46 protein-coding genes, 1 tRNA gene and 1 other annotated feature (1 of these 48 running past the window's edge) are annotated in these 57,671 nt (G+C 51.4%); of the genes, 2 read left to right on the forward strand and 45 right to left on the reverse strand.

Translation table 11 applies throughout. The annotated features are described in order from the left end of the window. Nucleotides 1–546 precede the first annotated feature (546 nt). From RSX24_RS19555 to RSX24_RS19765, 43 genes are all read right to left on the reverse strand, one after another. Nucleotides 547–2,154 (reverse strand): LysM peptidoglycan-binding domain-containing protein, encoded by a 1,608-nt coding sequence (locus RSX24_RS19555; protein WP_343261587.1) that lies wholly within the window; start codon nucleotides 2,152–2,154, stop codon nucleotides 547–549. A 193-nt stretch (nucleotides 2,155–2,347) separates the two neighbouring features. Next, the gene (gene ilvE, locus RSX24_RS19560; protein WP_236414382.1) at nucleotides 2,348–3,232 is read right to left on the reverse strand and encodes a branched-chain-amino-acid transaminase; all 885 of its coding nucleotides are present in this window, start codon (nucleotides 3,230–3,232) and stop codon (nucleotides 2,348–2,350) included. Nucleotides 3,233–3,370: 138 nt separating this feature from the next. Further along, complete coding sequence (pheA, locus tag RSX24_RS19565; RefSeq protein WP_236414384.1) at nucleotides 3,371–4,252, reverse strand: prephenate dehydratase; 882 nt, start codon at nucleotides 4,250–4,252, stop codon at nucleotides 3,371–3,373. Beyond that, complete coding sequence (gene thrB, locus RSX24_RS19570; RefSeq protein ID WP_236414386.1) at nucleotides 4,249–5,217, reverse strand: homoserine kinase; 969 nt, start codon at nucleotides 5,215–5,217, stop codon at nucleotides 4,249–4,251. The genes pheA and thrB overlap by 4 nt, the downstream gene beginning before the upstream one ends. A gap of 345 nt (nucleotides 5,218–5,562) precedes the next feature. After that, entirely contained in the window at nucleotides 5,563–6,849 is a 1,287-nt protein-coding gene (locus tag RSX24_RS19575; RefSeq protein WP_236414388.1) for a homoserine dehydrogenase, read from the reverse strand. A 105-nt stretch (nucleotides 6,850–6,954) separates the two neighbouring features. Next, entirely contained in the window at nucleotides 6,955–7,392 is a 438-nt protein-coding gene (locus RSX24_RS19580; protein ID WP_236414391.1) for an ACT domain-containing protein, read from the reverse strand. Nucleotides 7,393–7,643: 251 nt separating this feature from the next. Beyond that, nucleotides 7,644–8,954, reverse strand: a complete 1,311-nt coding sequence (gene obgE, locus RSX24_RS19585) for a GTPase ObgE (RefSeq protein WP_236414392.1) — start codon at nucleotides 8,952–8,954, stop codon at nucleotides 7,644–7,646. Nucleotides 8,955–8,966: 12 nt separating this feature from the next. Beyond that, complete coding sequence (locus RSX24_RS19590) at nucleotides 8,967–9,704, reverse strand: Spo0B domain-containing protein (RefSeq protein ID WP_236414394.1); 738 nt, start codon at nucleotides 9,702–9,704, stop codon at nucleotides 8,967–8,969. A 150-nt stretch (nucleotides 9,705–9,854) separates the two neighbouring features. Then, nucleotides 9,855–10,166, reverse strand: a complete 312-nt coding sequence (rpmA, locus tag RSX24_RS19595) for a 50S ribosomal protein L27 (protein WP_236414395.1) — start codon at nucleotides 10,164–10,166, stop codon at nucleotides 9,855–9,857. 18 nt (nucleotides 10,167–10,184) lie between these two features. Beyond that, nucleotides 10,185–10,517: a ribosomal-processing cysteine protease Prp gene (locus RSX24_RS19600; RefSeq protein ID WP_236414397.1), complete on the reverse strand. Its 333-nt coding sequence runs from the start codon at nucleotides 10,515–10,517 to the stop codon at nucleotides 10,185–10,187. 13 nt (nucleotides 10,518–10,530) lie between these two features. After that, nucleotides 10,531–10,842 carry a 50S ribosomal protein L21 gene (gene rplU / locus RSX24_RS19605; protein WP_236414399.1) on the reverse strand — a complete coding sequence of 104 codons (312 nt, stop codon included), beginning with the start codon at nucleotides 10,840–10,842 and terminating at the stop codon, nucleotides 10,531–10,533. Nucleotides 10,843–10,997: 155 nt separating this feature from the next. Beyond that, nucleotides 10,998–12,248 carry an Rne/Rng family ribonuclease gene (locus tag RSX24_RS19610; protein ID WP_236414401.1) on the reverse strand — a complete coding sequence of 417 codons (1,251 nt, stop codon included), beginning with the start codon at nucleotides 12,246–12,248 and terminating at the stop codon, nucleotides 10,998–11,000. Between the two features lie 119 nt (nucleotides 12,249–12,367). After that, the gene (locus RSX24_RS19615; RefSeq protein WP_343261588.1) at nucleotides 12,368–13,228 is read right to left on the reverse strand and encodes a M50 family metallopeptidase; all 861 of its coding nucleotides are present in this window, start codon (nucleotides 13,226–13,228) and stop codon (nucleotides 12,368–12,370) included. Beyond that, nucleotides 13,221–14,111 carry a peptidoglycan DD-metalloendopeptidase family protein gene (locus RSX24_RS19620; RefSeq protein WP_343261589.1) on the reverse strand — a complete coding sequence of 297 codons (891 nt, stop codon included), beginning with the start codon at nucleotides 14,109–14,111 and terminating at the stop codon, nucleotides 13,221–13,223. Before RSX24_RS19620 ends, RSX24_RS19615 begins: the two co-directional genes overlap by 8 nt. Before the next feature lie 321 nt (nucleotides 14,112–14,432). Beyond that, nucleotides 14,433–15,227 carry a septum site-determining protein MinD gene (gene minD / locus RSX24_RS19625; RefSeq protein WP_236414406.1) on the reverse strand — a complete coding sequence of 265 codons (795 nt, stop codon included), beginning with the start codon at nucleotides 15,225–15,227 and terminating at the stop codon, nucleotides 14,433–14,435. Between the two features lie 3 nt (nucleotides 15,228–15,230). Further along, on the reverse strand, nucleotides 15,231–15,893 hold the full coding sequence (minC, locus tag RSX24_RS19630; protein ID WP_236414407.1) for a septum site-determining protein MinC: 663 nt from the start codon (nucleotides 15,891–15,893) through the stop codon (nucleotides 15,231–15,233). A gap of 73 nt (nucleotides 15,894–15,966) precedes the next feature. Continuing rightward, nucleotides 15,967–16,500: a rod shape-determining protein MreD gene (locus tag RSX24_RS19635; protein ID WP_236414408.1), complete on the reverse strand. Its 534-nt coding sequence runs from the start codon at nucleotides 16,498–16,500 to the stop codon at nucleotides 15,967–15,969. Beyond that, on the reverse strand, nucleotides 16,500–17,375 hold the full coding sequence (gene mreC / locus RSX24_RS19640) for a rod shape-determining protein MreC (RefSeq protein ID WP_236414409.1): 876 nt from the start codon (nucleotides 17,373–17,375) through the stop codon (nucleotides 16,500–16,502). The genes RSX24_RS19635 and mreC overlap by 1 nt, the downstream gene beginning before the upstream one ends. A 188-nt stretch (nucleotides 17,376–17,563) precedes the next feature. Continuing rightward, nucleotides 17,564–18,592, reverse strand: coding sequence for a rod shape-determining protein (locus RSX24_RS19645; RefSeq protein ID WP_236414410.1), 1,029 nt, complete (start codon nucleotides 18,590–18,592; stop codon nucleotides 17,564–17,566). Nucleotides 18,593–18,763: 171 nt separating this feature from the next. Next, the gene (gene radC, locus RSX24_RS19650; RefSeq protein WP_236414411.1) at nucleotides 18,764–19,453 is read right to left on the reverse strand and encodes a RadC family protein; all 690 of its coding nucleotides are present in this window, start codon (nucleotides 19,451–19,453) and stop codon (nucleotides 18,764–18,766) included. 49 nt (nucleotides 19,454–19,502) lie between these two features. Further along, a complete protein-coding gene (locus RSX24_RS19655) occupies nucleotides 19,503–20,114 on the reverse strand; it encodes a Maf family protein (RefSeq protein ID WP_236414412.1) in 612 nt (203 codons plus the stop codon). A gap of 104 nt (nucleotides 20,115–20,218) precedes the next feature. After that, entirely contained in the window at nucleotides 20,219–20,461 is a 243-nt protein-coding gene (locus RSX24_RS19660; protein ID WP_339274287.1) for a DUF4321 domain-containing protein, read from the reverse strand. 144 nt (nucleotides 20,462–20,605) lie between these two features. Next, nucleotides 20,606–21,781, reverse strand: a complete 1,176-nt coding sequence (locus RSX24_RS19665) for an SPOR domain-containing protein (RefSeq protein ID WP_343261590.1) — start codon at nucleotides 21,779–21,781, stop codon at nucleotides 20,606–20,608. A gap of 127 nt (nucleotides 21,782–21,908) precedes the next feature. Further along, complete coding sequence (murC, locus tag RSX24_RS19670; protein ID WP_497198217.1) at nucleotides 21,909–23,282, reverse strand: UDP-N-acetylmuramate--L-alanine ligase; 1,374 nt, start codon at nucleotides 23,280–23,282, stop codon at nucleotides 21,909–21,911. Nucleotides 23,283–23,287: 5 nt separating this feature from the next. Continuing rightward, on the reverse strand, nucleotides 23,288–24,664 hold the full coding sequence (locus RSX24_RS19675; RefSeq protein WP_343261591.1) for a bifunctional folylpolyglutamate synthase/dihydrofolate synthase: 1,377 nt from the start codon (nucleotides 24,662–24,664) through the stop codon (nucleotides 23,288–23,290). Nucleotides 24,665–24,742: 78 nt separating this feature from the next. Continuing rightward, nucleotides 24,743–27,409, reverse strand: a complete 2,667-nt coding sequence (locus tag RSX24_RS19680) for a valine--tRNA ligase (RefSeq protein ID WP_236414416.1) — start codon at nucleotides 27,407–27,409, stop codon at nucleotides 24,743–24,745. A gap of 57 nt (nucleotides 27,410–27,466) precedes the next feature. Continuing rightward, nucleotides 27,467–27,751: a binding site (T-box leader), on the reverse strand. Nucleotides 27,752–27,987: 236 nt separating this feature from the next. Further along, complete coding sequence (locus RSX24_RS19685; RefSeq protein ID WP_343261592.1) at nucleotides 27,988–29,556, reverse strand: LysM peptidoglycan-binding domain-containing protein; 1,569 nt, start codon at nucleotides 29,554–29,556, stop codon at nucleotides 27,988–27,990. 135 nt (nucleotides 29,557–29,691) lie between these two features. Continuing rightward, complete coding sequence (locus RSX24_RS19690) at nucleotides 29,692–30,600, reverse strand: RluA family pseudouridine synthase (RefSeq protein WP_339274296.1); 909 nt, start codon at nucleotides 30,598–30,600, stop codon at nucleotides 29,692–29,694. Next, nucleotides 30,597–31,901: a glutamate-1-semialdehyde 2,1-aminomutase gene (gene hemL, locus RSX24_RS19695; RefSeq protein ID WP_236414420.1), complete on the reverse strand. Its 1,305-nt coding sequence runs from the start codon at nucleotides 31,899–31,901 to the stop codon at nucleotides 30,597–30,599. Before hemL ends, RSX24_RS19690 begins: the two co-directional genes overlap by 4 nt. A gap of 144 nt (nucleotides 31,902–32,045) precedes the next feature. Next, nucleotides 32,046–33,047, reverse strand: a complete 1,002-nt coding sequence (gene hemB / locus RSX24_RS19700) for a porphobilinogen synthase (RefSeq protein ID WP_236414421.1) — start codon at nucleotides 33,045–33,047, stop codon at nucleotides 32,046–32,048. A 134-nt stretch (nucleotides 33,048–33,181) separates the two neighbouring features. Further along, on the reverse strand, nucleotides 33,182–34,744 hold the full coding sequence (cobA, locus tag RSX24_RS19705) for a uroporphyrinogen-III C-methyltransferase (RefSeq protein WP_343261593.1): 1,563 nt from the start codon (nucleotides 34,742–34,744) through the stop codon (nucleotides 33,182–33,184). A 4-nt stretch (nucleotides 34,745–34,748) separates the two neighbouring features. Further along, complete coding sequence (hemC, locus tag RSX24_RS19710) at nucleotides 34,749–35,702, reverse strand: hydroxymethylbilane synthase (RefSeq protein WP_236414423.1); 954 nt, start codon at nucleotides 35,700–35,702, stop codon at nucleotides 34,749–34,751. Beyond that, nucleotides 35,689–36,357 (reverse strand): precorrin-2 dehydrogenase/sirohydrochlorin ferrochelatase family protein, encoded by a 669-nt coding sequence (locus RSX24_RS19715; RefSeq protein ID WP_343261594.1) that lies wholly within the window; start codon nucleotides 36,355–36,357, stop codon nucleotides 35,689–35,691. Before RSX24_RS19715 ends, hemC begins: the two co-directional genes overlap by 14 nt. Nucleotides 36,358–36,360: 3 nt before the next feature. After that, entirely contained in the window at nucleotides 36,361–37,188 is an 828-nt protein-coding gene (gene ccsA, locus RSX24_RS19720; protein WP_438286864.1) for a cytochrome c biogenesis protein CcsA, read from the reverse strand. Between the two features lie 14 nt (nucleotides 37,189–37,202). After that, nucleotides 37,203–38,591 carry a glutamyl-tRNA reductase gene (gene hemA, locus RSX24_RS19725; protein ID WP_236414425.1) on the reverse strand — a complete coding sequence of 463 codons (1,389 nt, stop codon included), beginning with the start codon at nucleotides 38,589–38,591 and terminating at the stop codon, nucleotides 37,203–37,205. A gap of 348 nt (nucleotides 38,592–38,939) precedes the next feature. Beyond that, nucleotides 38,940–39,584 (reverse strand): ribosome biogenesis GTP-binding protein YihA/YsxC, encoded by a 645-nt coding sequence (gene yihA / locus RSX24_RS19730; RefSeq protein ID WP_236414427.1) that lies wholly within the window; start codon nucleotides 39,582–39,584, stop codon nucleotides 38,940–38,942. Between the two features lie 153 nt (nucleotides 39,585–39,737). Continuing rightward, a complete protein-coding gene (gene lon, locus RSX24_RS19735; protein ID WP_236414428.1) occupies nucleotides 39,738–42,077 on the reverse strand; it encodes an endopeptidase La in 2,340 nt (779 codons plus the stop codon). Nucleotides 42,078–42,162: 85 nt separating this feature from the next. After that, a complete protein-coding gene (gene lonB, locus RSX24_RS19740; protein WP_343261595.1) occupies nucleotides 42,163–43,920 on the reverse strand; it encodes an ATP-dependent protease LonB in 1,758 nt (585 codons plus the stop codon). Between the two features lie 205 nt (nucleotides 43,921–44,125). Next, nucleotides 44,126–45,223 carry a flavodoxin-dependent (E)-4-hydroxy-3-methylbut-2-enyl-diphosphate synthase gene (ispG, locus tag RSX24_RS19745; RefSeq protein WP_236414430.1) on the reverse strand — a complete coding sequence of 366 codons (1,098 nt, stop codon included), beginning with the start codon at nucleotides 45,221–45,223 and terminating at the stop codon, nucleotides 44,126–44,128. Between the two features lie 117 nt (nucleotides 45,224–45,340). After that, a complete protein-coding gene (gene clpX, locus RSX24_RS19750) occupies nucleotides 45,341–46,594 on the reverse strand; it encodes an ATP-dependent protease ATP-binding subunit ClpX (protein ID WP_236414431.1) in 1,254 nt (417 codons plus the stop codon). Nucleotides 46,595–46,608: 14 nt separating this feature from the next. Further along, nucleotides 46,609–47,199 (reverse strand): ATP-dependent Clp endopeptidase proteolytic subunit ClpP, encoded by a 591-nt coding sequence (gene clpP / locus RSX24_RS19755; protein WP_236414432.1) that lies wholly within the window; start codon nucleotides 47,197–47,199, stop codon nucleotides 46,609–46,611. A 359-nt stretch (nucleotides 47,200–47,558) separates the two neighbouring features. After that, nucleotides 47,559–48,899, reverse strand: coding sequence for a trigger factor (gene tig / locus RSX24_RS19760; RefSeq protein ID WP_236414433.1), 1,341 nt, complete (start codon nucleotides 48,897–48,899; stop codon nucleotides 47,559–47,561). Nucleotides 48,900–49,030: 131 nt separating this feature from the next. Further along, nucleotides 49,031–49,963 carry a hypothetical protein gene (locus tag RSX24_RS19765; protein WP_343261681.1) on the reverse strand — a complete coding sequence of 311 codons (933 nt, stop codon included), beginning with the start codon at nucleotides 49,961–49,963 and terminating at the stop codon, nucleotides 49,031–49,033. Between the two features lie 813 nt (nucleotides 49,964–50,776). Between RSX24_RS19765 and RSX24_RS19770 the strand changes: the two genes are divergently transcribed. Next, a tRNA-Arg gene (locus RSX24_RS19770) sits at nucleotides 50,777–50,850 on the forward strand. A gap of 417 nt (nucleotides 50,851–51,267) precedes the next feature. Then, the gene (locus RSX24_RS19775) at nucleotides 51,268–52,500 is read left to right on the forward strand and encodes a CynX/NimT family MFS transporter (RefSeq protein ID WP_343261596.1); all 1,233 of its coding nucleotides are present in this window, start codon (nucleotides 51,268–51,270) and stop codon (nucleotides 52,498–52,500) included. A 95-nt stretch (nucleotides 52,501–52,595) separates the two neighbouring features. Here the strand turns inward: RSX24_RS19775 and RSX24_RS19780 are convergent, their stop codons facing one another. Both RSX24_RS19780 and RSX24_RS19785 read right to left on the reverse strand, forming a co-directional pair. Then, a complete protein-coding gene (locus RSX24_RS19780) occupies nucleotides 52,596–56,615 on the reverse strand; it encodes a S8 family serine peptidase (protein WP_343261597.1) in 4,020 nt (1,339 codons plus the stop codon). A gap of 365 nt (nucleotides 56,616–56,980) precedes the next feature. Beyond that, nucleotides 56,981–57,671, reverse strand: the 3' portion of a protein-coding gene (locus tag RSX24_RS19785; protein ID WP_339274307.1) for a class I SAM-dependent methyltransferase. 86 nt of this gene lie beyond the right edge of the window; the window shows 691 of its 777 coding nt (coding positions 87–777); the start codon falls outside the window, past its right edge; it ends in the stop codon at nucleotides 56,981–56,983.

The raw sequence follows: 57,671 nt of genomic DNA on the forward strand, positions 1-57,671 counted from the left end.
ATCGTGATGAAAATCATCTGAGGTATTGAAAAGAGCGATTAGCTCATTTTGAATCTGACGAGATAAAATATCTCAATATTGCTCCGGTTTTTATACAGTCATACAACATGTACCAAAAACCTTCGCATTACTCACTCGTTGTTCAGTTTTCAAAGATCAAACTTCCTTTTCGTTACTAAGTTGTTGTCCTTAGCAACTCTTATATCTTATCACATCCGAACCAACTTTGCAAGCACTTTTTTAAGTTTCTTTTTTCGAAGCTTATTTGCTTTGCTTGCCACACCATATTTCTCGGTGTTTTCTTGGCCGGAATTAGAATATACCACTTTCAAATTCATAATGCAATACTTTTTTAAAAAAAATAGTGTGAATCCGTTATTAAAATTTGAAGAGATTCTACAATCTCCAGGTTCCTCGATCCAAAAGCACCCTTTATCAAAGAATGACCGAACCTCTTTCAGCCTACTATATTCGCTTCTTTTATTGCACATTTATACATTTATAAGCGGCCAACCGCTAGAGAGTCGGCCGCAACATGTTCCATTTCTACTTTCGGATCCAGGGAGCTCTGTTTTTCGAACTTGCATTACGCTTCGCCATTGCCGACTTACGTTCATTTTGTGCTTTTGACGAAACCGAAGCTTTGCTTGGTCTCTTTGCATTGGATTTTCCGGCTCTTCTTTTGGCAGCTTTACTCTTCGTCGCCGGTTCCTGCTTGCTTGCATCTTCCTTAATGAACAGTTCTTCCTTCTCAGCATCGGAATGGCTTAAATTGACGTCATGATCACCTTTTTTTCCCTTGCTTCCAGAAGGGTACATCTCCCCGAACGCACCTAATGGAGCCGGAGGAACCATATTTTGCACAGGATACGGATTCTGGTAGGTATACTCTGCCGGGTGAGCTGAAGTCATTGCAGGAGCCATCCCGGTAGGATTCACTCCGTACGGGTCATACATAGTCCAAGATGGAGACTGATATTGATGAACTGGGAATGTGTAATGTTGAGCATGCACATGACCTCCGCAACCGCATGGAGGGTATGGAAGGATGGAGTATGGCGAAATCATCGGCGGCTGATTTTCCTGCGCTCCTACAGAATAAGGAGTAAACGGGCTATTGACATGCGATGCTGGCGATTGCGGAAAGCTGTTCACACCGGCAATCTCATTCGGCATTACTGGATTATGCGAGTGGTCAGGCCACGAATAATTCGATATCTGTCCCTCCGTGGCATACGGATTCACCTGATGGATTCCAGGAAAACCAAGGTTTTCATTACTTCCTGTTGCTGAATGAGCTGCGTTCGGCTCAACATTGTACGCCTCTTGTGCGGGAACGGGAACTTGTGCATAAGGATATTCTACAGGCGCATGAAGCAATTTTTTACCACAACCACAGGGCGATTTTACCGCTTGCTCGGCTGGCCATGCTGCATTCGGCAGGACCGGCATCACGTTTGCTTCAGGAGAGAGTTTCGGCATGGTGTACTCAGGCAGAGGCTTGATTTCAGCTTGATACATTACTTCTTTTTTAATTTCAGTTTGTTTGCTCGGTTCCACTTCAGGCATTACAGGCAGTTGAGGCACAATTTCCGAATTAGGCATTACATTGGGGAGCTCCTGATTGACTTCCGGCGGGGAAGACACGATGGGAGCCTCTGCCTGCGGTTCGGTTACAGGCGCTGGAGCCGGAGCAGGCATTACCGGATTTTCGATAACCTCCGTGTTTTCCTTCACCCCTGTGTACTCCTTGCCTTCTGGGGAAAGCTTCTCGTCGGCTGCACTATTGGATGCATTGTTGCCAGTCGCAGCCCCTCCTTGACCTTGTACCGAAGGAATATACACCGTTTCACCGACAAGGAGTGCATTGGGATTTTTAAGCTGCGGATTTGCTTCGAGCATACTCTTCAACGGAACTCCCCAAGCTTGCGAGAGCTTCCATAACGTATCCCCCTGCTGCACCTTGTGACTATGCAGCACCCCATCCAGATTTGGCGTCACGGGCTCAGCAGGAATTTTGACCTTCATGCCAACGTCCAATTTGTCAGGATCAGCGATTTGCGGATTGGCCGCAATAATTTTTTCAAGCGACACATTATACTTTTTGGAAAGCAAATACAGGGTGTCGCCCTTTTTCACCATGTGTATTTTCACTAGAAACAAACCTCCTAGGCGATACTTGGGCTGTACAATCGCCCATATTGTTAATACATCCTATGCAGCAACCGCCCTGATGACATCAATAACGCAAAAAAAATCCTTCCCGCCCCGGAATCGGCATGCATTTGCATACCCATTCTGTCATTAGGCAAAAAGGATCTCTTACTACAAAATCAGATATTAAAACTTAAGCTTCCCACACTTTATGGCCGTCTTTGTCAACGATTTGACGGAACGCTTCAAGCAGCCTCAGTGTCACAGGGCCGGCTACACCTGCACCGATGGTTCTTCCATCCACTTCGTATGCCGCAATGACTTCAGCAGCAGTCCCCGTGAAGAACACCTCGTCCGCAACATACACGTCATGCAGCGTGAACGGAGTCTCTTTCAACTCGAATCCAAGTTCGCCGCAAAGGTCGATAATAGCTTGACGTGTAATCCCCTCCAGAGCTCCCAGATAGCAAGGAGGCGTGTAAACAACACTGTTTTTCACGATAAAAATGTTGTCACTCGATCCCTCGGTTACGTACCCTTGGGAGTTCAACATAATCGCTTCGCCAACACCCGCATAATTGGATTGGATTTTAACCAATACGTTGTTCAGGTAGTTCAGGGATTTGATTTTCGGATTCAGGGCGTCCGGGATATTGCGTCGTTGTGATACGGACACGGCCTTTAACCCCGTCAAATAAGCTTCCTCCGGATAAATTGCGAGCTGCTCCACGATGATAATCACGGAAGCTTTCGGACAACGCGTCGGATCCAACCCCAAATTACCTGCTCCACGCGATACGATCAAACGGATATATCCATTGCGCATCTCGTTGCGGCGCACGGTTTCAGCCACAGCATCTAGCATTTCGTCATATGACAACGGAATGTTCAACGCAATGGATTTGGCGGAATCGTACAAACGGTCCAAATGGGCCTTGCATCTGAAAATATTGCCATTGTAAATGCGGATTCCTTCAAAAATGCCATCCCCGTATAAAAAACCGTGATCGTACACGGATATGGTTGCATTCTCCTTGGTTACAAATTGACCGTCCAAATAAATCCACTGCTCTGACATAATCATTGCACCTCCGTTATATTTCAAATCACTGCTCCGAATACTCCGTCCAACTCCTCTATTGTACAACAAAAAGCAGTCAGGACGTGAATTTTCACCCATACGCATGACAACCTTCAACAAATTTCAACCCGGCCCTCAGGTCGTCTTCAACGAAGGATAGGTATAACAAGGGTAGCTTCCAAGAACACGCACCTGGCAGTTCAAAGCCTCGATTTCGGCCATGGCCGCCGTTAATAGCACGGAGTCTACCGTCTCTTCTACATCAATGTAAAAGTAGTAACTCCCCAGCCTTTTTTTCGTCGGACGCGATTCCAGCCTGGTAAGGTTCAACTTCCGCCATGCAAACGCCGATAACACCTGATGCAGCGCCCCTGGAGCATCCTCCGGAAGCGTGACGAGCAAACTTGTCTTGACATGGTCAGGTTCCCGCGGAATTTGCACCGGCTCATGGCCGATGAGCACAAAGCGAGTATAGTTGTTGTCATGGTCCGTAACCCGTTCCGCCATGATGTCCAGGCCGTGTTTCTTCGCCGCAAGCTTTGTGCCGATGGCCGCCCAGCCTTTGCCCGGATTTTTTTTGACCAATTCCACCGCTTCGGCCGTACTGTTCACCCCTTCAAGATCTGCTTCAGGGGAATAAGTACGGATGAAGTTTTGGCATTGCGGAATCGCAACGGGGTGTGACATGATTTTGGTGATTTTGCCGAAATCATACCCTCCGTCGCCTGTTGCAAATTCAGACCCGTGCCCGATCACGTTTTGTATGGAAGGATAGACCCATTCTGCTTGCATGGGGATATCGACTTCATTGACTAACCAATCCATGTGGAGGCTGACCGAGCCTTCGATCGTATTTTCGATAGGGATCACGCTATATTGGGTCTTTCCGTTGTCTGTTGCGCGGAACACATCGGAAATCAATTTGGAATGGTACAATTCCAGCGGTTCTCCATTAAACAGAAATTCAATAGCCTCGTGGGAAACCGATCCTTCAGGTAACACGGCGATTCTTTTCATGCGTTGATTTCTCCTCTGACGATGTCCAGAAAAGGACTGTTTTCTTGATCTGAAAGCACGGTCACCCCGTCCAGGTCAGGATCAAGCCACAACGCGGAAGCAGCAATGCCCTCGCGCTTCATTGTATCCAACAAATATTGCTCCAAACCGGTCTTGCGAGGATCATGTCGGTCCACCAACGTCAGTACCGTCGGTCCGGCTCCGCTCAACGCAGCGCCCAAAGCCCCGTGATCCGCAGCATGCTCCAAAATCTCAGCCATGCCCGGCACAAGCGATGCCCTGTAAGGCTGATGCACCCGATCCTTCATTGCTGCGTGGATCATGTCCAGACGTCCGCCGGCCAAAGCGGCAACAAGCAGCGAAGATCGGCTCACATTGTACACCAGATCCCCTTTGCTGAATTGATCAGGAACTACATCACGGGCTTTCGAGGTGGACAACTGGAAATCGGGCACAACGACAAGTGCCTGCAGATCCTGATGAGGCTCGATTCGGATATGTTCTACCCGCGTTCCGTCCCAAGCTGCAACAACAACCCCTCCATACAGGGAGGCTCCAACATTATCGGGATGTTTCTCCAACGACGTCGCCATATCAAACAATTTAGCGTCCGTCAGGGGGGACCCAATCAAAGCGTTCGCCGCAGCAAGCGCGCCAACGATGGCGGAAGCGCTGCTGCCTAACCCGCGGGTAAGCGGAATGTCCGAGAACATGGAGACTTCCAGCTCCGGAACAGGCACCCCGGCTTCGCGGAAAACCATTTGGGCAACCTCATAGATCAAATTGGTCTTGTCGGATGGCAAACCGTTCAGATTATCCCCATGCAAATGGAAAACGGTCTTATCCGCCGGCTTCATTTCCAGCCATGCATATAATGACAATGCCATGCCTAGAGTATCAAACCCGGGACCCAGATTGGCCGTGCTTGCAGGCACCTTTACAACAACTTTTTGATTCATGCTCATTCGGTTTGCATCTCCAATCGTTCGATTGCCGCCATTACGGCTTTCTCGCTATCTTTAACAACCAACGGTTCGGATGCCACCGTCCGGATCGCAACGTTGGGATCTTGCAGCTATGATGGATCAGGACGCCTCTACCGCGGACTCTCCGCCTTTAAAATGCCTTTTCGAGCTTCAGCCGTATACTCATACTCACGATGCACAAAAGGTTGAAGCGCGCTCAGCAAATATGCTTTAACGCACAGCAAGGTCCGATACGCTTTCAAAATCGTATATCCATTCCGTTGTCCACTGATCCATCAGGCTCTACATCGGCAGCAACCGCCGTTTCCTCGTGATTCGCGCGCGTTAACCTTCTACGCGATATACGCTCTTGATTCGGCGTATGACACTCAAGGATTCAAAATGCTTAAGCACCTTATCCATGCTTGCCTTGCTTGCATTATGCGTCACGATAATGATTTCTGCATCCGGATTGTGCTCATTCGGCTGTTGAACAACCGAAGCAAGGCTAACGTTGTATTCAGCAAAGACTTGCGTAATCTGTGCCAACACCCCTGCTTTGTCATCCACATGCAGCAGAATAAAGTTTTTGGATACGATCTGTTCGTCGCTTTGCAAACGTTTCTGCTTATAGGGAACGATAGCTTTAAGGCCGTTGACACCCAGCTTCAAGTTTTTGATCACAGCCACAAGGTCAGCCACAACGGAAGTTGCCGTTGGCAATTCGCCTGCGCCAGCCCCGTAAAACATCGTTTCACCCACAGCTTCGCCGTGGACATAAACCGCATTGAATACGCCGTTGACCGAGGCAATCGGATGATTCTGCCTGACCATCGTCGGCTGTACGCTAATGCTGATCTCGTCGCCCTCGCGGTCGGCAATGCCGAGCAGTTTCATTTCATAGCCCAAACGTTTGGCGTAGGTGATGTCTTCACGGGTCACCGACGAAATGCCTTTTACGGCGACATCCTTGAGCTCCACGTTTGTCCGAAATCCAAGCGTTGCCAAGATGGCCATTTTCCGTGCGGCATCCAGTCCTTCGACATCTGACGTAGGATCGGATTCAGCGTATCCCAACGCTTGCGCCTCGGCCAACACTTCCTCATAAGAAGCGCCTTCCTGGCTCATTTTGCTCAAAATATAGTTCGTCGTTCCGTTCACGATCCCCATGATGCGGGTAATCCGATCGGAAGAAAAGCCTTCGATCAGCGTGCGGATAATCGGGATTCCTCCGGCCACGCTCGCTTCATAGAACACGTCGCACTGCTTCTCCTGTGCCTTTGCCAAAATTTCCGATCCATGCAGAGCCATCAGGTCTTTATTGGCCGTAACGATATGTTTGCCTCTCTCCAAAGCTTCCAGAATATACTCTTTCGTCCGATCGATCCCCCCCATCACTTCTACGATCACATCGATATCCGGGTGGCGGATGACATCCCAGGGATTTTCCGTCAGCTTGGCACGGTCAATAGGAATGACACGGTCCTTTTCCGTATTTTTCACCGCGATTTTCTCAATGACAATCGGCGATCCCACTTGGCTGCTGAGATCCTCCTGATTGCCTTCCACAATACGAACAACCCCTGTCCCTACTGTTCCGAGACCCAATAGTCCCACTTTTACCGGTTTCACGAACGATCTCCCCCTAATGTCTGTTGATGGTTGCCAACCACCTGCGATGAATCCGTTGCCTTCGAATCTGGCTTTGCATGTTGCCCCGTGCAGTCCGTAATACAATCAACCTTGGCCTACAATCCGCGTACGACGAACACCAGGCAGTTCCTGCATCCGTTCCAGCATCTCCCCGATTTCGCCATGCAGATGCGACGTTTCGACTGAAATCACCACGTTGGCCCTTCCCTGGAGGGGGATACTCTGGTTAATGGTAAGCACATTGGCTCCATAACCGGCCACATGCCCCAATACTTTGGACAGGATGCCCGACTGATGCTCCAGATCAATGGATATGGTCACGATTCTCTCGCGCTCGAGTTGGTTGATCAAATGAATTCCATCTTTGTATTTATAAAACGCACTACGGCTCAATCCTACCTGTTCCACGGCCTCATGCACCGTTTTGACATCCCCTGAAGCGAGCAGCTCCTTCACTTGCATCGTCTTCACGACTGCCTCGGGCAAAATGTCTTCTCGTACTAAGTAATAGCGTTCATTCATGAACGTCCTCTCCTCAAAGACTCATGTTTTTATTTAGTGGACATTATATCGGATATGTGAAAAAAGGGCAATACATAACACGCACATTTTCGAAACGACCGTCTCCCCATATGCACGTTGGCCCAAAGTATGTAATGTACTAAAAATGACTACGTTCATTCAATACACGCCCAAGAACATAAAAAACGCAGGCAGCGGGAACATCCCGCCACGCTGCGTTCTTTACATCTTTCTTCCGGCAAAGACAGCTTTTAATAATAACTGCTGCTTTCCACGAATTCGAACTCGAAATCGCCAATGCGCACAATGGTGCCTTCTTCGGCCCCGCGCTTGCGCAGTTCGTCGTCTACGCCCATATGGCGCAGCGTGCGTGCAAGCTTGAGGATCGCTTCATGCGAATTCAATTGCATGCGCTTCATCATGCGATCAATCTTGGCGCTATGCACAACGAAGATATCGTTTTCCCGCACGATGCGGAACCCTTCGTCTTCTTTTTTGTCCAAGCTGTATACCTTGCGTTCGGATACCTCGGCCACTTCGTCCACCGTGACTTCTTCCGGCACTTGATCCAGCAGATCGGCGGCACGGTAAAGCAACTCTGAAATGCCCTTCCGCGTGAGGGAAGATATCGCCATAACTTCAATATCCGGTTGGACCTCACGAACCTGTTTCAGGAATTGTTCCAGATTTTCTTCCGAATCAGGCATATCCATTTTGTTTGCCGCGACGATCTGCGGTCTTTCCGCAAGCAGCGGGTTGTACTGTTTCAATTCTTCGTTGATCTTCTGCCAATCTTCAAACGGATCGCGTCCTTCGGAACCGGACATGTCCACTACATGAATGATGATGCGGGTACGCTCGACATGGCGTAAAAACTCATGCCCCAGCCCGATGCCCTCATGCGCTCCTTCAATGAGTCCAGGCAAATCGGCCATCACGAAGCTGCGGCCCTCATCCACGGCTACAACGCCCAGATTTGGCGTGATGGTTGTGAAATGATATGCCCCGATTTTCGGCTTCGCCGCCGAGACGACGGACAACAACGTCGATTTGCCCACGCTCGGGAAACCGACCAGGCCAACATCCGCCATCACTTTCAGTTCCAGCACAATATAGCGCTCTTCGCCTTCCTCGCCATTTTCCGCAAGTTCGGGCGCAGGGTTGTTCGGCGTAGCGAAGCGAATGTTGCCGCGTCCTCCCCGTCCACCTTTAGCCACGATAACTTGCTGACCATGACGTGTAAGGTCCGCAAGCACTTCTCCGGTATCTTCATCCATTACGATTGTACCTGGTGGTATGCGCACGACCATATTTTCCGCATTGGCTCCATGCTGGCTTTTGTTGCGGCCCTTTTCTCCGCGTTTCGCTTTGAAATGGCGCTGGTAACGGAAGTCCATCAGGGTACGAAGCCCTTCATCCACGCGGAAGATCACATCGCCGCCCTTTCCCCCGTCACCGCCTGCAGGTCCTCCTTCAGGTACGTACTTTTCCCGGCGGAAGGAAACAATCCCGTCTCCACCGTCTCCGCCTTTGACATATATCTTCGCTTTATCTACAAACATGGCTACCCCTTCCTATACCTCACACGACATTCTGAATTGGATAAACGTATCTTCAGACGGAAGTTGCTCCGTTCTGACTTTCTTTCCTTTGAGTACGGCATCAAGCTGTTTTATCGTTTCCGGGTCGGGCGTCTGATCCCCGTCCAGCCGCACAACGACATCCCCGTGATCCTGTCCAAAGCTCAAGGTCAGTTTGCGAACCTCTCCCCAAGACGACCGGCCGCCGCCATACTGATAGGCACGGATGGCATCCGCAATTGCGCATGTTAGTGACTCGCCATCCTCGGGAGAGACCAGAGCACCAAGCTGCAGGTTTTCCTCCACTTCCACGTGCAAATCGAGCGCAGCCCCGCTCGCGCGGAAGGATTGAAGGTAAAATACGAGTGAAGGAATGCCCAGTTTGGAAATCCGGCTTTCCTCCTGAACCCGTTCTTTTATTCTTTCCACACATTGCAATGATTTATCAAGCTTGCCCATTCGAAGGTATCCATACAATACCTGAAGGTCGTTCATCCAATCATGCCGGTGATGATTCAGCGACGATATCGCTCTTTCTTCCAACGATTGTATAATGGCTCTGCGCTCCGCATCCGCCTGCTTTCTCATCGCAGCTAGCGAAACCAGCAGCACAACGACGGACCACAATGCATATGCAACGATCGATACGGCCGCCGGATACAGCATGATGAAAACCAAAGGAATCAGAAGTGAACATGCCGCAATCCACGGCACTCTTTTCCAAGATTTCATGGCTTCTCCCCGTTCTACCAAACTCGGTTGGTTTATCCCACCGTTACCAAGTATATCATGTCTGATCTGCCAGTTCATTACCGAATGCACATCCACGCAAAAAAGCCTCCGGCAAAAATGCCGAAGGCTTTCTGGCGAAGAATGCCGATATTACGCCTCTACTGCAGCTGCTACTGGAGCAACATCTACAGGATAGACGCTAACTTTTTTGCGGTCACGGCCCCAACGTTCGAATTTAACAACGCCGTCCACTTTGGCGAACAAAGTGTCGTCTTTGCCGATTCCCACGTTAGTTCCTGGGTGGATCTTGGTTCCGCGTTGACGAACCAGGATGCTTCCACCAGTCACGGCTTGACCGTCAGCACGTTTAGCGCCAAGGCGTTTGGAGCGGCTGTCGCGTCCGTTCTTCGTGGAACCCACACCTTTTTTCGATGCGAACAACTGAAGATTTAATTTCAACATGATGGTTGACCTCCTTCTTTAATTATTGAACTGCTCTATTTTAATATACTTCCCGTATGACTCTGCAATACTAGTGAGCATAATCACCATGGATTCGAGCAATAATTGCACCTGAGACCCGTCTTCATCCTTATTCAACGTTGGCATGGAGGCGCTCAGAAAACCGTTTTTCATCTTGGAATTCATTTCGACACCCGTCAACGCTTCAATGGAATTGACCGTACCTACCGTAACGGCAGAAACTCCGGCACAAACGATATCTTCTCCCCGCTTGGCATAATTGGCATGCCCTTGGATCGAAAATTTCTCTATACTGCCTTCACCATTGCGAAAGATTTGAACGATAATCAATTATCGCACCTTCTTACGCGTTGATTTTCTCAATGATTACTTTAGTGTACGGTTGACGGTGACCTTGCTTCACATGGTAGTTCTTTTTCGGTTTGTATTTGTATACAACAACCTTTTGACCTTTACCATGCTTCTCCACCTTAGCTGTTACAGTTGCTCCGGATACAACTGGAGTTCCTGCAGTCAGACCTTGCTCGCTGGATACAGCCAGGACACGATCGAACGTTACGCTTTCGCCGTCGTTCGCAGCCAATTTCTCGATGAACAGAACATCGCCCTCTTGAACTTTGTACTGTTTGCCGCCTGTTTCAATAATTGCGTACATTTGCCTTGCACCTCCTCATGTCTCAGACTCGCCCGATCTCGGGTGTCAGCCACCTCGCGGGGCTGTTCTTGTACCCGGCCAGTGCGGTTACAGCATGTGCAAGACCTACCGGCTCAACACATACCTGAACATTATAGCACTACTCACGGCAAAAATCAATGCAACGGCGAAATATATCTTTTCCCCGTTCCATGACAGGAAGAGCATGCCTCCACGTAAGGGAGCGTGCTTTCCTCACGCACCTTTTTGCGGGTCATTTCAAGCAGGCCAAGCTTGGTCCAACCTATCACGAATGCTTTCGTTCTGTCTTTTTTGAGCTGGGCCTCCAGCGTGGCCGCCACTTCCTGCCGATTCGCCTCTTCCTCCATATCGATGAAGTCCACGATAATCATGCCGCCAATGTCACGAAGCCGCATTAAGCGGGCAATTTCTACTGCAGCCTGCATGTTGGTTTCAGTGACGGTGTCTTCCAGTCGGTCTCCGCCAGCACCGGTATATTTGCCGGTATTTACATCCACCACAGTTAGTGCTTCCGTGTGGTCGATCACGATATATCCTCCGCCCGGCAGCCAAACTTTGCGCGCAAAATCAAGCTTCAGCTGCTCCTGCACGCCGTATGCCGCAAAAATCGGATCTTGCCCTCTGTAAACCTGCACTTTAGGCCGATGTCCCGGTCCGATTTCTTCCAGCAGGGCGGCGATCGCATCGGCATTCGGCTGGCTGTCGGTAATGACCTCATCGCTTCCAGGCGTGTACACATCCCGGATAATGCGCTGCACCAGCCCAATATCACGATGCAGAAGTTTCGGAGAAGGCATCCCCTCGGCCTTTCGGAGAATATTTAGCCATTGTTGGCGCAGAACTTCAAGGTCTGCCTGGATGGCCTCCTGATGCTTCTCGGCAGATACGGTACGAATAATCAACCCTTCTTCGCCGTTCCGAAGTTGTTCACCGAGTGCCTTGAGTCGGGAGCGGTCCCCTTCGCGGGCAATCTTTTTGGATACGGCCACATAATCTGCCATGGGCATGTACACTAACCAGCGTCCCGGCAAAGAATAATGCGTCGTCACCCTCGCTCCTTTTCCGCCCACCGGCTCTTTCAGTACCTGAACAATAATATCCTGTCCAGGTTTGACCAACTCCGAGATGGAGGGCTTCACCTTGGGCTGTTTCTCCAGGTGTGGATGAAGCAGGTCATCCACGTACAGAAATGCGTTTTTTTTCTGCCCGATATCGACGAAAGCAGCCTGCATTCCCGGCAATACATTCACGATCCGTCCCTTGAAAAAGGAGCCGAGCAGTCCCCGGTCATTGGTATGCTCTGCCGCGAATTCTACAACCCTTCCTTCTTCCAGTAGCGCCATTTGCACGAGGTTGTGTTCATTATGTATGATCATTTGTTTCATGGCTGCACCTCAAGAAGAGCATTCAATTCTTCCACATCCGTTTCTGTATGTTAGCAATGCATGCACGCATGCATACATGAACCGTATAACCTTGATTTCGGCCGGTTAACCAGCGAAAACTATTTTTTTTCGGTATTTTGCTTGAAATAAGAACCGATAAGCCGCTGTTCCGGCAGAACGGCCATAATGCGGCCCTCTTTGTTCATGACGTATATCATATGATATCTTTCTCTCTTTAATAGACGCAAAATGGTATCCAAAGGTTTCGCCGGAAATGAGATTATCGGCTGCACAAGACTGCCAGCGGTCGCATGACGAACAAACACTTCTTCCCTATTCATCAGAAAGCGGATAAATCGATAGGGAACATTCCTAAAATCGGTTACATTCGAATACAGCAGGAACACCCCGATCAGCAGCAGGTTTAAAGGCAATCCGTCTCCTGCAGCCAGCCAACGGCTAATTGCATATCCACTAATGCCCAGGCTGCACAAGATGCCTATACGATACGTCCACATCAATGTGCTGTAATAAGGAGCAAACAGGCTGACAAGCGCCTGCACGATTTTGCCGCCATCCAGCGGCATTACGGGTAGAAGGTTGAACAAAGCGATGAGCATGTTTCCCTGGATGATGTACCGGATAAATTCAGGATCGCCCACACCCAACTGCAGTATTAGCAGTGCAGCTCCTACCATCAGCATATTCTGCATTGGACCGGCGAGCGCGATCAGAATTTCCTTTCCCGCCGTAAGATTCCCCCGATCCTCGATGACAGCCACGCCCCCGAACGGAAGCATCTGAATCGAAAGGACTCGGCAGCCCAGCAGGCCCGCTGCAGCCGCATGCCCGCATTCATGAATGAATACGATGGCGAACAAGGTCACCAGCTCGATAAAATGCCCTGTCAGCACGGAAGCCAGCATAATGATGACAAAGAACGGATGCATCGTGATGCGCACGCCCCAAAACCTAATCAAGGGCAACCACTTCTGCCGGATCTACATATTGGTCGCCTTCCTTAATGGCAAAATACAACGATGCGGGCTGTTCGCCCCGGCTTGCGGGCAAGCTTCCTACGACGCCTCCGGCTTCCAACCAGTCATTTACCGCTACATCGCTCTCTCCGAGTCGTCCGTAAATGGCCGTGAGGCCACCCGTATGCTGAACAACAACCGTAATGCCGCTCTCCGGGTCCCCCAGCACCTGCAGAACCCTGCCTGCATCCGAGCTGACCACCCGCACGGAATCTTCTCCGGCCAGATCAGGAACGATCTCAATCCCTTTCATGCTCATCGCAAAAGGCTGCACAACGGTTCCGGATATCGGCTTGCCCAGCAGCGAATGCACTCCCTCCCCGCCGTTGACAGCATCCGCGGCATGCCCGAATACCGGCAAAAATGAGGGGTGTCCCCCAAAGTGCTTCTCATACCAAGCCGTTGCAGCCTCAAAATCCATCTCCCGATGCAATGCATCGGCTACTGCCGTTTTGGGAGATACCGTCCAGGAAGCATTCCATTGAAACATTCCCCAGACTGCTCCAAACAGCACTGCACTGACAAGCGTTCGCTTCATCAATGATTTAAAAAAATGGAAGCGGACGTGTCCATTCGGTCCGTACCGCCCATTCTCCTGCTTCCATAACAGCTCAGGATCGCGCTCCCGTTCCTGCATCGACGATGCAAGGTCTCCAGGCTTGTCCTGTATATCATCAGACATCGACGGTATGCGCCGCTGATTGGCTTTGTCTTCCTTATGAACGAATCCCGGCCGCTCCTCCTGCATGATCTCCTTCGCAGCTCCGTCCAGCAGCCGCCTGATCCGCTCTTCCCTTCTCTGCTTCACCCTCAGTTTGGTATCCATGGAATGTCCTCCCGCCAAGGCTTGTTCAGGATGCCGCGATTCTGCGTTAACCGCCATTCGCATCCTGTGATTTCGCCAGAAAACCTCCGTCATATGACAGACGGCTTGTCTGCTTGCGATGATCAATTCACAAACGCATTTCTTTGGTACATTCTATGAAGGGTCTGTCCATAATATGAGCAGGCATGTTCGGAGGAAAAGCAAATTCAGGACACAACAATAACGGCGTAAATAAAGAAAGAAGAGAAGCCGAAAAAGCCGCGCTTACCGCCACGGCTGTTCGTCTGAAGGAATCATGAATCGGCAAGCTAAATCTATCGCTTAACCCATACCGAAAAACTTTTTAAAGCGTGAGAATGCTCCCTTTTTTTGATCCATCTGCATCAAGGGAACGGTATCTCCGAGAATACGACGCGCAATATTGCGATAGGCAATCGCTGCATTCGAATCCGGGTTCATGACCGTCGGTTCGCCGGAATTGGCGGACTTGATCACCAGCTCGTCATCGGGCACGATCCCGATTAGATCAATGTTAAGCACCTGCAAAATACCATCGATATCCAGCATATCCCCCGACTTGACCATATTGTTGCGTATACGGTTCACCACAAGCTTCGGTGATTGTACATGGGAACTTTCGAGCAATCCGATGACCCGGTCTGCATCGCGAACGGCAGCATTCTCGGGCGTCGTAACAACGATAGCCTGGTCTGCGCCGGCAACCGCATTTTTGAATCCCTGTTCAATCCCCGCCGGGCAATCAATAATAACGTACTCAAAATCTTTTTTCAGTTCAAGGATGATATCCTTCACCTGTTCAGGCGATACGGAATTTTTATCTCTCGTTTGTGCTGCAGGCAGCATGTATAATTGTTCGAAGCGTTTATCTTTAACCAGAGCCTGATTCAGCCGGCAGCGGCCGTCGGCAACGTCACACAAATCGTAAATGATCCGGTTTTCGAGTCCCATTACGACATCCAGATTGCGAAGGCCGATATCCGTATCGACCAGACAAACCTTTTTCCCGAGCAGCGCCAGCGCCGTTCCGATGTTTGCCGAGGTCGTCGTTTTGCCAACGCCACCTTTACCCGAAGTGATCACGATCGCCTCTCCCATGAGCTACACTCCTTTAAACACATTAAAATCACGGCGTAACCGAACGATATTGCTCATTTTGTCGATCTGCATCTGATTGTCCTGCAAATAAGCAAATTCCATCCCGGCTTCGCGGCTCTCCCATTCATCGGGAGGACGGCTGATGATGTCAGCGATCCGCAACTGCGTCGGCGCAAAAAACGAGGCCGCAATAATGGATTCCTCATCCCCGCCGATCCCCGCGTGAGCCATGCCCCGAAGAGAACCCATTATGTATATATCACCGGTACACGTAACCGTTCCTCCCGGATTGATATCTCCCAAAAACAGCAGATTTCCTTCATGGTGCAGCACTTGGCCCGAACGAACCATGCCGCACATCGTTACGATTGGCGGCGGTCCTATCACCTCTGGTTTTAGGTCGGGCGAGTCGATGGAACGAATGAGCAGGTTGCCCTTTTGACTCAAAATATTCAGTATTGATTCTTTCTGGTCCTGGGTAACCTCACGTTTGCCCAATTTGACGTCGACATGAACGATGGGACCCGTCAGAATATTTTGATGGCTATGTTCCAGCTTATAGCGGAGCTCAACGAGCAGATCCTCGAATTCACATTGATCGTCCAGCAAAAAAACCAGGCCGTCTCGGATGCCTTTTATCGTCACGTGATTCGATTTGACCGTCATAAGCCTGTCCCTCCCATCTCATTACATTTCGTGCCCGACGCCTCAAGTTCCTGCTTCCCTATCCAGAAATGGTTTAAGAAGCTTCCTTTGGTTTGCTGCGCTTCTTCGCAATCTTCTCCAGCTGCTTGCGAAGCGGCACGTAAATGATCAAAGCAAACACAAAATGAACAAACAAATTCGGAATCATGTACTCGATCAGCGCCCAATCAAACGTAACATGATTCAGACGAAAAAGCTTGTACAGGAAAAACAGCATCGTATCGTTAAGAAGGCTTCCCAAAAAAACGACCGTAACCATTACCGGAAGCGGTGCGCGCGGTGCCTGGAAAATGAGGCCCATCATATAGGCGGACAATCCCATGGAGAATCCGTAAGGGCCGATCATCTCGCCATAGAATACGACATCGTGCAGCAAGCCGAATAATATCCCGAGCACCAGCGCCGTATGACGGTGGTAATAGACAGCGAAGAAAAGGATAACGATATACACAAGATTAGCCGAAATCCGCATCTGCCAGGCAGAGGGAATCAGAAGCGGCAGCACGGTTCCTTCCAAAATGAAGAGAATGAACAACAACAGAAACAGAACCTGTTTGCGAGCGCCCACTATTTTTTCACCTCTGGAGGGACAACCACCATCAGCTCTTTCCAATCCAGAAAGCTGGCATAAGGCTCAATCATTGCAGTCCGCGTCAGTCCATACTCCCCGACTTCAATGCTTTTCACTTTACCGATACGCATGTATTTCGGGAAGTTGTTGATAATCCCGGACGAAATGATTTCATCGCCTTCTTTAATTTTGGATTCTTCCGATATTTTGGTCATCTTGAACATGCCTGTTTTGGGATCATAACTTTCGATCATGCCGAATACGTTGTCTTCCTTGCCCACGGCCGTAGCGGCGATGGCATTGGAGTTGGGATCGTTGGCATCCAGGGAAGTCAACAGATTGACGGTCGACGTGTATGCACTAACATGACTAATTACACCAACGAGACCTTCTTGTGAGGTCACAGCCATTCCCGGTTTGATGTTTGCATTTTCTCCGATGTCGATATTGATCGTCCTGCTGTTTGGATCGGCATTGGCACTGATGACCTGTGCGATCCGATAATCGTAGTTATAACGGTTTCTTTGTTCTTCCGTGAAATGAAAAAGTTCTTTGTATCTTGCGTTAACCTGCTCCATCTCATTGTATTTCAATCGATCCCGCGTATAGTGACCCATGGCAATACGAAGCCGTTCATTCTCTTCATAAACGGAACTCATGTTCGCTATATCCTTAAAAAAGCCCGCTACGTAGGAAGCGGGCTTGTAAAATACGTATTGTACGAAACCGACGGAATCCTTCAGGAATTTTTCCGGCCAGGATAACGCCGTCCGCGGACCGAGCGTAAAGCCCATTAACGCGATAAATGTAACAAGGCCCACCAGCAAAACAAAAAGTCTTTTGTTGCCCAGCAGCTTAAACAGTTCGAACACCCTCTAACATCCATTATTCTCTTCCGAGCCTGGCCCGGCGGGGAGACTGTCAGGTCTATAGTCCCTTTGAGAATATTCGCCATCTCCCCGAATACGCGGGTTTAGCTCTCCCGGCCATCCGCCGGGATTATTTTCGCTGTTTATACATATTCCGGTTCACAGGGAACCAGAATGTGCTTATCTTTCAATTAACGTTTGGAGCGAACTGCCGAGCTGCTTCTGCTTTTGAACAAATGGATGTTTTCCAACGCTTTACCGGTACCGATCGCTACGCAATCCAGCGGATTCTCTGCGACAATGACTGGCATACCGGTCTCGCCCGCCAGCAGCTTGTCCAGGTTGCGAAGCAATGCGCCGCCGCCAGTCAGTACGATCCCGCGGTCCATGATGTCGGCCGCCAGTTCCGGCGGGCATTTTTCAAGCGTCACTTTAACCGCTTCAACGATGGCGTTCACCGTATCCGCCAAAGCTTCGCTGATTTCATCGGAAGTGATAGTGATCGTTTTAGGCAGGCCTGTAACGAGGTCCCGGCCGCGAATTTCCATCGTTTCCACGGACTCGAGCGGCATCGCGGAACCGATCTCCATTTTCAACTGTTCGGACGTACGCTCACCGATCATCAGATTGTACTGGCGTTTGATGTACTGAATGATGGACTCATCCATTTCATCGCCCGCAACGCGAACGGAACGGCTGGTTACGATTCCTCCGAGGGAAATAACGGCCACTTCAGTCGTACCGCCGCCGATATCCACCACCATGCTTCCGGTCGGCTCCCATACCGGCAGATCGGCACCGATTGCGGCTGCAAACGGCTCCTCGATCGTGTAAGCTTCGCGTGCGCCGGCTTGCTTCGTTGCATCTTCAACCGCGCGTTGCTCCACCGCAGTGATCCCGGATGGTACGCACACCATCACGTTTGGATGACGCTGGAACATGGAACGCTGCTTCTGAGCCTGACGGATAAAATATTTGATCATCGTTGCAGTCGTGTCGAAATCGGCAATAACGCCATCCTTCATGGGACGAATGGCACGAATGTTGCCAGGTGTCCGGCCGATCATTTTTTTCGCCGATTCACCCACGGCCTCAATGCTTTTGGTATCCGTGCGAAGAGCAACAACCGAAGGTTCACGCACCGCAATCCCTTTCCCACGAACATAAACCAACGTATTTGCTGTCCCCAAATCAATCCCTAAATCCTTACTTCCAAACATGACGTAATCTCCTTTTCTGCCTTATATAGCCGTCCTGAATTTTCAGAACATTTTCATTTTTTTAGAATGCTTTTTGATTTGACATGCCATTTTTCATCATCGTTTTCATTTCCCGGCAATCTGCAGGGAGATTAGTATTGATCAAAAATTAGTTCAACGCCACCCATTATATTATACCAAGCCCTTCTCCTTCAAACTTACATAGGTTCCATCGCCAATAACTAGGTGATCCAGCACATCTATGCCAACAATCGTGCCGGCTTCGATCAATCGCTTCGTGATTTGGATATCCTCTGGGCTCGGTGTAGGATCACCGCTTGGATGGTTGTGAGCGCACACAATCGATGCGCTGCTGCATTTGATGGCAGCACGGAACACTTCGCGCGGGTGGACAATGGAAGCGTTCAGGCTGCCCATGGAGAGTGTTTCCTGGGCAATAATGTGGTTTTTGCTGTTCAAAAAGAGACAAACAAAATGTTCTTTTTGCAGATAACGCAACTGCTCGACCAAAATATCAGCCGCATCGCGCGGAGTGCGAATCGAAGGAGACTGTGCCAGTTTGCTCTTGGCAATCCGGTGGCCCAGCTCGATGCCCGCTTTCAACTGCACGGCTTTGGCTTTGCCGATGCCCTTCATTGCCGTCAGTTCCTCAAGCGTCAAGTCCATTAGCGAGCGGATCCCGCCCGTTTCTGCGAGAATTCGCTGCGCCATGTGAACGGCGGATTCTTTTCTTGTACCGGTTCGAAGCAGAATGGCCAGCAGTTCGGCATGGCTCAAGGCGCCCGCCCCATATTCCATCATGCGTTCTCTCGGGCGTTCTTCATGGGGGATGTCGCGCATCATATACTGCGGCGACTCCATATACTCCCTCTTTTCACGTCATCCATTCGAATTATTCATGTGCCGGGGCTCATTCACGCGGCAATACATGTACCCCGAATCCGTCCAGCATATCGCTGAGCAAGGATAAAGGCAGACCTACGACATTGAAATAACATCCTTCGATGCGATCAACCAGAGAAGCACCAATGCCTTGTATGGCGTACGATCCTGCCTTGTCCATAGGTTCTTTTGTACGTACATAAGCACGGATCGTGGCTTCAGACAATGCTTTCATCGTTACATCCGTTTGCCGATAATGAACCGAAGACTGACCGCTAATGGCATCGATACAAGCTACGCCTGTAAACACGCGGTGGGTTCGTCCTTGCAGCCTCGCAAGCATGTTCTCCGCATCCTTCTCATCTGCCGGCTTGCCCAAAATATCTCCATCCAGAACAACGATCGTGTCGCTCCCAACGATGACAGCATCCCGCTGCTGGCCTTCGACGCTGCGAAAGACGGCAAGCGCTTTGCGCATCGCAAGCTCCTGCACCGTTTGTTCAGGAGTCCATGATGGGGGCGTAGCTTCGTCAGCACGGCTTGGGATTACTTCAAAATCCAACATCAGTCCGGCCAGCAGTTCTTTGCGACGTGGCGATGTAGACGCCAAAATAATGCGGCGTTGTCCTGTTTTATCCAATATCAACGGCTCCTCACATTCCAGTGGTGTCCTCGTCCTTGCATACGCTTCTTGCGGTTCTGCAGCGTTCGTTGTTGTTCAATTCATCATAATTCGTCATTCTCCTACAATCTGCGGTATAGCCATACAGCGGCGATGATGCCGATCAGACTGAGGAGGCTCATTTGAAATTGAAGTGAAATGTCATAACTGAAAATGTCAAGATCAGCCTGTGGCGACCAGCGAATGGTCGTGGCTTTGGTTAAAAAAGCTACAGCCTTGACCGGCTGCAGTGCCTTGGCGATCCATGCTCCGGCCAACCAGCCGAGCAGCAGGAAAAGTAATAACATGCCGAAGTTTTTTTTCATCCGTTATCGTCCCTCGCCATTTTTTGACACCCACATTATTATACGGGGTTTTGTACGTCAATACAAACACAAATCCGGCAAGGGGAACTATTTCCAGTTCCCTGCCGGACAAGCATTTCAAGACTGTGTTAGGAGATCCAACGATTACTGCTCCTGCAGCGTATCAAGCCATTTTTTTTGCTGCAGCACGTAGTCCATCAAATTCGTCTGCACCGACCACATATGTGCGGCAGAAGGTTTTTTGTTAAATTCGGCAACCGCCGTGATGGCGCTGTTCATCGCTTTGGCCATCGCCGCCGCATAAGGCGCTGCCTCCCCGTTCGTGTTTGCGGACAGGTCGTTGAAGCCGCGCAGCCACGATTCATGCCGATTCTGAATGGAGGTCATCGTTTCGGCGGATGCCGCTTGGGGCGCTGCTTTGCCCAGTTCTCCGATGGACAACGTCGAGAGCAGCCCGATCAACGTTTCGCTATCGTTAAAGAACTGTGTCGCGGTTGCCTGGTTAACGCCCAACGCCGCCACACCGACTTCCGGATACGGAATCTCTTTAACGTAAAGTTCCACGCCCTGGGCCTTTAGGCGCGTGCTGAGCAGTTTGGCCTCTTCGCGATCAGGGGATATGCCGGCATAGACCCGGTTGCCGTCCTCCGGGTCCGCCTCTGCAGCAATCCCGGCCTGAGTCAATTCAAGTTTGGCCTGTTCAGCACGCTCCGGGGAACTGAAAACGCCGTACTGCAGCGCATAGTAATTGCCGCCAGCCAATGTGGCCTGGGCCTGCTGCCCTGCCGAGACCGATACATTGGCCGTATTCTTTTGAGGTACGACGTTCGGAGCTGCCCCGTCTTTGTTGAAAAACGAAAGGATGACGAGGCCGAACAATGCTCCGGTGACGATTGCTCCCGTTACGGAACCAATCATTTTCCACCCCCGCGGGGCCCGGTTTCGCTGATAGGAATAGTGATTGTGCTCGCTTACCCAGTTGTGGTCTGCGTACTCCTCGTTCCATGGATCAACGGCTTCGCTCGCTTCCGGAAGATCCCGGCGCTCATTGGCATACCCTGCCTGCGGGTACTCGCGTTCAGAAGCACGCTTGTCCATTCTTTCCCCCGGTTTGAGACCCTCGGTAAGTATCGGCAGCGTTTCCCCCCAATCTCCCGGTATCTCCTCCGCAGACCATTGCGGAGCACTGTCTATGCTCGCTGGAGCATGCGTTATCTCCTCGTTCGCCGCCTGGAGCGTTGCAGGCGCGAGCCGCCCTTCGTTTTGCGGCTTGACAGCATCGTGCTCCCCGAAGCGAAACGTCATTCTAGCATTGTTCACCCCGTACCCTCTCCCTTTGTCCCATTTATACAAGCTATATGCGGGAGAGCAGCCATTCATTCCTGAAACAACGAAAAACCCGTCTCTTCCCTAATACGGGAGACGGGTTTCCCCTTGTGTTCCGATTCTATGCTTTGATCAATTTGGCGAGCGTGTCGCCCACCTTCCAGATGTCGCCTGCGCCCATGGTAAGAACAAGATCACCCGGCTGCAAACGGCTCTGCAGATCGGCAACCACGTCCTCCTTCGCAGGCAAGTAACGAGCCGATGCATTGCTGTTCTGCACGATCAGTTCCACCAATTTGGCAGAATGCACGCCTTCGATCTGTTTTTCCCCTGCCGGAGAATAAATGTCGGTAATCAACACCTCATCGGCTTCGGCAAATGCACGGCTAAATGCGTCCAACAGGAAAAACGTGCGCGTGTACCGCTGCGGCTGGAACACCGCGATGATGCGTTTTCCCGTTGCTTTCGCCGCACTGATCGTGGCCTCGATCTCGGTCGGGTGATGTGCGTAATCATCGATAATCAACATGTCGTTGGCTTCGCCCAGCACCTGGAATCTGCGTTTGGCTCCATGGAACTCAATGATGGCTTCGACGATTTTATCGAATGAAATTCCTGCTTCCAAACACGTAATGACCGTTGCCATCGCGTTGTATACATTGTGCTTGCCTGGTACGGAAAGTTCAACGGTTCCGAGCGTTTTGCCCTGGTGGTTCATCGTAAAGGAGATTTGACGGTCTCCCAATTGGATATCCGTTGCAGTGTAATCCGCATCCCGATCAATGCCGTACGTAGTAACGCGTGCCTGCAGCTGAGGCAAAATACTTTGAATGTTCTCGTCGTCGGCGCATACGATAGCCGTGCCTTCCGGACGAATCTGGCTAAGGAACTGCACGTATGCCTTTTTGAGCTCTTCAAAGTCGCTATTGTAATTTTCGAGGTGATCGGCTTCGATGTTGGTTACGATGCCAAGCCATGGATGGTATTGCAAAAACGAGCCGTCGCTCTCGTCAGCCTCCGCAACGACCCAATCGCCTTGACCCGCTTTCGCGTTGGTGCCCAGGTTCATGATTTCCCCGCCGATGATGTATGTCGGATCCGTCCCGCATTTATCCATGACGAGCGCGATCATCGAGGAGGTTGTCGTTTTGCCGTGTGCTCCCGCAACCGCCACGCCCTTGCGTTCGTTAAGTAACCGTGCCAGCATCTGGGCCCGGTGCAATATAGGAATGTTCAGCTGCTGAGCAGCCACACGCTCCACATTGTCCGCCGGAGCTGCCGTCGAATAAACGACCAAGTCGGCCCCGTTTACATGCTCCGCAGTATGTCCGATGTATATTTTCGCCCCTTTGGCTGCCAACTTCTCGGTCAACTCCTGGGAAGCGACATCCGATCCGGTCACGGTGTATCCCATTTCAAGCATAACTCTGGCAATGGCACTCATGCCATAACCGCCAATCCCTATAAAATGAACGTGTTCCGATGTATTTAACAAAACCTTCACCAACCTTTTTCAGAATCGGTTTGATGCAAAAGGGCTGCCCGCACATCCGCAATCAAGTACAATGTGCCGGAGACTACCCCCAGATCTTCCGCTTCCGTCCGTGATTTCAATAATTCAAGCGCCTTCACCCAATCGGGCTCGACGATGATTTCAAGTTCCTTCTTCGCGAAACCGGGACGCACCTGTGCTACAACGTCCTGCAGCTTGGCTGCATCCATTTTGCGCCTAAAGTCCGGCTCGGTCAGGATCAGCGTATCCACTAGTGGCAGTATATGCTGCAAATATGCTTCATGATGCTTATTCTCCAGCATGCCCATCATCAAATTTAACCTTTTGTGGGGGTAGACCTCCTTAATGCTTTGGGCCAGCGATTCCGCCCCTTCCGGATTATGTGCTCCATCCAGAACGATCCGCGGATCATCAACCACTTTTTCGAAGCGCCCCGCCCAAAATGCATGTTCAAATCCTTGCACGAGATCCTTGTCTTCCAATACAAACGCCATGTATTGCCGCAGCACTTCAAGCGCCATAAGCGCGCCTGCGGCGTTGTCGCATTGGTATGTACCCTTCATGCAAATGCGAATGTCCAGTTCGCGGAAAGGTCCGGCAAAATGAATGGTCTGACTGTTTTCGTCGCGATCCACTCTGCGATAAGAAAACTGCTGCCCTGCCACATAAGCCGTCGAACGAAGTTCTTGGGCCCGATCCGTGATGACCTTGATGGCTTCAGGCTGCGACGCACAGGTGACCACAGGTACCCCCGGCTTGATAATGCCCGCCTTTTCCCACGCAATGGCCTCGACCGTATCCCCAAGCACATCCGTATGGTCCATGCCGATGTTGGTAATGACCGAAACGACTGGAGTAACGATGTTGGTTACGTCCATCCTTCCCCCAAGCCCAGTCTCCCATACTACCACGTCGGGGTAGCACTCCTCCGCATAATAGAGAAGCGCAAGCGTCGTCGACACTTCGAACATGGTTGGAGAACCGAGCGGAGTCGAAGCCATCTCCCGCACGAGCGGATGCAGCCGATTGGCAATTTTCAGCAGCGTCTCCTCAGGGATATCCTCTCCGTTGTATTGAAAACGGTTCGTGAATTTGGTGATGTAGGGCGACGTGAACGTACCTACGTCATACCCTGCCTGAAGAAGTACCGACGTCAAAAAAGCGCAAGTCGAACCTTTTCCGTTCGTTCCCGCGACATGAATGAATTTGAGACGCCGATGCGGATTCCCCAGCCGTGCCATCAGCGCTTCGATACGCTCCAGCCCCGGTCTGATGCCAAAAGGAATAAGACCATTGATCCAGTCTACCGCCTCGACATATGTCTGCAAAGGTGCCTTTTCGCCTGCTCCATTGATTTCCGTCATCTGATTTCACCTTCGGTCCCAATGTAATTGAAAAAATCGGCCGGATGGCGAACAGCCGCCATCCGACCCAGAAATGCCTTACGCCTTCAGTTCATTGATCCGGGCAATGACTTTATCCCGTTTGTCCGAATAATCGGCCATTTTGGCGCGTTCTTCTTCAATAACCTTGGCAGGAGCCTTGGATACGAAGCCTTCGTTCGCCAGCTTTTTCTCTACGCGCGACACTTCGTTTTCCAGATTCTGCAGTTCTTTCTCCAAACGGGCAACTTCCTGCTCGATATCGATCAGTCCCGCCAGCGGCAAATACAATTCGGCGCCTGTGATGACTGCCGTCATCGCTTTGTCCGGAGAGCTGAGGTTCAGACCGCTGTCGAATTCGGACGTGTTGCAGAAACGTTTGATGAAATGGCTGTTGCGTTCGATGATGCTGTTGGCCTCGGCGCTATTGGCTTTGATCAGCAATTCGACTTTTTTGCTCATCGGCACGTTGACTTCGGCGCGAATGTTCCGTACCGCACGGATCGTATCCATCAGCAGGTTCATTTCGGCAACGGCTTCCGGGTTTTCCATGGCCGGGTCATACGTCGGCCAAGCAGCCAGCGTAATCGTCTCGCCTTCATGCGGCAGATGCTGCCAAATCTCTTCGGAGATGTAAGGCATGAACGGATGAATCAGGCGCATGGTCTGATCGAGCACATAAGCCAATACGGATTGGGTTTTCTTTTTCGCCACAGGATCTTCGCCGTAAAAGGACAATTTTGCAAATTCGATGTACCAGTCGCACAGATCGTCCCAGATGAAGTTGTAGAGGAGACGACCGGTTTCGCCAAATTCATACGCTTCGATTAGACGCGTAATGTCACGGGAAGTTTCGTTCAGACGGTGCAAAATCCAATAATCCGCGGTCCCAAGCTCGCCGGAAATGTCGCGATCCTCGATAGTGAAGCCTTCCAGGTTCATCAGGGCAAAGCGGGATGCATTCCAGATTTTGTTCGCAAAGTTGCGGGCCTGCTCCACGCGTTCCCAGCGGAAACGCAAATCTTGCCCCGGCGTGCTGCTCGTCGAGATCATGTAACGCATGGCATCCGCGCCGTATTTCTCGATAACGTCGAGCGGATCAACCCCGTTGCCAAGCGACTTGGACATTTTGCGTCCTTCCGAATCACGCACCAATCCGTGCATGAGTACGTCCTTGAACGGAATTTCGTCCGTGAATTCCAGCGCAGTGAAAATCATGCGCGCAACCCAGAAATAAATGATGTCATAACCCGTTACAAGCACGCTGGTCGGGTAGTAACGTTTCAGGTCGTCCGTATCTTCCGGCCATCCGAGCGTGGAGAACGGCCACAGCGCGGAGCTGAACCACGTATCGAGCACATCCTCGTCTTGTCTCAGGTTGCGGCCCGCATATTCAGGGAGCGTTGTCGGATCTTCGGCGGAGACGATAATTTCGCCAGTTTCGTCGTCATACCAGGCAGGAATCCGGTGACCCCACCACAGTTGGCGGGAAATACACCAATCGCGAACGTTCTCGATCCAGTTCAAATAGGTTTTCTCGAAACGTTCCGGCACAAAGCGTACGCCGTCGCCTTCTTGCTGTTTCTTGATGGCTCTTTCGGCGAGCGGCTTCATTTCAACGAACCACTGCGTGGACAGATAAGGCTCGATTACGGCCCCCGTACGTTCGCTGTGGCCAACCTGATGGACATGGTCCTCAATGTTGATCAGCACGCCCAGCTCTTTCAGGTCTGCAACAATTTGTTTGCGGCAGTCGCTGCGATCCATGCCTTGATACTTGCCTGCTTCGGCATTCATCGTTCCCGTTTCATCCATGACGATAATTTGCGGCAGATCGTGGCGCAAACCGACTTCGAAGTCGTTCGGGTCATGCGCAGGCGTAATTTTAACGGCACCGCTTCCGAACTCTTTGTCGACGTACTCGTCCGCAATAATCGGGATTTCGCGGCCGATGATCGGCAGCACGAGCGTTTTGCCAATCATGTCGGCATAACGTTCGTCTTTGGGATGCACGGCTACGGCCGTGTCGCCAAGCATCGTTTCCGGACGCGTCGTTGCCACGGTAATATGGCCGCTTCCGTCCTTGAGCGGGTATTGCAAATGGTACAGGTGGCCCTGAACCTCTTTATATTCAACCTCGATGTCGGACAACGCCGTCCGGTTCACCGGATCCCAGTTAATGATCTTTTTGCCGCGGTAAATCAGACCTTTCTCGTACAGCTGCACAAACACTTTGCGCACCGCTTTGGACAAACCTTCGTCCAGTGTAAAACGCTCGCGGGAGTAGTCCAGCGACAGGCCCATTTTGCCCCATTGCTCGCGAATCGTCGTTGCATATTGTTCCTTCCAGTCCCAAACGCGATCCAGGAATTTCTCACGGCCGAGATCGTAGCGGGTCAGTCCTTCTTCCCGAAGCTTTTGTTCCACTTTGGTCTGAGTCGCGATTCCCGCATGGTCCGATCCCGGCAGCCACAGCGCATCGTAACCTTGCATCCGTTTGGTACGGATCAGGATGTCCTGCAGCGTAAAGTCGAGCGCGTGCCCGATATGCAGCATGCCGGTTACGTTCGGCGGCGGAATTACGATGGTAAAAGGCTCAGCGTCTTTGCGCTGTCCTGCTTGAAAATATCCTCGCTCGATCCAGGTCTGATACCATTTTTGCTCCGCAGCCTTCGGGTCATATGTCGTCGGCATTTCGGTTGCGGCTGACTTGTTTTGTTCCGTCATTTGTCATTCCTCCGTTACTCATCATCTTCGCCAAAAAACAAAAAAACCTTTCATCCCTCAAAGGACGAAAGGTTAGCTTTCGCGGTACCACCTTTGTTTCACGCAAGCACAGACCAAGACAGAGCATCCTTGAGGCTTCGCGTGACACTTTAAGCAGATAACGGCTGCTACCGGCCCATTCTATCAAGCAGGGATGAAGCTCATGCCGCTTCACGAACTCCCGCGTTCAAACAGGCAACTCCCGGGCGACTTCGATCAGCTGGTTCCTGCGGAATTTTTCAGCGCTGCAATCCCGCTCTCTGAAAGGTCATACTGTCTACTACTCCCGATCTTCGTCTTTCCTTAAAATTCCCATGAGGCTAATGAAATAACCAAACACCCGCCATTCGCGGATGTTAGGAAAAAACCTAAACACATCATACCTTGCCCGTGCCCGATAGTCAACCTGGCAACCGCTGATTCACGTCCCTGCCATGCGTTTTGCGGCATACCAATGGCAAAAACCCGCAATCCAAACGGATCACGGGTGAAACAGGCTTGTTTTTGATTCCAGAACAAACCCTTAACGGCATTGCCATTCAAGGGATGTAAAGGACCTGACCCTCTTCGACGACCTGTTCGGAGAGGCGGTTATACAACTGCAATTCCCTCGTCGTCAATTGATAGCGGTCGGCGATGGTATCCAGCGTTTCTTCCCGTTGAACGATGCACATTTTCACCTTTCGGAAAGGCGTCTGCTCTACGAGCGAACCCAAAAACAGGTTTTTCCACTGCACCTCTTCCGAAGCAGCAGACGGTTCCCGCGACGTTTCTGCAGCCGCCTCATTGGGGCGCTCCTCCTCTGCCTCTCTCGTGCCTTTGCCCGAAATCAAAGATGAAATGCCAAACCCATCCTCCTGGGGCGGACGCGTCTCCCGTTTGCTGCCAAAAGCCACCTTGAGTTCCGGCTTGTCTTCCGTTTCTGCCACGGGTTCGGGAATCGCCGATGGAGTTTCTGCCGGGGGATCAGCCAGCTGCACCTCATTAGACTCGCGTTCCTTTGCAGGAACAACCGCTTCAGAAGCGGCAAACACGTCCTGCCAGTTTTCCCCTCCTGCCGACTCTTCCTTCTGTTCTTCCTGCGTTGGAGCGGATCTTGTTTCTCCAAGGGTCCATGGGTTCGCAAAGGCTTCACGGGATTGACGAGATTCCTGAGCTTCCCGCTCCTGGTTTGCATGTTCCGGCAATGACGATGCCGAAAGTGCATGCCATGCAGGCAAGCTTGGTTCAGGTTCCGGTGGAGCCGGTACCTTCGCGGCATCCGCAGCGGTTCTTTCTTCGACATCCGTATTAGCGTCCGGGTCCGAAGCCGTATCGATCGGCTCGGAATATGCCGCTCCAAAGAAGGATAGATGGGCTGCTCCGTTCGCTTCAGCCGCCTCGTTTGCTTCCGCCTCTTCCACCACTCCCGGCTCACGCTCGGTTGCCTCCTGCGCAAGGAGTTGAGGTTGCTCCGCCGGAACCTGCCCGGAAACAGGACCGTTGATCGTTTCAGGCTCTAACGAATCGTCCAAACGAAAGGCATTGTCCGCTTCAGGCTGGTATAGAAGCCCCCTAGCCGCCTCGTCCAGTTTGGGCGCTCCAATAAGCCTCTCCTCTTCGCTTCGCTGCAGCAGATATTCCTGGGCGTGAACGTTTATTTCGCTATCAGGTTGCTCCGGTTCCGTTTCGAAGCCATCCTGCGGCAGCTCCGGCGAATGAACGACTGTGAACTCGTCTGCCGGCCACCCTTGGTTCTCCTCCGCCGCAAAACCCTGAATGCCCCGAAGCGACAACACGCCGGTAATGTTCAAGCTTCGCTCCGATAACAGATCAACATCAAAGTTTTCAATTTCGATCGAAATATCATCAAGGGACCGAACCCGGTTGAGCGGAACCGTGATTTCAACAGGAATGAAATGTTTCAACTCTTCGGAATAGTCATTCTCTCCCCTATAAGCCCCCGTTAGCAGCAAATGCCCCCTAAGTGTCGCGTAATCTTCCTGACCGATCACCTGAATGCGCGGAAAAAGCTCAATTTCCTCCAGTTCCTCAATCGCAGGGACTCCCTCTGACAAATGAACGCGCTCATAAATATCGAACCGCAAACCATATGGTTGATTCAGCAAAGGTGGCGTCCTCCTTTCGGCATATGTTCACCATAATCCTTCTCATGGGACTGATGCATGGTCCAAATGTTTCATTACCCCATCTATATGCCCTGCATGAGATAAGCATGCCACCTTTTCCTCAAACCTTATGTTTTAATGGTCCTGGCCCTCCCGCTTGGCCAACTGTTCGAAATCGGACGGCCACGGATCGGCGACCTCCACCTTAGCTCCCGTCAGCGGGTGCGCAAAAGTCAGCCTTTCCCCGTGAAGCGCTTGTCGGCCGATCTGTTCTTTCCGGCCTCCGTATAACACGTCCCCGACAAGGGGATGACCGACGTGAGCCATGTGCACCCGAATCTGGTGGGTGCGTCCCGTTTCCAGCTTTAACCGCACAAGCGTTGCGTTTTCCCATACCTCTACAACCTGCACACGGGTAATCGCCTCCTGTCCCCCATCGGACACGCGCCTTCGCTGTTTGTGATGCCTGTCTTTGCCGATCGGTGCATCAATGATTTTCAGCCGCCCCGGAATCTTGCCTCCTGCAATGGCAACATATTGCCGGTCGATCTCCTTGCGGCGCATGGCTTCGTCCAGCTTGGCTAAAGCAAATGCGTTTTTGGCGTACAAAACCGGACCTGTCGTATCCTCGTCCAAACGATGAATGTGGCGCACGCGGGTTTGTATCCCGTTCATCTCATAGTAAGCTGCCACGGCATGATCCAGAGTGACCGCCCGGTCCTCGCGGCTGCCGTCCGAATGCAGCTTCATGCCTGCCGGCTTGTGTACCACAAGGCAAAAATCATCCTCGTATAATACGTCAATATCTGCCCAGCGCGGCTCCACGTCCAGGGGAAGAGAAGCAAAAAGGGCCAGCCTTAGCCGGTCCCCTGCCAGTTGTATGCCGCCTGTCGCCTTGAGCTGGCGGAGCATTTTGTCGGGCATGCCAAGCTCCGAGAGCAGCCACTGCTCGGCTGCAGCTTGTCTGTCAGCACTGCCCGTTACTTTTTTTCCCGGCGTCAGCTCAAGCCAATCCCCGCGGCGTTTCCAACTTGTTATGCTCATAGCGATTGCAATGCCTTGCGGTTTGCCTCGATCGTGTCGTCGATGTCTTGTTCCGTGTGGACGCCCGATACGAACATGCCCTCAAACTGGGACGGTGCCACACTGACACCTTGATCGATCATGGATGCAAAGTAGCGACGGAAATGATCCAGATTGCTTTCTTTGGCTATGTCATAGCTCGTCACCGGAGTCCCCGTAAAGAACGGGCAGACCATGGAGCCGACCCGGTTGATCGTGACCGGAATGCCGGCTTCCGCCGCATTTTGCTCGAATCCGGACTGCAGGCGTGCAGATAGCGTTTCAAGCCGATCATAAACTTCGGGCGTAAGCAGCTTCAAAGTTGTATATCCGGCAGTCATCGCAAGCGGATTGCCGCTAAGCGTTCCGGCCTGGTAGATCGGTCCGGTCGGCGCGATCTGCTCCATCAGGTCCCGTCTGCCGCCGTAGGCACCAACAGGCAAACCGCCGCCAATCACTTTGCCGAGACAAGTCAGGTCAGGCGTTACCCCAAAGCGTCCTTGGGCACAGTTCAGGCCAACCCGGAAGCCTGTCATCACTTCATCGAAAATAAGCAAACTGCCGTATTGTTCCGTCAGGCTGCGCAGCCCTTCAAGAAATCCCGGTAGCGGCGGCACAACACCCATGTTTCCGGCCACGGGCTCCACGATCACGGCGGCAAGCTCCTCACCATAACGCTCGAATGCCAGGCTTACGGATTCCAGATCATTGTACGGAACCGTAATCGTATTGCTTGCTACACCTTCGGGCACGCCAGGGCTATCCGGCAATCCAAGCGTGGCCACGCCCGATCCGGCTTTGATCAGCAGGCTGTCCGCATGTCCGTGATAGGAGCCCTCGAATTTCAAAATTTTGCTGCGGCCGGTCACGCCGCGAGCCAAGCGGATCGCACTCATCGTCGCTTCCGTACCCGAATTGACCATGCGCACGATGTCGATCGAAGGTACGCGCTCGCACACGAGCTTGGCCATTTCCGTCTCGATGAGCGTTGGAGCCCCAAAGCTCGTCCCTTTCAGGGCAGTCTCGCGCAAAGCTTCCACAACATCGGGATGGGCATGCCCCATAATCAGCGGTCCCCAGGAAGCGACATAATCGATGAATTCGTTCCCGTCGATATCGTAGATTTTGGAGCCTTCGCCGCGCTCTGCATAGATTGGCGTCAATCCAACCGATTTGAATGCGCGAACCGGACTGTTCACTCCACCGGGTATGTACTGCTTGGCTTCCTCAAATGCGCTGCGGGAGCGCTCGTCGTTCCGACGGCTTCCTTGTTGTGCGGTCATTGAACATCCTCCTTTGGATTATCCTCCGGCTGTCCATACAATCAAGTACCGACAGCCGGATGGAAACTTCAACATCAATTTGCTATTTAACGATGGAGTAATGGCTCGGGTGCCATGTCCATGATGCTTATATGGTCTAACCGTTTATTTCTCGGCAAGCCAGCGGCAAGCGTCCTTGCCATGATACGTTATGATCATGTCCGCGCCGGCACGTTTCATGCTGAGCAGGATTTCCATGGCCACTTTTTTCTCATCGATCCAACCTTGCATCGCAGCCGCTTTGACCATCGCGTATTCACCGCTCACATTATAAGCAACCAGCGGCAAGTCGAATTGATCCTTGATCGTGCGCATGACGTCCAGGTAGGAAAGGGATGGCTTCACCATCAGCATATCAGCGCCTTCGAGTACATCTGTCTCCGCTTCGCGAATGGCTTCCCGAACGTTAGCCGGGTCCATCTGATATGATTTGCGGTCCCCGAATTGCGGCGTGGAATCGGCAGCCTCACGGAACGGACCGTAGAAGGCGGAGGCGTATTTGACGGAATAGGACATAATCGGAATATGGCTGAAGCCATTTTCGTCCAGTCCCGCCCGGATGGCTTGCACGAAACCGTCCATCATGTTGGAAGGTGCGATGATATCCGCCCCCGCCTTCGCTTGGGATACCGCGGTTTTGACCAACAGCTCCAGCGATTCATCATTCATCACATCGCCGCATACATGCCCGTCCACTTCGGTGGTATGCACCATGCCGCAGTGGCCGTGATCGGTATATTCGCACAGGCAGGTATCCGCTACAACGATCAGTTCGGGATACCAGGATTTGATCAAACGCGTCGCTTCCTGCACGATGCCGTCATCGGCGAAACCGGAAGTGCCTACACTATCCTTCGTTTCCGGAATGCCGAACAATAAGACGGCCGGGATTCCAAGTTCAACAATTTCGGTGACCTCTTCCTTAAGTCGGTCCAACGAGAACCGGAATACGCCGGGCATCGATTTGATCTCGGATTTGACGTTCTCTCCATAAATAACGTAAATCGGCTGGATGAAATCATCCACCGACAGATGTGTTTCTCTCACCATATTGCGAATGCCCGCTGACTGGCGCAAACGGCGATGACGTACAATCGGAAAACTCATAACGTAATGCCTCCCTTAAAATATGTTCATGCAAAAAGGGAAGCGCGCCGGGTTCATATCGAAATCAGCACGCTTCTGTCGTAAGCGCAACCTTGCAATGATCGCACTCTTCGGTTCAGTTCATTAACACCCGATCAACGTGAATCCTTGCCTGCAAGTACAGGCTTTCTTTGCCACTCGCACAGTGCCGAAATCAGGCTCTCCATCGTCGCTTCTTTCGCCATCATCGTTACATGCAATCCGGCCTTCTCGGCCGTTTTGGCTGTAACCGGCCCAATGCACGCAATTTCCACGTTTTTCAGCAGCGGCAGCGGATCGGACAACCCCATGCGCTTTAACATTTCCATAAAGTTCGTCACGGTGGAAGAACTGGTGAACGTCACCGCATGAATTCCGCCTTCTTCAAGCAGCTTCAGCAGCTCGTCGTCGTTCTCGCCCGCAAGCACCGTATCGTAGATAATCGCCTCGGTGACCTCAAGCCCACGTTCCCGCAGCTGCTCGGGCAGCCACGACCTGGCGAGGTCGCCGTGCGGAAGCAGTACTTTTTGCCCCTGGATCAGTTCGCTTTCATAGGCGTCAAGCATGCCTTCGGCCTGGAACGGTCCGGGAATCAGCTCGGCAGCAATGCCGCGTTTGCGCAAGGCTTCCGCCGTGGACGGGCCTACCGCAGCAATTCTCGCTTTGTACATGGAACGAATGTCTTTGCCCTGCTGCTCCAAATGGCGGAAGAAAAATTCGACGCCGTTAACACTCGTAAAAAACACCCAATCATAAGCATCCAGCTGATGAAAGGCTTGCTCTACGCCATGTAAAGCAGCCTCGTTCGTTGGCATCACCGTTTCGATGACCGGGAACTCATAAGGCTCCCCGCCAAGCTCTTCGATGCGGTTCACCAGTTCGCTCGCCTGGCTGCGCGCCCGGGTTACCAGAATCCGCTTGCCAAAGAGCGGCATGAATTCCGCCCACTTCAATTGTTCCCGCTGCTTGACGACATCACCAACGACGATGACTGCCGGCGGCTGGAAATCGGCAGCGAGCACTTTGGCCTCAATGTCCGCCAGCGTACCCGTGAGCGTGTCCTGCTCGGCCCTTGTCCCCCAACGCACCAGCGCTACCGGCGTTTCCGGCGGTCGGCCGTGTTTGATGAGCTGCTCGCTGATATAACCAATTTTCGCTACGCCCATCATAAATACCAGGGTACCCGTAGCGTTCGTCACTTTATCCCAATGAATGCTCCGGTCCAGCTTGTCCGGGCTTTCATGGCCCGTAATGATGGAGATGGATGAGGCGTAATCGCGATGGGTCACAGGAATGCCTGCATACGCAGGCACGCTAATCGCTGCGGTTACGCCAGGTACGATTTCGTAAGGAACGCCGTTTTTGCGCAGCAAATCGGCTTCTTCGCCTACCCGTCCGAATATTGTGGGATCTCCGCCTTTAAGGCGGACCACAACTTTGCCTTCAAGTGCAAGATCGACAAGCAGCTGGTTGATCTCTTCCTGCTTCATCGTGTGTCTGTCCGGCCGTTTGCCCACATATATTTTAACTGCGCCAGGCTTCATCAGCTTGAGCAATCGCGGACTGGCCAAACGATCATAAACAACCGCATCCGCCTTGCCGATGGATTCCCATCCTTTTACCGTGATCAGCTTTGCGTCCCCTGGACCAGCACCAACCAAAAACACCTTTCCCACCATATCCTCATCCCCTAACTTCTGCCAGTATCTGCTCTGCTCCCCGTTCAATCAGTCTCCAGGCCACTTCTTCTCCGAGGCGAACCGGGTCCTTGCCGGTAAGAGTCTCCTTCAAAATCAGTCCGCCATCCGGCGTACCGACCATTCCCGTTAATTGTAACGTGTTTTGTCCATCGGGGGAATCCACTTCTTGTTTCGTCCAGACGGCATGTGCACCGATCGGAACCTGGCATCCACCGTTCAGCACGCTGAGAAACCGTCGCTCGGCCATTACCGGCAGCGCTGTCTCCTGATCGTTATAAAGACTCAGCAAGTGGCGAAGCTCCGCGTCGTCCTCACGGCACTCGATGCCCAGCGCACCTTGTCCTACAGCCGGAAGCGACTGCCCCTCGTTCAGATATTCGGTAATGCGATCCTGCCAGCCCATCCGGTGCAATCCTGCCGCCGCCAAAATGATGGCATCCAAACCTTCGGTCTCCAGCTTGCGCAGGCGGGAATCGATATTTCCGCGCAGCGATTCCAGCTGAAGGTCAGGACGGTAGGCTTTGATCTGGCTGGAACGCCGCAGGCTGCTTGTGCCGACCCGCGCGCCTTCGGGCAGCTGATCCAGTGTAAGACCTTTGCCTGAAATCAGCGCATCCCGGGGATCGACGCGACGGGGAACCGCCCCGTTGATGAGTCCTTCCGGCAATTCTGACGGCATGTCTTTCATGCTGTGCACCGCCATGTCGATCGTATGATCCAGCATGGCCTGTTCGATTTCTTTGACGAAGAGGCCTTTGCCGCCAACCTTGGAGAGTGTTACATCCAGAATAAGGTCCCCTTTGGTGACGATCTTATGGACCTCAAAATCGAACTCCAGCCCCTCGCGTTTGCTTATGCTGCGCAAATCGTCGATGACGTGACCCGTTTGGGTCAATGCCAAGGCACTTTGCCTGCTTCCCACTTTAATGGTTCTCATGTTCTACGTCCCCTCCTGAATTACGGGATATCCAGCTCCCGATTTCTTCTTCCGTCCACCACTTGAACTGGCCGGAACGAATGTCCTCCAGTAGATTCATCTCGGTCAAGCTTCGCAGCAAGATCGCCCGTTTCCGGGGAGATGGCACACGCGCCTTCACTTCCTTGCGCATCCGATGAAGGAATTCGATATATGTTTCGTATTCATCGCCGAACTGCTCTTCCAACGTGGCACGGATTGCCGCAGCTGCGGCCGGACCTGCTCCGGCAGTGGAAATAGCAATGCTCATTCTCCCCCGTCTGACCACGCTCGGGGTGGTGAATGTACTCCGTTCGGATGACATCGCATCGTTGACCAAAATATTTTCAGCCATTGCCTCCTTGACCACGGACAAGTTGACGTCTTCCCGGTCTGTAGCCGCATATACGAGAAAGGCCCCCCGCAAATCTCCGTTGCGGTAGGCCCGGGCCATCCATTCGATTCGGGAATCCTGATGCAATTGTTTCAATTCCGGCGTCGCGTCCGGACTAATGACTTTAATTTTGGCCCCCGTATTCAGAAGTCCTCTGACCTTCCGCTCAGCAACGCGGCCTCCGCCGATTACGCAGCAGGTCTTCCCGGCTGCATCTACAAAGAGCGGCGTGTAACACTCCATGATTCACTCTCCCGTCCAACGATGAAATGCCGAATATGCATTGGATAAAAAGCTTATGATGACCAAACCATAACCGATCAGCGTCCATCTTGCCATAACGATCGCGGAGAACTGCTTTCTTCTTTTGGAGATAAAATACCCGATATAGATCGCGATGGCCAGGCCGGTGGCCAACACCTTCAAATCCAGCAGCAGCATCCAGCGGGTTTCCGCCACGATGGACAACACGGCCAGCACGACCGATACACCTAAGAGCGGCGTTCCGATCAGTGTGGCTCCATCCATGGTTTTGCTGATCACTTCAAGACTGGGCAAACGACGCATCGTTTCATTCCATTTTTTGCTTTTCAGCTTGCGATGCAGGAAGATGTAAAGCAACGCAAACACGGCAGCTACGGTCAAAGCCGCAAACCCCAGATTGGCAAGCGTAATGTGCATAATCAACAGACCGTGTACCGTTTGCCAATTATGGAGCGAAATTTCGCCGGCCGTAAACCACAATCTGTTCAGGACGGTGACCGCAAATCCAACGATGTTCAGCAGCAGGATCGCAAATTCCGAACGCGGAATCCGGGTCATCGCCAAAGACATCAATACAAGGCTGAACGAAAAGATGCAAAGAAAATCAAAGGTCGTATAAATGGGAAAATGCCCCTCGGTCCACATACGCATCACGATATGCGTTACCTGGAGCAACCATACAACGATAAGAAACCCCAAGCCCGTCCGCTTCGCCCCCACATTGCGTCGAATGCAATCCGAGAAATAGAACAGAAGGCTCAGGGCATACATGTAAATCAGAGCTTCATAAATTTGTTCAGCAAGGGTCAAGCCGTCCACCCGCCTTATACACTTGCCGGAGCATATGTTGTCATTGCGCCTTGCCGCGAGTCGTTCATGCGTACAGAACCCGATTTGCGCAATGCGGAGGCGTCGCTTTGATCCACCTTCTCAGCAGCAGTCTCCACGGCATCTTCCAAGGCAAAAATTTGGGTGAACATGCGCAAGGCGTCATCGCCCTGCTTTGTTCCCGCCATTTCCTTGATCCGGTTAATCGGATCCGTGGTCATCTGGTTGACGATGCTTTTGGTCAGTCGGCGAATGACCTTGCGCTGGTGCTCATCCAGCTCGGGCAGCTTGTTGAACAGGCTCTCCATCGTTTCTTCATGGATGGAAGCCCCCTTCTCCTGCAGCGCACGAATGACCGGACGAACACCCAACGTTTTGAGCCAATGATAATAATCTTCCATGTCCAACTCGATCATTTTCTCGATCTTCGCCGCTTCCGCTTTGCGCATCTCCAGATTGCTTTCCACGATCCCTTCAAGGTCGTCGATATCGTACAAAAATACGTTGGACAGCTCTCCAATGGCCGGATCGATATCGCGGGGAACCGCAATGTCGATCAGGAACAACGGACGGGATTGACGGTGTTTCATGCTCTCCCTCACGACTGATGCGTCCAAAACGTAGCGATCAGCTCCTGTCGAACTGATCACGATGTCCACTTCATGCAACCTGTCCAGCGCCTCTTCCACGGTGCACGGCGTCCCCCGGAATTTGGCTGCGAGCTCCTCGGCCCGCGCCAGCGTCCGGTTAGCGACAATCACCTCGGAAGCTCCACTCGCGTACAAATGCTTAACGGTCAGCTCGCTCATTTTACCGGCCCCGAGAATAAGCACCTTCTTGTCCGTAAACATGCCAAAAATCCGCTTGCCCAATTCAACGGCCGCATAACTGACGGAAACGGCGCTTTCGCCGATCGACGTTTCGGAATGCGCACGTTTGCCGAGCGTAACCGCCTGTTTGAACAGCATGTTGAACCAGGTCCCCGTCGCTTTCTCCTCTTGCGCTTTGAAGAAGGCTTGCTTGACCTGACCCAAAATTTGCGTTTCTCCGATGACCATGGAGTCCAGGCCGCAAATGACCCGGAACAAATGGCGGATCGCCTGGTCATCCTCATATATATATAAATGCTGCGTAAATTCCTCGCGCGGAACGCCGAACCACTGTTCCATAAAAGTGCGAATGAAATAACCGCACATGTGAAGACGGTCTACCACGACATACAACTCTGTACGGTTGCAAGTGGCCACGATTACACCTTCCAACACACTCTTGGTCAGCTTGAGCTGCTTCAGCGCTTCGGACAGATCTTTTTCTGCAAACGTGAACCGTTCCCTTACCTCTACAGGCGCCGTGCGATAATTCAAACCAACGACAACGATGTGCATTGCAAGTTCACCTGCCTAATAAATTTCCAATCATAGTGTTTTCTTCATATCTTCATCCATCTTGGATCAACATAGTTAATTATATCACATATCATGGACTTGACAGGGGCGTTTTTATGAAATGTTTATGAAATCCCCATGAGCATGCTTCGCTTGCAATGCCAATAATGGTAGTGTTTCACAAATCTCCAGCGTTATGCGCGCACATCCGATTTAACATGCTTAAGCCAATAGCCACGGAAAAATCCATGGCCATTTTGGCATTCGACTCTCCTTGAAATCCATTGAAATCAAGCAGCCTTGTCATTAAGCTCGCATCATGGCAGGTCGACCCATCACGTTCAGGTGTCAAGCTTCGGTTTCGTCCTGCGGTTGATCGGTTTGTTCCTCCGATGCCGGCGTTTCGCCGATGCCGGCATAACTTTCAATGATCGCCCACAGTTCTTCTTTTCCCCATCCTTCTTCAGAGGAAAACGGCACGAACGGATCATCGGCACGAAGGCCCAACGCTTCCTTGATCACCTTCAGGTGTTTGGGGCGGCGCGTTTTGGGGATCTTGTCCATCTTCGTCGCCACGACCACGACGGGCAAGCCGTGATGCCGCAGCCATTCATGCATCATGACGTCATCCTTGGAAGGCTCGTGACGCATGTCCACCATTTGCATGACCAGTTTGAGCTCATCACGCTCCAGCAAGTACTTTTCCATCATTTTTCCCCAGGCAAAACGCTGCTGCTTCGACACCTTTGCATAACCGTATCCCGGAAAATCGACGAAATAAAGATCCTGGTTGATCCGGTAATAGTTCAATTGCTGCGTTTTCCCCGGCGTTGCGCTTGTACGGGCCAGGTTTTTGCGGCTGATCATGCGGTTGATCAAGGATGACTTGCCCACATTTGAACGCCCCGCCAAGGCGATTTCCGGCAAGCCGTCGGCTGGATACTGCTCAGGCCTCACGGCGCTGATTACAAATTCGGAATGCTTTACTTTCATGTCTGCTCGATCCTCTCTTTACCCCTGCCCACTCAACGAGAATCGATGAGGGCAGGTCGTTCATCATCACCATCATACCAAAAAAACCGTTCCAGCGGACGCCGAAGCCTCCGCAGAACGGTTTATTCTTCATACGCTCCCTCGGATGGCGCGCTACAATTGGATTCCCGTTTGCTCTACCAGTGCATGCTGCAGCACTTGATCCATGTGGGCTACGGGCACAAATTCCACATCTTCCTTGATGCTGTCCGGAATGTCCCGCAAATCCCGCTCATTGTCCTTGGGCAATAATATTTTTTTGTAACCCGCGCGATGGGCAGCGAGGGACTTCTCCTTCAGGCCGCCAATCGGCAAAACGCGTCCACGCAGCGTGATTTCGCCTGTCATGGCGATGTCTTTGGAGACGTGTTTGTTGGTCAGCGCCGAGATGAGAGCCGTCGCCATCGTGATTCCCGCCGACGGACCATCCTTCGGAATCGCTCCCTCCGGTACGTGAATGTGAATGTCGTTTTTCTCGTGAAAATCGGCCGGAATGCCCAGCTGAGCCGCTTTGGAACGGGTATAGCTGAATGCCGCCTGGGCGGATTCCTTCATGACATCACCGAGCTTGCCCGTCAACGTCAGCTTGCCCGTACCTGGCACCACGGTGACTTCAATCACAAGCGTGTCCCCGCCGACCTCGGTCCATGCCAGCCCCGTCACCGTACCGATTTGATCTTCCAATTCGGCCATCCCGTAACGGAATTTGCCCGGGCCCAAATATTCCTTAACGTCATCCGGCTCGATGTTAATCGGCGTTTCCGCGCCTGAAACGATATTTTTCGCCGCTTTGCGGCAGAGCGAAGCCATCTGTTGTTCCAGGTTGCGTACGCCGGATTCGCGGGTGTATTCTCGAATGACGCGCAGCAAGCTATCGTCTCCCACATGCAGTTGGTTTTCTTCCAGGCCATGATCGCGTTTCTGCTTCGGAAGCAGATAGTTTTTGGCAATCTGCAGCTTTTCCAGCTCCGTATAACCCGGAATGTTCAGCATTTCCATGCGATCCAGAAGCGGACGCGGAATGTTGTGCACCGTATTGGCCGTCGTTACAAACATGACGTTGGATAAGTCAAAAGGCAGCTCCACGAAATGGTCGCTGAACGTATTGTTTTGCTCCGGATCGAGCACTTCGAGCAGCGCAGCTGACGGATCGCCCCGGAAGTCCGAAGCCATTTTGTCGATCTCGTCCAGCAGGAAAACAGGATTCAACGAACCTGCCGTCTTCATGCCTTGAATAACGCGCCCCGGCATCGCCCCTACATAGGTGCGCCGATGACCGCGAATTTCGGCTTCATCCCGCACGCCGCCCAAGGAAATGCGCACAAATTCCCGACCGAGCGATCTGGCAATAGAACGGGCCAGCGACGTTTTGCCGACCCCTGGCGGTCCTACCAGGCATAGAATCGGTCCTTTAAGCTTTTTCACCAGCTTCTGAACGGCCAGATACTCAAGCACGCGTTCCTTTGGTTTCTCCAGGCCATAATGATCGGCATTCAGCACATCCTCGGCCTTCTGGATATCGAGATCGTCCTCGGTCATATGGCTCCACGGCAGAGCCAGCAGCCAATCCACATAGTTGCGAATAACCCCGCCTTCGGCGGAGCTTGCGGGCATTTTTTCAAGGCGGTCGATTTCCTTCTCGATTTTTTCCTTGACCTGCTCAGGCAGATTCAGTGCTTCCATCTGGCTCCGCAGCTCTTCCACTTCGCCGGCACGGCCTTCTTTTTCGCCGAGCTCCTTCTGGATTGCTTTCATCTGTTCGCGCAAATAATATTCCTTTTGTGTTTTTTCCATCTGTTTTTTCACGCGCTGGCTGATCTTTCGTTCCAGTTCAAGCACTTCGCGTTCGTTATTCAAAATGTCAAGCAGCTTCTCCAGCCGCTCACGCACGTCGATCGTTTCCAAAATCTCCTGTTTGTCCTTGATTTTAAGGGACAGGTGGCTTGTGATCACGTCGGCAAGACGTCCCGGCTCTTCAATGTCCGACACAGCCGCAAGCGTCTCGGGAGTTACTTTTTTAGATAAATTAATATAGGTTTCGAACTGGTTAAGCACCGTCCGCATAAGCGCATCCGTCTCCGGATGAACGTTGTCCTCTTCAGGCAGCTCCTGCGCGAGCACCTCGTAAAATTCCTCGTTATCCGTATATTCAATGATTTCAGCCCGTTCCAGGCCTTCCACCAGCACACGAATCGTTCCGTTAGGCAGCTTCAGCATTTGTCTGACTTTGGCTACCGTTCCGATTTTGAAAATATCCTCAGGGGTAGGTTCCTCAATATTGACTTCGGCTTGGGAACACAGGAGAATCAAATGTTCTTCTACCATCGCTTTTTCTAAAGCCTTGACCGATTTCTCCCGGCCCACATCGAGATGCAGTACCATACTCGGGTAGACGAGAAGTCCTCTTAAAGGCAGTAAAGGAAAACGACGACCTTTCGTTTTGCTCGGTCCCATCGCTTTCGCACCTCCAATGGCTCTCAGGTTGTAATCCATATTATTTTATCAAATGTTCACATAAAAAACCAATGAAGGGAAGCTCTTAGCAGCTTCCCGAATCGCTAACCTGTCCCGGGCGCGGCAGATCCGCGCGCAAAATGGAGGCAGAGGCCGGCGGAAAAATATCTGAGGCCGGCGCAGCCGGTTCCTCCACCATTCGCTGCTCCTTGGCCTGCTGGGCATCCGGCACCCATGAGAAAACCTCTTGGAATACCTCCTGCACCGTACTCACAGGCACCACCCGCACACCGTCCAGGTTTTCAAAAATGGACTGCCAATTTTCAGCCGGGATGATGACCTTTTTGGCCCCCGCCTGGAAGGCTGCCTCCACTTTGGCCAACACGCCGCCGATCGGCTTCACGCGGCCATGGATGCTGATCTCGCCCGTCATGGCCATTTCGTGGTCTACCGGGCGCTCCTGTATGGCCGAAGCGATCGCAGTTGCCATCGCAATCCCCGCAGACGGGCCGTCAATGGGCGTACCTCCCGGAAAGTTGATATGCAAATCATAATCATATGGGCGAAGTCCCATCGACTTCAGTACGGTGAGCACGTTTTCCACCGAGCCTTTGGCCATGCTCTTGCGCCGAAGCGTGCGGGATCCGCCGCCGATTTCTTCTTCATCCACTACACCCGTAATGTTGATGCGTCCTTGTTCTTTTGCCGCCGGCACAGCCGATACTTCAATTTCGAGAATGGTGCCCATGTTCGGCCCATATACGGCCAAACCGTTTACGAAACCGACCTGCGGATGCTGGGGAATTTTGCGCTCCGGGCGTGGTTGAATCTGGCTGCTGCCAGCTACCCATTCCACGTCAGATGCCTGCAGCATCTCGCGCTTCTCTGTCAACGCAAGCCCGGCGGCAAGCTGAACGATGTTTACCGCTTCGCGTCCATTGGTCGCATAGCGCTTCACAACGTCCACTGCCTCGGGGCAGGGGTTGAAGCCAATCTTTTGAATTGCGTCCTCGGCGATCCGCCCAATCTCCTCCGGCAGCAGTGGACGGAAATATACTTCCATACAGCGCGAACGCAATGCAGGCGGAAGCTCATGCGGCGAACGCGTGGTCGCACCAACCAGACGAAAATCAGCAGGTAGACCGTTTTGGAAAATATCGTGGATATAAGCAGGAGTATGTGTGTCCTCTGAATTATAGTACGCACTTTCCAAAAAGACTTTGCGGTCTTCCAGCACTTTTAGTAATTTGTTCATCTGAATGGAGTGCAATTCGCCAATCTCGTCAATAAAAAGCATGCCTCCGTGGGCCTTCGTCACCGCCCCGGGTTTCGGCTGCGGAATGCCGGCAACACCCATGGCCCCAGCTCCCTGATAAATGGGATCATGTACCGATCCGATCAACGGGTCAGCAATTCCGCGCTCGTCGAACCGGGCGGTCGTAGCGTCCAGCTCCGTAAACTTGGCGTCCGGCTTAAACGGGGACGACGGATTTTTTTTCGCTTCCTCCAACACTACCCTTGCGGCAGCCGTTTTTCCGACGCCCGGAGGTCCATAAATGATGACGTGCTGCGGGTTGGCACTGCATAATGCCGCTTTCAGAGCGCGCAACCCGTCCTTTTGTCCAACAATATCGTTTATCGTCATCGGCCGCGTCTTTTCCGCCAGCGGCTTTGTCAGCGAGATGGAGCGCAGCTTGCGCAGCTTCTCCAGCTCCTTGCGGGATTCGCGCTCAACCGCACCGCGGTTTGTTTTCTGGCTCCGAAGCAGATTCCAGAAGTACAAGCCGATCACCACGCCGAAAAATAGCTGAATCAACATGAATACCATACCTAATTCACCCATGTCTCCACATCCTCCTGTCCAGTATTCATTATTCTGAGACCATGCTAATACTTGGTAGTATAGCCTTTTCCCTAAGACGTAAACGGGCAGGAATGAAATTATGTGGATTAACGTTACGGCTCGACGGTTGGTCGGCTTGCAAACACAAGAAAACCCGCCATCGCTGACGGGTTTTCTTGTATTTTGCATATGAATGATCGAGCAATCAGTGCGATCGACCAGGAATAACTCCTGTCTTCTCATAGGCTTCGACGATTTGATCAATTTCCTTTTTGAGTTCGTCGACCATAATTTCTTCCGGTACCTTGCGAATCATTTGGCCGTGACGGAACAGCAGTCCTTCGCCGCGCGCTCCCGCAATGCCGATATCCGCTTCCTTCGCCTCTCCCGGACCGTTAACGGCACAACCAAGCACGGAGACCTTGATCGGCACTTTCAGCTTCGAAATATATTCCTCGACCTCGTTGGCAATCGAGAACAGGTCGATATCCAGACGTCCGCATGTCGGACAGGAAATCAGCGTCGCTGCATTGGAAATCAATCCAAAGGTTTTGAGCAAATCGCGGGCAACCTTGATTTCTTCCACCGGGTCCGCGCTGAGCGAAATACGCATCGTGGAACCGATGCCCATCGACAACAGCGCGCCCATGCCGGCAGAACTTTTGATCGTTCCCGAGAACAGCGTCCCCGCTTCCGTAATACCCAGATGCAGCGGATACCTGATCAGCTCGGCTGCCTTGGAGTACGCCGCAATAGCCATCGGCACATCTGAAGCTTTGAGCGATACGATAATGTCGTGGAAATCGAGTTCTTCCAGAATGCCTATGTGATAAAGGGCACTTTCTACCATAGCATCGGCTGTAGGATATCCGTATTTTTCAAGCAAATGATTCTCAAGCGACCCGGCATTGACCCCGATCCGAATCGGAATGCCACGTTCTTTGCAGGCTTTGACGACCTCTTCGACTTTCGCACGTTTACCGATGTTGCCCGGATTGATCCGCACTTTATCGATCCCGTTCTCGATCGCCAGAAGAGCAAGCTTGTAGTTGAAATGAATATCCGCCACCAGTGGAATATGAATGCGTTTTTTGATCTCCTTGATGGCTGCGGCAGCTTCCTCATTATTCACTGTTACACGCACGATCTGGCATCCTGCTTCCTCAAGTCGCAAAATCTCTGCTACGGTTGCCTCAACGTCTGCCGTCTTGGTTGTACACATGCTTTGGATAATGACTTCGTTGTTGCCGCCGATCGTTAAGTTCCCGACTTTGACGGGACGTGTATCTTGTCTTAAATACATGAGTGATTTCTCTCCCCATAACGTCAAAGCTCCACCTTAACAGAATGCCTTACGCCTTCTGCCAAGGTGGAGAACTGACAAGTCTATATTTCAGAGCCGGACGGAAAAGCGCCTGATTCAGGCACTCTCCTCCTGCTTGTCGTCCTTCGATTGGCCAAGTTCAGGCACGACTTTTTTCTCTACGACCTCTTCGGTAATCACGCAGTTCGTAACATCTTCGCGCGAAGGCACTTCATACATGATATCCAGCATGATGCCCTCGATGATCGCACGCAATCCGCGTGCACCCGTGTTACGTTTAATCGCTTCTTTGGCGATGGCAAGCAAAGCAGCCGGTTCGAAGGACAGATTAACATTGTCCATCTCAAGCAGCTTCTGATATTGTTTGGTCAACGCATTTTTCGGCTCGGACAAAATCCGTACCAGCGTGTCTTCATCCAGCGGCTCCAACGTGGAGATTACTGGAAGACGACCTACGAACTCCGGAATCAAACCGAATTTCAACAGGTCTTCCGGCAGAACCATGCCCAGGTATTCGCCTGGCTTCAGGTCCTTTTGCTCGGATACGGTGTTGAAACCGATCACTTTTTTGCCGATCCGGCGTTTGATCATTTGCTCCAGACCATCGAAGGCTCCGCCGCAGATGAACAAAATGTTCGTCGTATCGATCTGGATAAACTCTTGATGCGGATGCTTGCGGCCACCTTGCGGCGGAACCGAAGCAACCGTACCCTCCAAAATTTTAAGCAATGCTTGCTGCACACCTTCACCCGATACGTCGCGTGTAATAGACGGATTCTCGGATTTGCGCGCCACTTTATCAATCTCATCAATATAAATAATTCCGCGTTCCGCTTTTTCCACATCGTAGTCCGCAGCTTGAATCAATTTGAGCAAAATGTTCTCAACGTCCTCACCTACGTAACCTGCTTCCGTCAAGGAAGTGGCATCCGCAATGGCAAAAGGAACGTTAAGGATTTTGGCCATCGTTTGCGCGAGCAACGTTTTACCGGAACCGGTTGGACCGAGCAGTAGGATATTACTCTTTTGCAGCTCGACATCCTCAATTTTGTTTTGTGTGTTGATCCGTTTATAGTGGTTATACACCGCTACGGAAAGAGATTTTTTCGCAAAATCTTGTCCAATGACGTATTGGTCGAGAATGTCGCGGATTTCTTTCGGTTTCGGAATATCTTTCAGATCAAGCTCTTCATCATGTCCGAGCTCTTCCTCCACGATTTCGGTGCACAACTCGATGCATTCATCACAAATGTAAACACCGGGTCCCGCAACAAGCTTGCGAACTTGCTCCTGAGATTTACCGCAAAAAGAGCATTTCAGCTGCCCTTTCTCATCGTTGAATTTAAACATGTGAAACCACCCCTTTAGGAATTGATCGGTCTGGTGAGCACCTGGTCAATAATGCCGTAAGCCTTGGCTTCTTCAGCGCTCATGAAAAAATCACGGTCCGTATCCCGCTCAATTTTATCAAGGGGCTGACCTGTACGTTCGACGTAAATTTGGTTCAATTTTTGGCGCGTCTTGATGATCCAGTCTGCATGGATTTTAATGTCCGCAGCCTGTCCTTGTATGCCGCCGAGCGGCTGGTGGATCATCACTTCGCTATTGGAGAGCGCATATCTTTTGCCAGGCGCGCCGGCTGTCAGCAGCAACGATCCCATACTTGCCGCCATCCCTACGCAGATGGTAGAAACATCTGGCTTAATATATTGCATCGTATCGTATATACCCATTCCTGCGGTGACAGAGCCACCCGGCGAATTAATGTACAAGCTGATATCCTTCTCGGGATCCTCGGCCGCCAAGAACAAAAGCTGTGCTATGACAAGATTGGCTACATCGTCATCAATCGCACTGGTCAGAAAGATAATGCGATCCTTCAGCAAACGCGAATATATATCGTAAGACCGTTCGCCTCGATTGGTTTGTTCCACAACCATTGGCACCAGACTCATGAGACCAACCTCTTTTCTACATGTAATTGGACATCGGGCCACCATTAAAGCATACCCCAAATTTTATTCTAACACGTTCCGATGACAATGTCATTTTTCCAGGAATGTGTCAAGTAAAAGTTGGTTTGCTTTTTAGCCTGATCATATTTAACCATGTTTTCTATGTATGTGCAAATCGGAGGCATCCTATGCCCTTATCCCTTTTTAATTCGCTCCGCCGGGAATCGGAATCTGCAGCCGGTAAAAAACCATCCATTTCGTGAATCATTTATGCATAAAATGGATGTCGTAATTTAAAAATAAGGCACGCAATGAATCACGTGCCTTATCGTTATTCAGCTGTTATCCAACAGCTTGTCTTATTTTTCGTCAGCTTCTGCAGCAGCTTCTTCCGCTGGAGCTTCAACCGGCTCAACCACAGTGCTGTTCTCCACGAGAACGTCGATGGTTTTGCGCAGTTTCACTTCTTCGCGAAGGCTGTCAAGGGAACCGTTGCTTTCCAGAATGCCGCGGATCTCTTCAGCGGAACGCTTGTAGGACTCGGCCATTTTTTCAAGCTCTTGATTCACTTCTTCGTCGGAAACTTCGATGTTTTCCGCTTTACCTACAGCTTCCAACACGAGGTTGTTGCGAACGCGCTTCGCTGCATCGTCTTTCATTTGTCCTCTCAGGTCAGCTTGCGTTTGACCGGAGAAGCTCAGGAACATTTCGAGGTTCATGCCTTGGCTGCGCAGACGGTTGTCGAAATCGCGCATCATGTTTTGAACTTCGCTGTCGATCATCGCAGAAGGGATTTCCACTTCGGCGTTTTCGGCCACTTTTTCCACAACGGCATTCTCTTGAGCGCCTTTGAACTCGTCCGCTTTGCGGGATTCCAGTTGTGTTTTCAGGTCAGCTTTGTACTCTTCCAGAGTATCGAATTCGCTGACGTCTTTAGCAAACTCGTCATCCAGCTCAGGAAGCTGTTTGCGTTTGATTTCGTGAACTTTCACTTTGAATACGGCTTGTTTGCCAGCCAGTTCGGCAGCATGGTACGTTTCAGGGAAAGTCACTTCCACGTCTTTGAAGTCGCCTGTGGACAGACCCACAACTTGCTCTTCGAAACCTGGAATGAATGTGTTGGAGCCCAGCTCCAAGGAGTAACGCTCCGCTTTGCCGCCTTCGAAAGGAACACCGTCAACGGAGCCGTCGAAGTCGATTACAGCGATATCGCCATTTTGTGCAGCGCCTTCGTCGATCACAACGAGTTCTGCATGACGTTGTTGAAGACGCTCGAGCTCTTCATTTACGTCTGCTTCAGTTACTTCAGCTTTTGCTACAGCAACTTCCACACCTTTGTAGTCGCCCAGCGTTACTTCAGGCTTAACGGTTACTTTTGCTTTGAATTTGAAAGCTTGTCCTTTGCCAAATTGCTCGATGTCCACGTCAGGACGATCTACCGGGAAAATATCCGTTTGATCGATCGCTTCAGTGTAAACCTCTGGCAGCAGAATGTCGATTGCATCCTGATACAGGCTTTCCACGCCGAAGCGCGCTTCAAAAATCGGACGTGGCACTCTACCTTTACGGAATCCAGGCACGTTCGCTTGTTTTACCACTTTATTAAAAGCTTTGTCGAGAGCTGCAGCTACACGTTCTGCATCCACTTCAACTTCAAGAACCCCAACGTTCTTCTCTATCTTTTCCCAAGTTGCTTTCATTATAAACTGTCCCCTCCAAAATTCACATGTTCACGTAGGCGATCACAAAATAACCATTTTAGTATAAACAAGTTTACATTCTTTTTCAAGGGGAATCCCTTGAGGCAGGTTAAGGAAAACGTTTCCGCCCCTTACCCGCCCTCCAAACCTGTCGAAACAAATTGTTTCATGGAACGATATGCCTGCTCCAATCGGAAGCGCAAAGGCCCCGAAACGGCATACATGGAACGAATTTCTTCCTCGTCATGTGCCCCGCCCAAACTGTCAGCCACGGTCATGTGCAGGGCGGCTGCCCAAATGTCGGTCATCAAATCATCATCTTCAAGCATCGTTTGGTAATCACGCGTTCCGTACACGGCCATGACAAACTGCACCCATAATTCCTGTGCAAAATAAAAAAGCGTTGGCTCGTGCACTTCCGTTTGATCGGCGACCCTTTCCAAAATGTGAACAATCTGGATCGGAAAATCCTCCGGACTAAGCGGAACCGTTTCTACATCCACCTCGATCCGTTCTTCTCCCCGTGTAAAAGACACGACCTGCTGCACGCCTCTGCGCCTCAGTGTCTGAAGCACGCGGAATTGAAGCAAAGGATGAAGCGCCTTTTCCTTTAACCAATCTATAAGCGCGTCATCGATTTCCGGCAGCTCCAGGTAAGCCAGCTGCTCCAGAGCCAGCATCGTTTGTTCGGATAACGGCTCTTCCTTTACCGTGCGAAGCAGTTTGTCTGCATAACCGCTATCCTGCTCAAGCTTAAGTCGGGCATGCTCGCGAGCCATGTCTTGTTCGCTGATTTCTTCGTCCTGATCCTCCTGATCGGTCTCCGCCATCTGCTCGTATTCGGGAAAAGCAGCCTCAAGCCATTCGAGCAGCGCTCTCCATTCCTCATGATGCCGTTCCTCTTCCCCTTGGCACTGCAACAAGAATCGCAGCATATTCATCGCTTCGCCATACCGTTCGTTCTCCAGCATAACCGTCAACTGAATTTGGTAATAGTCCAGCGTTTTCGGAAAAAGAATTAAATTATTGTCCTTACCGGTTTCCCGATTATTGGATTCCTTGATAAGGAGCACCTCCTCATATGTCCTGAATCATCAGTGGCATCAAACCCCGATTCGATGTATATTAAACGAAAAACGCGTCCATTTCCCGAGTTCACCTGATATTCTAACATAATGCCAAATATAAGAAAAACTTCAATCGATGTATCACCAATGAAGACAGACCGCGTTCATCGGTTGTTTTTCTTGCAATATCCAGATGTGTGTCTTGATGGATCTCAGTTTGATATTATAAGAAAAACTTCAATCGGTGTATCCGTCAAAGAAGACAGACCGCGTTTATCGGTTGTTTTTCTTGCAATATCAGAAGTGCCTCCATTTTGTCGGATCAACAGGTGCTGGAAGTCGCCAACGGTCAGCACCTGTACCGAACCTACCTCTTACGAATCTGAGACACCTCATTTACTGCTTTTCGGGCATGTTCATTTTCTAGCGAACTTTAGACACGCTATTCAGACGGTATATGGTATGAACAGGCTAAACACCACCAAATAGCAGCGCTCAGGTTCGTTAGAAGTTTCTGCCCCCTTAAAATCAGCATATAAGACTTCTTATGTTCGTTAGAGCTTGAAGACTGAGGGAATTTTTCGATCTGGTATTCGGAAGAAAAATATCAGTCATATATTTAGGCACCCTTAAATCCCAATTCCTCAGTTTGGTCAACTCTGCAAGAAATCATACAGATCTTTAATTTCAAAATAAAAGAGGGGAACGAGCTCAACCCTGCCGAACATCGTGGCAATTGACCAACATAGAACAAAAGACTTGATCTCCCGAATTCATTGTGATATAATCATTTTTGCGCGAAAAAAATATGTCCCAGTAGCTCAGCTGGATAGAGCAACGGCCTTCTAAGCCGTCGGTCGGGGGTTCGAATCCCTCCTGGGACGTAATGAAAAAGCTCTGTTAAGAGCTTTTTTTGCGTTTCGGGGATGAGAACCCCATTGGTTCGTCGGAGCATAGGCTTCGGGAGGATTACATCGCAGTCTCGACTGTAAGGAGAGTATCCCTCCTGGGACGTAAAAAGAAAAGCTCTGAATAAGAGCTTTTTTTGCGTCCGGGGATGAGAATCCCATTGAAAAATCTCTAAATAACTTGCGCCAGATTCGACGCACTCCACTTTTTATCCACTCTGACTACTACTCCCCTCCATTTATATGTGTTTATAATTACATATTAAACCGATACATCTTAAGCATCGTATCTTTTGCCCTCCCATTGAAGGCATTGACATGTAGTGTTATGCTTGCAGATGTATATGTATCAATGCATACATATTCACTTCATAGAACACAGGAGACTTTACCATGTCATTATCAATACAGCAACACGCTTCTTCCCCTTCTTCTGCAGAAGAGCATTCGGCTGCATCGAAGAAATTCGGCCTGTTATTGGCAGGCATTATCGTTATCGCGGCCACCATGCGTTCACCGATTACGGCCACCGGTCCCGTCGTGGAAATGATCCGCGCAGACACGGGAATCGGCCATACGATGGCAGGGCTCTTAACATCGCTCCCTCTGCTTGCCTTTGCCGCGGTCTCTCCCTTCGCACCGCGCCTGGCCAAACGTTGGGGATTAGAAATTGCCTTGTTTATGGCCATTATGATCGTGACCCTTGGGGTGGCCTTAAGATTGCTGCCCTCCGTTTTTGCTTTATATGCGGGAACGGCCATTCTGGGATGCGGCATAGCGTTAAGCAATGTGCTGCTTCCAAGCTTGATCAAACGGGACTTCCCTTTAAGGGTAGGCATCGTAACCGGACTATATTCCGTATCGATGAACATATTCGGCGCCATCGCTTCCGGGATCAGCGTGCCGGCGTCGGGGGCAACTTCCATGGGATGGCGCGCCTCATTAGGCATGTGGGCTTTATTATCCATCTTGGCGCTTGTGTTGTGGATTCCGCACGTCGCGGCAGGACGCCGGCAGAAGCTTCAAGTCTCAGGCCATGTACAGGGAGCGACCGTACGGCTTCGCACTTCTTCGCTCGCATGGGCCATTACCATGTTTATGGGGCTGCAGTCTTTAATATTTTATACCACGATTACCTGGCTTCCGGAGATTCTTGCCGAACAAGGCTTTAGTGCCACCTCTGCAGGCTGGATTCTTTCTCTCATGCAAATGGTTAGTGTGCCAGCGAGCTTCATCGTTCCCATTCTTGCCGGAAGAACCAGAGATCAACGTGTTCTTACCATCATGACTTGCTCGTCTTTGATTATTGGGTATTCCTTCTTGTTAAGCGGCATTTCTTCCCTCGTGACCACGGGCGTCATTTTGGCAGGCATCGGAGCAGGCGCTTCATTCGGCGTAGTAACCATGTTCTTTGTTCTTCGCACAAGTGACGCGAGGCAGGCTGCGAGCATGTCGGGCATGGCCCAGTCTTTTGGTTATATGCTGGCAGCAGGTGGTCCTTTGTTATTCGGCGTGCTGCATGATTGGACGAAAGGATGGACCATTCCCCTGTTGGTTCAGGTTATCCTTGCCGTTGTTTTATTAATCGCAGGCATCCAGGCAAGCAAGGATCGCGTAATCGGGTAAATTTCACACCGCCGAAACGAAAATACGAATCCAATCAAAACGGCCTTCATCCCTTGAAATCAAGGATGAAGGCCGTTTTGATGTTGTCCTATATTCTACTTCACTTTTACCGTAATTTTATCGGTGCTGGTCACTCCAGCTTCGTTGATTAATTCCGCCCTGTACGTATACGTACCTGAAGCACGACCCGACAGCTCGCTAACCGCACGTTGAGCAGAAGGCGTAGCTGCGCCCAGTGCTTGAGTATCGATCAACTGATCATTTTCGTAAAGACGATACTCCGTCGCATTGGTTCCCCACCACAAGTTCATGGTGATCTTGTAGTTTCCATCTCCATCCCAGTTATCGTGGGAAAGTACAGCCTTGCCTGGCGATGCATCGGTAACCCGGACAGTCAGCGTTTGACTGCGCGTTGTGCCCTTGTCGTTTGTCAGTTCAGCTACATACGTATAGGTGCCATTTGTTTTGCCCGTAATCTTCGTTTGGGCAAATTGTGCCATAGGCGCATTATAGGTCAGCTTCTGGGTATCGATTAACACGCCGTCTTCATAAAGCTTATAGCTTGTGGCATTCTCCCCCCACCACATGTTCATGCTAACGGTATACGAGCCTCCGAGCAGGCCATTGGCATGACCGTTGTTGTGGGACAATACAGGGGTTCCTGGCGCCCGGGTTGCCGGTGTTTCCGGCTCAGGCTCCGTGAACTTCAAGCTGAGCGCCGTTCTGGCGGTACCGGCAAGCCCCTGTTGATCTTTTACGCTGAACTCGACGACATATTCGCCGGCTTCGATGCCATCCAAAGGAAGACTGAAGGTACCGTCGTTCTGCAGGTCTAACTTGCCTTCCGCATAGACGGATCCATCCTCCTTTTTCACAACATACGCAGCGTCCAACGAGCCTGCAGGGTCAAACTCGATGTTCCAGCCGCTTTGGAGCGCTGGGGCAACCTGAAAGTACAAATCTTTCACGCTGCCGTCAACGACAACCGTTTCATCATGTTCGAATTCAAGCTTCTCTGGAGCCGTCACGACCGGGGCTGTCTTCTTTACCAAAAACGGAGGCGTGTCTTCGACATACGTTTTGCCGTCCGTTCCAATCGACGTAATATCCACGGTGTACAATCCGTCCGGGATATCCATTGCTGCTTCTGTCGCATAGTCCAAATAATTCCCGGTCCAAGCCAAATTGTATCTCGTATTTGCATTGAAGTTATAATAATTTCCGAAAATGTACCCGATGTATCCATCCTGGTAAGGGCCACCTTCCGGATCCAGGCCGTTGAAAATTTCGATCAACGCAAAATTCATCGGATTGTGGAATTCCATCGCCACGTTCAACGTATCCAACGTACCGTCCGCCTTGAGCGGATAATGGAACGGATTCGTTTCATTGCCATATTTCGTTTCGATATACTTGACGCCGGATTGTGTCAGATTGAAGTGGGCTACGTACGGCACGCTGTACGTTTTCGTTCCATGGCTGAATTGAAGGTAACCTTGGGCTTCTCCTACAGTGGTCACGCCTTTTGGAACTGTAATCGTAACCTGTACTTCTTCCTCCCCGTTCAGCGTGAAGGACGCCTTGTCCACGGATACCGAAACACCGTTCACGGTGCGCGTCGGATTGACGGATACGGCATAATCCCCGCCTTCTCCCTTAAGCGCCTGTACCTTGATCGTTTTGCTGACCGTTTTTTCGTCCGTGCTCAAGAAATTGCCAAAGTTGATGCTGCCCGTTATGTTTTCTTTTTCGATCTCTTCGCCGCTGACCGTATATTTCGTCACGTCCATGACTTTCACGAAAGCCTCGGGATCGAACGCTTCAACCGCCTGAACGCGGCCAGCCCCTTGATCGAATACGTCATAGCTGGCAGTATCCAGAACCTTGGTGTTGTTCATGAGCGCAGCTTTAATGTCAAAAGGAGTCCAATCGGGATGTTTCTCGATGAGCAAAGCAGTTAGTCCCGCCACATGCGGGGTAGCCATGCTTGTCCCCGTTTTGCGGCCATAGGCCTGCGTATAATCCGCTCCCGGCTCATCTTTGCCATAAGCAGGAATCGTGGACAAGATGCTTGTTCCCGGTGCCACCACGTCCGGCTTAATGTCTAGCGTAACTTTGGCAGGTCCGCGGGAGCTTGAAGTATATACTTCGTCGCCTGGTGCCATGTCTTTGACAAAATCGCTGAAGCTGACCTCGACCTTAAGGCCGGCATCCAGTTGAGCCTTGATGGCTTCTCCATCTTCCTTGCTCATGCTCAGGGCGGGAATGAATTCGAAATCATCCCCCAGGCTTACCCCAATCGGGCCAGGAATATTGTTAAACACAATGACCGCTACCGCGCCCGCCGCTTTGGCATTGGCGATCTTCTCCACGAACGCCAGCTCGCCGCGTTGGATAAGCGCAATTTTACCGTTTATCTCTTTACCTTCGAAATCGGCCGGTTTGCCCAAACCGGTGTACACCAATTCGTATTTTCCATTCAAGACCGCCTCCGGGTCTTCCGCAAGATTCCATCCCATCAAATCCAGATGATAAACGGACTCTGTTACCGACGAAGAATCAGCAGCCGCTGCATCAAGCGCAGGAAGACCTGCTTCCACTGCAGGCGTTGAATTGGAGTCTTCTTCTGCAGGCGCAGAAGGTACACTTACAGGACGTTCTTCATTAGCAACACGTTCCTCAAGACCCGATTCTCCATCAGCATCGGCTCCCTGTTCAGGCTCGGTGTGCTCTGCGGCTTCTTCCGAAACAGCAGGCTCCTCTTTGGGGGCGCTCAACGAAGAATCATCGGATATTGCCCCATTCTCGGGCATGCCCTGAGCAGAGACATCCTCATCGTTTACCTCTGGCACAAGACCCAACTCGGGTGTTTGCTCTGCATCAGGTACGGGTTGTTCCTCAGGCAGTTCCCCTTTGCCCTCCGTGCCGATCCAAAAATGCGCATCTGCCGCAATCGTCTGGCTCGGTCCCGTGGAATTCCCTACCGTGATCGCCATGGCCGAGGCCCCCGGCGAGCCCAACGTATAGCGATTAGGCCCATCATTGCCGCTTGCAACGACCGAGGTGACGCCAGCCAGCATCGCGTTGTTCAACGCCACAGAGGTCACATAACTAGGATCGTTCGACTTATTGCCCAATGAAAGGTTGATGATATCCATATTGTCTTCCACCGAACGGTCAATCCCGCCCAAAACCCAGGAGGTTTGGCCGCTGCCGTAAGGGCCCAGCACTCGGTAGGCATAGATTTCGGCCTCAGGCGCTACTCCTTTTACGCCAAAATCGCCTGCTTCGCGGGCAGCGATGGTACCGGCAACATGCGTTCCGTGAGAGGTGTAGTATGCACTGCCGTTTTCGTTAAATTCGGGTTGCCCCGAACCTTTCCACTCTTCATGCGTCGTTTCGTACGGATCATCGTCGTTGTCGACAAAATCCCATCCGCCTTTATAGGCGTCCTTGAGGTTGGGATGCTCGTAATCGATCCCCGTATCAATGACACCGACTTTGACGCCCTCGCCCGTGTATCCAAGCTCCCAAACTTCAGGGGCTCCAATGAAAGGCGCCGAATCCTTCATATAAGGATTGACTTCTTCGTTCTCTGGTGCCAGAGATATTTCCGTATCGGGATAAACGCTGACCACCCCTGGCATACGAATCAATTGCCCCAACTGGTTTCCTTTTACCTCAAGGGCAATTCCATTAAGTGCATATTCATAGTTTTCCACGACCTCGTGGCTGATGTTGTTCTTTGTGAGGTTATGTACAAATGTCTGTTGTTGTTGTTCTACTCGCGCGACAGCATTTGTTTCCATAGAGGAGGTGAATGATCGGCCGGAAAGGGTCGCTTCCCCTTGCGCTACAGCCACGGGTTTATCGGAAAGCTCCACGATGACTTTGGTTGTCTGTCCACCAAGGCCTTCAAGGCTTTGATCCAGATAGGGTTCGGCACCCAGTCGTTCTTCCCGCTGCTCCAAAATTTCCTTCCACTGCTTAAATTCGGCTGCACCAGGCGCTTCAAGCGAAACGGCCGGATCGGCTGGAGCGGCTCCAGCCGCCGGCAAGATGGCAGTACTCATCAACAATGCGCTTAAAAATGCGGACAACAATCGTTTACTCATGGCCAAGCCCTCCTTCTCATGGTTTTTTCGCTAATTCGCTAAAACGGTTCGGGTCACCAAGCAACGACACAGCATCTCTCCCGATCAACGATCCCTCCTTCAACCAGAGTTTGACCCTTGGTAAATTATTCGAGCAGAACACCACGTAAACCTTCTAAATAATTACATTTTTTATATAAAAATTGGTGATATGGGTCCTTTTAAATAGAAATGTGACAAACTGCTTATTTTGTCGATGCTATCGCCCGTGCCAAAAGTCCATGCCATAAAAAAAGGACCAGGCTTCTCGTTGAAGAGAACGTTCCTGATCCTTCGGTTCACATACATGCTCGGTATACTTTACCAACCAAAACCGTAACTTCGATTTAAAAACACTCTGGTTTGATCGCTTCAATCCGAATGCGTTTATAATCGGCATAGACGGCATTGCCGTTCCATAACTGCGGCACCACAATCTCGCTGACTTCCTGACAGATTGCGTTAACCATATCATCATTCATGCCTTGAAAATAATCCCCGCCAAAGTTGGCGAGCCACCCTTCAATACCCGATTCTCCGTCGGCCAATTTGGTCGGACGGTCATAGTGGTAGGCCTGACGAACCATAAAGCCTTGTTTTTCCAACAGAGAGGTGTAATCCCCGATCGTCGGAAAATACCACGGATTGCGTTCGGCGGCGTTGATGCCCGTTTTGCGCTCAATCACTTCTTCCAGCGACTTCACGATCGTTTGCACATTTCCCTTTCCTCCAAACTCGGCCACAAAGCGACCTCCGGGTTTCAGCACGTCCCATACCCGGCCGGCAACAAGCTCTGGGCCTCGCATCCAATGAAGGGCTGCATTCGAGAAAACGGCATCATAACGTCCGCGCATTTCAAAGTGATGTGCATCGCCTTGGATAAATTCAAGCTCAGGGAACTTCTCCTTCGCGCGGTGAATCATGTCAGAAGATGCGTCCAAGCCAACAACTTCCGCTCCCGATTGCGAAATTTCGAATGTTAGATCCCCCGTCCCGCAGCCCAGATCGAGAATGCGTTCCCCCTTCTGCGGCTGTAAC

This window comes from Paenibacillus hubeiensis (genome assembly GCF_032334105.1).
Taxonomy (GTDB): Bacteria; Bacillota; Bacilli; order Paenibacillales; family Paenibacillaceae; genus Paenibacillus; species Paenibacillus hubeiensis.

Bases quoted from the DNA above. Each gene is read 5' to 3' on its own strand.
- ilvE (WP_236414382.1), bottom strand. From the start codon at position 3,232: ATGTCAGAGCAGTGGATTTATTTGGACGGTCAATTTGTAACCAAGGAG.
- pheA (WP_236414384.1), bottom strand. From the start codon at position 4,252: ATGAAAAGAATCGCCGTGTTACCTGAAGGATCGGTTTCCCACGAGGCT.
- thrB (WP_236414386.1), bottom strand. From the start codon at position 5,217: ATGAGCATGAATCAAAAAGTTGTTGTAAAGGTGCCTGCAAGCACGGCC.
- RSX24_RS19580 (WP_236414391.1), bottom strand. From the start codon at position 7,392: ATGAATGAACGCTATTACTTAGTACGAGAAGACATTTTGCCCGAGGCA.
- obgE (WP_236414392.1), bottom strand. From the start codon at position 8,954: ATGTTTGTAGATAAAGCGAAGATATATGTCAAAGGCGGAGACGGTGGA.
- RSX24_RS19590 (WP_236414394.1), bottom strand. From the start codon at position 9,704: ATGAAATCTTGGAAAAGAGTGCCGTGGATTGCGGCATGTTCACTTCTG.
- rpmA (WP_236414395.1), bottom strand. From the start codon at position 10,166: ATGTTGAAATTAAATCTTCAGTTGTTCGCATCGAAAAAAGGTGTGGGT.
- rplU (WP_236414399.1), bottom strand. From the start codon at position 10,842: ATGTACGCAATTATTGAAACAGGCGGCAAACAGTACAAAGTTCAAGAG.
- RSX24_RS19610 (WP_236414401.1), bottom strand. From the start codon at position 12,248: ATGAAACAAATGATCATACATAATGAACACAACCTCGTGCAAATGGCG.
- RSX24_RS19620 (WP_343261589.1), bottom strand. From the start codon at position 14,111: ATGGATACCAAACTGAGGGTGAAGCAGAGAAGGGAAGAGCGGATCAGG.
- minD (WP_236414406.1), bottom strand. From the start codon at position 15,227: ATGGGAGAGGCGATCGTGATCACTTCGGGTAAAGGTGGCGTTGGCAAA.
- minC (WP_236414407.1), bottom strand. From the start codon at position 15,893: ATGACGGTCAAATCGAATCACGTGACGATAAAAGGCATCCGAGACGGC.
- RSX24_RS19645 (WP_236414410.1), bottom strand. From the start codon at position 18,592: ATGTTTGGAAGTAAGGATTTAGGGATTGATTTGGGGACAGCAAATACG.
- radC (WP_236414411.1), bottom strand. From the start codon at position 19,453: ATGGAGTCGCCGCAGTATATGATGCGCGACATCCCCCATGAAGAACGC.
- RSX24_RS19660 (WP_339274287.1), bottom strand. From the start codon at position 20,461: ATGAAAAAAAACTTCGGCATGTTATTACTTTTCCTGCTGCTCGGCTGG.
- RSX24_RS19675 (WP_343261591.1), bottom strand. From the start codon at position 24,664: ATGACGGAAATCAATGGAGCAGGCGAAAAGGCACCTTTGCAGACATAT.
- RSX24_RS19680 (WP_236414416.1), bottom strand. From the start codon at position 27,409: ATGACGGAACAAAACAAGTCAGCCGCAACCGAAATGCCGACGACATAT.
- RSX24_RS19690 (WP_339274296.1), bottom strand. From the start codon at position 30,600: ATGAGCATAACAAGTTGGAAACGCCGCGGGGATTGGCTTGAGCTGACG.
- hemL (WP_236414420.1), bottom strand. From the start codon at position 31,901: ATGACCGCACAACAAGGAAGCCGTCGGAACGACGAGCGCTCCCGCAGC.
- hemB (WP_236414421.1), bottom strand. From the start codon at position 33,047: ATGAGTTTTCCGATTGTACGTCATCGCCGTTTGCGCCAGTCAGCGGGC.
- cobA (WP_343261593.1), bottom strand. From the start codon at position 34,744: ATGGTGGGAAAGGTGTTTTTGGTTGGTGCTGGTCCAGGGGACGCAAAG.
- hemC (WP_236414423.1), bottom strand. From the start codon at position 35,702: ATGAGAACCATTAAAGTGGGAAGCAGGCAAAGTGCCTTGGCATTGACC.
- RSX24_RS19715 (WP_343261594.1), bottom strand. From the start codon at position 36,357: ATGGAGTGTTACACGCCGCTCTTTGTAGATGCAGCCGGGAAGACCTGC.
- hemA (WP_236414425.1), bottom strand. From the start codon at position 38,591: ATGCACATCGTTGTCGTTGGTTTGAATTATCGCACGGCGCCTGTAGAG.
- yihA (WP_236414427.1), bottom strand. From the start codon at position 39,584: ATGAAAGTAAAGCATTCCGAATTTGTAATCAGCGCCGTGAGGCCTGAG.
- lon (WP_236414428.1), bottom strand. From the start codon at position 42,077: ATGGGACCGAGCAAAACGAAAGGTCGTCGTTTTCCTTTACTGCCTTTA.
- lonB (WP_343261595.1), bottom strand. From the start codon at position 43,920: ATGGGTGAATTAGGTATGGTATTCATGTTGATTCAGCTATTTTTCGGC.
- ispG (WP_236414430.1), bottom strand. From the start codon at position 45,223: ATGTATTTAAGACAAGATACACGTCCCGTCAAAGTCGGGAACTTAACG.
- clpX (WP_236414431.1), bottom strand. From the start codon at position 46,594: ATGTTTAAATTCAACGATGAGAAAGGGCAGCTGAAATGCTCTTTTTGC.
- clpP (WP_236414432.1), bottom strand. From the start codon at position 47,199: ATGAGTCTGGTGCCAATGGTTGTGGAACAAACCAATCGAGGCGAACGG.
- tig (WP_236414433.1), bottom strand. From the start codon at position 48,899: ATGAAAGCAACTTGGGAAAAGATAGAGAAGAACGTTGGGGTTCTTGAA.
- RSX24_RS19775 (WP_343261596.1), top strand. From the start codon at position 51,268: ATGTCATTATCAATACAGCAACACGCTTCTTCCCCTTCTTCTGCAGAA.
- RSX24_RS19780 (WP_343261597.1), bottom strand. From the start codon at position 56,615: ATGAGTAAACGATTGTTGTCCGCATTTTTAAGCGCATTGTTGATGAGT.